This window comes from Nocardia paucivorans NBRC 100373 (assembly GCF_000308675.1).
Classification (GTDB): Bacteria; Actinomycetota; Actinomycetes; order Mycobacteriales; family Mycobacteriaceae; genus Nocardia; species Nocardia paucivorans.
In genome coordinates, this window is record NZ_BAGE01000031.1 from 1 (window position 1) to 56501 (window position 56501).

Annotated in this window: 53 protein-coding genes and 1 other RNA gene (1 of these 54 running past the window's edge); 29 read left to right on the forward strand and 25 right to left on the reverse strand. The window is 67.7% G+C overall.

All coding sequences use genetic code 11. The features are described from left to right. The 7 genes from ON32_RS07305 to ON32_RS07335 form a co-directional block, all read left to right on the forward strand. Window positions 1-208 (forward strand): hypothetical protein (locus tag ON32_RS07305; RefSeq protein WP_040789894.1); only part of this gene is annotated, 208 nt, incomplete at its 5' end. 11 nt (window positions 209-219) lie between these two features. Beyond that, window positions 220-1554 carry a PucR family transcriptional regulator gene (locus tag ON32_RS07310; protein ID WP_373284279.1) on the forward strand — a complete coding sequence of 445 codons (1335 nt, stop codon included), beginning with the start codon at window positions 220-222 and terminating at the stop codon, window positions 1552-1554. Window positions 1555-1682: 128 nt separating this feature from the next. Beyond that, the gene (locus ON32_RS07315; RefSeq protein WP_040789896.1) at window positions 1683-2597 is read left to right on the forward strand and encodes an ACP S-malonyltransferase; all 915 of its coding nucleotides are present in this window, start codon (window positions 1683-1685) and stop codon (window positions 2595-2597) included. 130 nt (window positions 2598-2727) lie between these two features. After that, the gene (acpM, locus tag ON32_RS07320; RefSeq protein ID WP_040790016.1) at window positions 2728-3036 is read left to right on the forward strand and encodes a meromycolate extension acyl carrier protein AcpM; all 309 of its coding nucleotides are present in this window, start codon (window positions 2728-2730) and stop codon (window positions 3034-3036) included. Between the two features lie 9 nt (window positions 3037-3045). Then, window positions 3046-4296 carry a KasA/KasB family beta-ketoacyl-ACP synthase gene (locus ON32_RS07325; RefSeq protein WP_040789899.1) on the forward strand — a complete coding sequence of 417 codons (1251 nt, stop codon included), beginning with the start codon at window positions 3046-3048 and terminating at the stop codon, window positions 4294-4296. Between the two features lie 119 nt (window positions 4297-4415). Continuing rightward, complete coding sequence (locus ON32_RS07330; protein WP_040789901.1) at window positions 4416-5849, forward strand: acyl-CoA carboxylase subunit beta; 1434 nt, start codon at window positions 4416-4418, stop codon at window positions 5847-5849. A gap of 177 nt (window positions 5850-6026) precedes the next feature. Next, the gene (locus ON32_RS07335; protein ID WP_040789904.1) at window positions 6027-7799 is read left to right on the forward strand and encodes an Eco57I restriction-modification methylase domain-containing protein; all 1773 of its coding nucleotides are present in this window, start codon (window positions 6027-6029) and stop codon (window positions 7797-7799) included. Between the two features lie 12 nt (window positions 7800-7811). Here the strand turns inward: ON32_RS07335 and ON32_RS07340 are convergent, their stop codons facing one another. The 3 genes from ON32_RS07340 to ON32_RS07350 form a co-directional block, all read right to left on the reverse strand. After that, window positions 7812-8426, reverse strand: a complete 615-nt coding sequence (locus tag ON32_RS07340) for a TetR/AcrR family transcriptional regulator (RefSeq protein WP_040789906.1) — start codon at window positions 8424-8426, stop codon at window positions 7812-7814. A 72-nt stretch (window positions 8427-8498) separates the two neighbouring features. Next, window positions 8499-8684 (reverse strand): hypothetical protein, encoded by a 186-nt coding sequence (locus ON32_RS07345; protein ID WP_040789907.1) that lies wholly within the window; start codon window positions 8682-8684, stop codon window positions 8499-8501. A 161-nt stretch (window positions 8685-8845) separates the two neighbouring features. Continuing rightward, window positions 8846-9361: a gamma carbonic anhydrase family protein gene (locus ON32_RS07350; RefSeq protein WP_174361608.1), complete on the reverse strand. Its 516-nt coding sequence runs from the start codon at window positions 9359-9361 to the stop codon at window positions 8846-8848. 130 nt (window positions 9362-9491) lie between these two features. Here ON32_RS07350 and ald point away from each other — a divergent pair, with 130 nt between their 5' ends. Next, window positions 9492-10601, forward strand: a complete 1110-nt coding sequence (ald, locus tag ON32_RS07355; RefSeq protein ID WP_040790017.1) for an alanine dehydrogenase — start codon at window positions 9492-9494, stop codon at window positions 10599-10601. A 39-nt stretch (window positions 10602-10640) separates the two neighbouring features. Here the strand turns inward: ald and sigJ are convergent, their stop codons facing one another. Next, entirely contained in the window at window positions 10641-11594 is a 954-nt protein-coding gene (sigJ, locus tag ON32_RS07360; protein ID WP_083874165.1) for an RNA polymerase sigma factor SigJ, read from the reverse strand. 157 nt (window positions 11595-11751) lie between these two features. Between sigJ and ON32_RS07365 the strand changes: the two genes are divergently transcribed. Together ON32_RS07365 and ON32_RS07370 are read left to right on the forward strand one after the other, a co-directional pair. Further along, on the forward strand, window positions 11752-12681 hold the full coding sequence (locus ON32_RS07365; protein ID WP_040789911.1) for a cobalamin biosynthesis protein: 930 nt from the start codon (window positions 11752-11754) through the stop codon (window positions 12679-12681). Between the two features lie 143 nt (window positions 12682-12824). After that, complete coding sequence (locus tag ON32_RS07370; protein ID WP_051132966.1) at window positions 12825-13022, forward strand: hypothetical protein; 198 nt, start codon at window positions 12825-12827, stop codon at window positions 13020-13022. 9 nt (window positions 13023-13031) lie between these two features. Here the strand turns inward: ON32_RS07370 and ON32_RS07375 are convergent, their stop codons facing one another. After that, window positions 13032-13880, reverse strand: coding sequence for an SURF1 family cytochrome oxidase biogenesis protein (locus tag ON32_RS07375; RefSeq protein WP_040789913.1), 849 nt, complete (start codon window positions 13878-13880; stop codon window positions 13032-13034). Next, window positions 13880-14410, reverse strand: a complete 531-nt coding sequence (locus ON32_RS07380; RefSeq protein WP_051132967.1) for a low molecular weight protein-tyrosine-phosphatase — start codon at window positions 14408-14410, stop codon at window positions 13880-13882. The genes ON32_RS07375 and ON32_RS07380 overlap by 1 nt, the downstream gene beginning before the upstream one ends. Window positions 14411-14591: 181 nt before the next feature. Here ON32_RS07380 and cobC point away from each other — a divergent pair, with 181 nt between their 5' ends. The 4 genes from cobC (at window position 14592) to ON32_RS07400 (ending at window position 18957) form a co-directional block, all read left to right on the forward strand. Beyond that, entirely contained in the window at window positions 14592-15665 is a 1074-nt protein-coding gene (cobC, locus tag ON32_RS07385; protein ID WP_083874179.1) for an Rv2231c family histidinol phosphate aminotransferase CobC, read from the forward strand. Window positions 15666-15787: 122 nt separating this feature from the next. Beyond that, entirely contained in the window at window positions 15788-16909 is a 1122-nt protein-coding gene (locus ON32_RS07390) for a Nif3-like dinuclear metal center hexameric protein (protein ID WP_040789914.1), read from the forward strand. Between the two features lie 106 nt (window positions 16910-17015). Further along, window positions 17016-17753, forward strand: a complete 738-nt coding sequence (locus tag ON32_RS07395) for a zinc ribbon domain-containing protein (protein ID WP_040789917.1) — start codon at window positions 17016-17018, stop codon at window positions 17751-17753. Between the two features lies 1 nt (window position 17754). Beyond that, entirely contained in the window at window positions 17755-18957 is a 1203-nt protein-coding gene (locus tag ON32_RS07400) for a bifunctional RNase H/acid phosphatase (protein ID WP_040789918.1), read from the forward strand. Between the two features lie 71 nt (window positions 18958-19028). Here the strand turns inward: ON32_RS07400 and modA are convergent, their stop codons facing one another. The 3 genes from modA to ON32_RS07415 form a co-directional block, all read right to left on the reverse strand. Beyond that, window positions 19029-19817 carry a molybdate ABC transporter substrate-binding protein gene (gene modA / locus ON32_RS07405; RefSeq protein WP_083874181.1) on the reverse strand — a complete coding sequence of 263 codons (789 nt, stop codon included), beginning with the start codon at window positions 19815-19817 and terminating at the stop codon, window positions 19029-19031. A 270-nt stretch (window positions 19818-20087) separates the two neighbouring features. Then, window positions 20088-20840, reverse strand: coding sequence for a 3-oxoacyl-ACP reductase FabG (fabG, locus tag ON32_RS07410; RefSeq protein WP_040789920.1), 753 nt, complete (start codon window positions 20838-20840; stop codon window positions 20088-20090). Window positions 20841-20936: 96 nt separating this feature from the next. After that, a complete protein-coding gene (locus ON32_RS07415) occupies window positions 20937-21428 on the reverse strand; it encodes a GNAT family N-acetyltransferase (RefSeq protein ID WP_051132968.1) in 492 nt (163 codons plus the stop codon). Between the two features lie 236 nt (window positions 21429-21664). On the opposite strand from ON32_RS07415, the gene ON32_RS07420 reads away from it, so the two are divergent. Next, a complete protein-coding gene (locus ON32_RS07420) occupies window positions 21665-22921 on the forward strand; it encodes a cytochrome P450 family protein (RefSeq protein WP_040789922.1) in 1257 nt (418 codons plus the stop codon). Window positions 22922-22949: 28 nt separating this feature from the next. Here ON32_RS07420 and rnpB read toward each other — a convergent pair. Then, window positions 22950-23366, reverse strand: an RNA gene (gene rnpB, locus ON32_RS26950) — RNase P RNA component class A. Window positions 23367-23402: 36 nt separating this feature from the next. Between rnpB and ON32_RS07425 the strand changes: the two genes are divergently transcribed. Next, window positions 23403-24290 (forward strand): alpha/beta hydrolase, encoded by an 888-nt coding sequence (locus ON32_RS07425; protein WP_040790024.1) that lies wholly within the window; start codon window positions 23403-23405, stop codon window positions 24288-24290. Window positions 24291-25047: 757 nt separating this feature from the next. Beyond that, window positions 25048-25380, forward strand: a complete 333-nt coding sequence (locus ON32_RS07430) for a hypothetical protein (protein WP_040790025.1) — start codon at window positions 25048-25050, stop codon at window positions 25378-25380. An 82-nt stretch (window positions 25381-25462) separates the two neighbouring features. Here the strand turns inward: ON32_RS07430 and ON32_RS07435 are convergent, their stop codons facing one another. The 4 genes from ON32_RS07435 to panB all read right to left on the reverse strand — a co-directional run bounded on the left by ON32_RS07435 (window position 25463) and on the right by panB (window position 28796). Next, window positions 25463-26338: a CHAD domain-containing protein gene (locus ON32_RS07435; protein ID WP_040789923.1), complete on the reverse strand. Its 876-nt coding sequence runs from the start codon at window positions 26336-26338 to the stop codon at window positions 25463-25465. Continuing rightward, on the reverse strand, window positions 26335-27303 hold the full coding sequence (gene pip / locus ON32_RS07440; RefSeq protein WP_040789925.1) for a prolyl aminopeptidase: 969 nt from the start codon (window positions 27301-27303) through the stop codon (window positions 26335-26337). Before pip ends, ON32_RS07435 begins: the two co-directional genes overlap by 4 nt. Before the next feature lie 2 nt (window positions 27304-27305). Next, window positions 27306-27749 carry a hypothetical protein gene (locus tag ON32_RS07445; RefSeq protein WP_040789927.1) on the reverse strand — a complete coding sequence of 148 codons (444 nt, stop codon included), beginning with the start codon at window positions 27747-27749 and terminating at the stop codon, window positions 27306-27308. A 189-nt stretch (window positions 27750-27938) separates the two neighbouring features. Continuing rightward, the gene (gene panB / locus ON32_RS07450; protein ID WP_040789929.1) at window positions 27939-28796 is read right to left on the reverse strand and encodes a 3-methyl-2-oxobutanoate hydroxymethyltransferase; all 858 of its coding nucleotides are present in this window, start codon (window positions 28794-28796) and stop codon (window positions 27939-27941) included. Between the two features lie 228 nt (window positions 28797-29024). Between panB and ON32_RS07455 the strand changes: the two genes are divergently transcribed. The 4 genes from ON32_RS07455 to ON32_RS07470 all read left to right on the forward strand — a co-directional run bounded on the left by ON32_RS07455 (window position 29025) and on the right by ON32_RS07470 (window position 35693). Next, a complete protein-coding gene (locus ON32_RS07455; RefSeq protein ID WP_040789931.1) occupies window positions 29025-30569 on the forward strand; it encodes an alpha/beta hydrolase in 1545 nt (514 codons plus the stop codon). Between the two features lie 72 nt (window positions 30570-30641). Further along, window positions 30642-31979, forward strand: coding sequence for a type I glutamate--ammonia ligase (gene glnA / locus ON32_RS07460; protein WP_040789933.1), 1338 nt, complete (start codon window positions 30642-30644; stop codon window positions 31977-31979). A 47-nt stretch (window positions 31980-32026) separates the two neighbouring features. Beyond that, window positions 32027-35038, forward strand: coding sequence for a bifunctional [glutamine synthetase] adenylyltransferase/[glutamine synthetase]-adenylyl-L-tyrosine phosphorylase (locus ON32_RS07465; protein ID WP_040789934.1), 3012 nt, complete (start codon window positions 32027-32029; stop codon window positions 35036-35038). Window positions 35039-35381: 343 nt separating this feature from the next. Continuing rightward, the gene (locus ON32_RS07470) at window positions 35382-35693 is read left to right on the forward strand and encodes a PepSY domain-containing protein (protein WP_040789936.1); all 312 of its coding nucleotides are present in this window, start codon (window positions 35382-35384) and stop codon (window positions 35691-35693) included. Window positions 35694-36040: 347 nt separating this feature from the next. On the opposite strand, the gene ON32_RS07475 is transcribed toward ON32_RS07470, so the two are convergent. The 3 genes from ON32_RS07475 to ON32_RS07485 are packed head-to-tail and all read right to left on the reverse strand — an operon-like array spanning window position 36041 to window position 40058. After that, window positions 36041-36994 carry an alpha/beta hydrolase gene (locus ON32_RS07475; protein WP_083874169.1) on the reverse strand — a complete coding sequence of 318 codons (954 nt, stop codon included), beginning with the start codon at window positions 36992-36994 and terminating at the stop codon, window positions 36041-36043. After that, window positions 36991-38385 carry a M20/M25/M40 family metallo-hydrolase gene (locus ON32_RS07480; protein ID WP_040789938.1) on the reverse strand — a complete coding sequence of 465 codons (1395 nt, stop codon included), beginning with the start codon at window positions 38383-38385 and terminating at the stop codon, window positions 36991-36993. Before ON32_RS07480 ends, ON32_RS07475 begins: the two co-directional genes overlap by 4 nt. Beyond that, window positions 38382-40058: a CocE/NonD family hydrolase gene (locus ON32_RS07485; protein ID WP_040789940.1), complete on the reverse strand. Its 1677-nt coding sequence runs from the start codon at window positions 40056-40058 to the stop codon at window positions 38382-38384. The genes ON32_RS07480 and ON32_RS07485 overlap by 4 nt, the downstream gene beginning before the upstream one ends. Window positions 40059-40204: 146 nt before the next feature. Here ON32_RS07485 and ON32_RS07490 point away from each other — a divergent pair, with 146 nt between their 5' ends. Next, window positions 40205-40942: a DUF4191 domain-containing protein gene (locus ON32_RS07490; protein WP_040789942.1), complete on the forward strand. Its 738-nt coding sequence runs from the start codon at window positions 40205-40207 to the stop codon at window positions 40940-40942. A 13-nt stretch (window positions 40943-40955) separates the two neighbouring features. On the opposite strand, the gene ON32_RS07495 is transcribed toward ON32_RS07490, so the two are convergent. Continuing rightward, window positions 40956-41411, reverse strand: a complete 456-nt coding sequence (locus ON32_RS07495; RefSeq protein WP_040789944.1) for an RDD family protein — start codon at window positions 41409-41411, stop codon at window positions 40956-40958. Window positions 41412-41705: 294 nt separating this feature from the next. Between ON32_RS07495 and glnA (ON32_RS07500) the strand changes: the two genes are divergently transcribed. Further along, window positions 41706-43142 (forward strand): type I glutamate--ammonia ligase, encoded by a 1437-nt coding sequence (gene glnA, locus ON32_RS07500; RefSeq protein ID WP_040789946.1) that lies wholly within the window; start codon window positions 41706-41708, stop codon window positions 43140-43142. Window positions 43143-43331: 189 nt separating this feature from the next. Here the strand turns inward: glnA (ON32_RS07500) and ON32_RS07505 are convergent, their stop codons facing one another. Then, window positions 43332-44147 (reverse strand): DUF6551 family protein, encoded by an 816-nt coding sequence (locus ON32_RS07505; protein ID WP_040789948.1) that lies wholly within the window; start codon window positions 44145-44147, stop codon window positions 43332-43334. A gap of 572 nt (window positions 44148-44719) precedes the next feature. Between ON32_RS07505 and ON32_RS07510 the strand changes: the two genes are divergently transcribed. The 5 genes from ON32_RS07510 (at window position 44720) to ON32_RS07530 (ending at window position 47760) form a co-directional block, all read left to right on the forward strand. Then, window positions 44720-45148: a hypothetical protein gene (locus tag ON32_RS07510; RefSeq protein ID WP_040789950.1), complete on the forward strand. Its 429-nt coding sequence runs from the start codon at window positions 44720-44722 to the stop codon at window positions 45146-45148. Window positions 45149-45447: 299 nt separating this feature from the next. Next, entirely contained in the window at window positions 45448-45768 is a 321-nt protein-coding gene (locus ON32_RS07515; RefSeq protein WP_373284280.1) for a GntR family transcriptional regulator, read from the forward strand. Then, window positions 45765-46685, forward strand: coding sequence for an ABC transporter ATP-binding protein (locus ON32_RS07520; protein ID WP_040789954.1), 921 nt, complete (start codon window positions 45765-45767; stop codon window positions 46683-46685). The genes ON32_RS07515 and ON32_RS07520 overlap by 4 nt, the downstream gene beginning before the upstream one ends. Continuing rightward, entirely contained in the window at window positions 46682-47374 is a 693-nt protein-coding gene (locus tag ON32_RS07525; RefSeq protein WP_040789955.1) for a hypothetical protein, read from the forward strand. Before ON32_RS07520 ends, ON32_RS07525 begins: the two co-directional genes overlap by 4 nt. Window positions 47375-47544: 170 nt before the next feature. Then, complete coding sequence (locus ON32_RS07530; RefSeq protein ID WP_040789958.1) at window positions 47545-47760, forward strand: DUF4287 domain-containing protein; 216 nt, start codon at window positions 47545-47547, stop codon at window positions 47758-47760. On the opposite strand, the gene ON32_RS26940 is transcribed toward ON32_RS07530, so the two are convergent. Further along, window positions 47720-48322: a TetR/AcrR family transcriptional regulator gene (locus ON32_RS26940; RefSeq protein ID WP_051132977.1), complete on the reverse strand. Its 603-nt coding sequence runs from the start codon at window positions 48320-48322 to the stop codon at window positions 47720-47722. The two genes, ON32_RS07530 and ON32_RS26940, sit on opposite strands and share 41 nt — an antisense overlap. A 105-nt stretch (window positions 48323-48427) precedes the next feature. On the opposite strand from ON32_RS26940, the gene ON32_RS07540 reads away from it, so the two are divergent. Further along, complete coding sequence (locus ON32_RS07540) at window positions 48428-49105, forward strand: class I SAM-dependent methyltransferase (RefSeq protein WP_245550862.1); 678 nt, start codon at window positions 48428-48430, stop codon at window positions 49103-49105. A gap of 31 nt (window positions 49106-49136) precedes the next feature. On the opposite strand, the gene ON32_RS07545 is transcribed toward ON32_RS07540, so the two are convergent. From ON32_RS07545 to ON32_RS07565, 5 genes are all read right to left on the reverse strand, one after another. Continuing rightward, window positions 49137-51305, reverse strand: coding sequence for an elongation factor G-like protein EF-G2 (locus ON32_RS07545; RefSeq protein ID WP_040789961.1), 2169 nt, complete (start codon window positions 51303-51305; stop codon window positions 49137-49139). A 201-nt stretch (window positions 51306-51506) separates the two neighbouring features. Then, window positions 51507-52373, reverse strand: coding sequence for a hypothetical protein (locus tag ON32_RS07550; RefSeq protein WP_040789963.1), 867 nt, complete (start codon window positions 52371-52373; stop codon window positions 51507-51509). A 585-nt stretch (window positions 52374-52958) separates the two neighbouring features. Then, window positions 52959-54266, reverse strand: coding sequence for an AAA domain-containing protein (locus ON32_RS07555; RefSeq protein ID WP_040789965.1), 1308 nt, complete (start codon window positions 54264-54266; stop codon window positions 52959-52961). A gap of 61 nt (window positions 54267-54327) precedes the next feature. Beyond that, complete coding sequence (locus tag ON32_RS07560; RefSeq protein ID WP_040789967.1) at window positions 54328-55812, reverse strand: hypothetical protein; 1485 nt, start codon at window positions 55810-55812, stop codon at window positions 54328-54330. After that, window positions 55809-56501 carry the 3' portion of a hypothetical protein gene (locus ON32_RS07565; RefSeq protein ID WP_040789969.1) on the reverse strand. 396 nt of this gene lie beyond the right edge of the window, so the window shows 693 of its 1089 coding nt (coding positions 397-1089); its start codon lies beyond the right edge, outside the window; its stop codon occupies window positions 55809-55811. The genes ON32_RS07560 and ON32_RS07565 overlap by 4 nt, the downstream gene beginning before the upstream one ends.

Below are 56501 nucleotides of genomic sequence, written 5' to 3' on the forward strand. Positions count from 1 at the left end.
TGGTTTCGGTTTCTCCGATACCCGTCCCGCCGCCCGTCGGGTGTTCAATGTGGATGCCGAGTCGATTGCGGTCGCCGCCCTGGCGGGGCTCGGTCGGATGGGCCGGATCGATCGGTCGAAGGCCGCCGAGGCCGCCGCCCGGTATCGGATCGATGACGTTTCCGCCGCGCCGACGTTCACCGCCGGTGGCGCCGGAGACGCGGAGTAACACAACCTCAGATGATGGAACGCAGACCGCCGCGGCCGCGCAGGGTCTCCGACACCTCGTCGGCGCACGAGGTGTACCTGCCGACGGGCGCGCTCTCCCCGAATCGACAGTCCCGGGAGCCGCTGCCGGACACGTTGCTCAAACGGGTCAAGCAGTTCTCGGGTCGATTGTCCACCGAGGCGGTGGACTCGATGCAGGACCGGTTACCGTTCTTCGCCGATCTGGACGCCGCGCAGCGCGCCGGTGTGCAGATGCTGGTGCAGACCGCGGTGGTCAACTTCCTGGAATGGTTACAGGATCCGGATAGCGATATCCGGTTCAGTCTGGACGCCTTCCAGGTGTTTCCGCAGGATCTGGCGCGGCGGCTGACGTTGCGCCAGACCGTGGACATGGTTCGGGTGGCCATGGAGTTCTTCGAACAATGGCTGCCCGCGCTGGCGCGTAACGACCGCCAGTTGGTGGCGCTCACCGAGGCGGTGCTGCGATACGGGCGTGAGCTCGGTTTCGCGGCCGCCTCGGTGTACGCCAGTGCGGCCGAGTCGCGCGGAGCGTGGGACACCCGGCTGGAGGCGCTGGTGGTGGACGCGGTGGTGCGCGGCGATACCGGTGCCGACATGCTGTCGCGGGCCGCCACGTTGAATTGGGACGCCACCGCGCCCGCCACGGTGCTGGTGGGCACCCCGCCGCGGGATCAGGGTGTCTCGGTGGTGGGGACGGTGCACACCATCGCGGCGCGGCACGGTCGGGCCGCGCTGGCCGTGGTCCAGGGCTCGCGGCTGGTGATGGTGGTGAGCGGCCATCTGGGTGATGCCCCGCAGGCCTCGCCGTTCATGGCGGATCTGCTCAACGAGGCGTTTTCCGAGGGGCCGGTGGTGATCGGTCCGACCACCCGTACTCTGGGCGCGGCGCATGCCAGTGCGGTGGAGGCGCTGGCCGGAATGGAGGCGGTGATCGGGTGGCGGCTCGCTCCGCGGCCGGTGTACGCCGCCGAGTTGTTACCGGAACGCGCACTGCTGGGGGACCGTGCTGCGGTCGATGCGTTGATCGAGTACTTTGTCCTACCGTTGGCGTCGGCCGGGGCCGCGTTGGCGGACACCCTCGACGCCTATCTGGATAGTGGCGGCGCGGTCGAGGCCTGTGCTCGGCAGCTGTACGTTCATCCAAATACGGTGCGCTATCGGCTCAAGCGAATTGCCGAGATCACCGGGCGCGATCCGTTGAATCCGCGGGATGCGTATGTGCTCAGGGTCGCCGCCACAGTAGGACGTTTGACACGAACCCGTAACGAATCGACACCTTCTTCCTCAGAAGTCACATACGCCCCACCGGAAGGTGGGGAAGTGTAACAAGGGCGGCGAAACGGTCGATCCGGACATCCCCGCAGCCGTTTTGTGGGGATCACACAAAAGCAGTCCACAAGCTTCATCGGCGTCGACATCACCGTCGGACCGTTTCACAGTGTTTTCTTAGGTACGTGATCGCGTTGTTCGCCCCTGGACAGGGCTCCCAGACACCCGGGATGCTCGAGCCGTGGCTCGACCTTCCCGGCGCACGTGACCGCCTCGCACTGTGGTCCAAGGCCGCCGGCCTGGATCTACTCCGGCTGGGCACCACGGCCACGGCCGAGGAGATCACCGATACCGCCGTGACCCAGCCGCTGGTCGTCGCGGCCGCATTGCTGGCCTATGCGGAGGTGGATGCCGATGCCTTCGGCCCCGAGACGATCGTCGCCGGACATTCCGTCGGCGAGCTCGCCGCAGCGGCCGTCGCCGGTGTTATCACCCCCGACGAGGCGGTGACCCTGGCCGCCATTCGCGGTGCGGAGATGGCCAAGGCGTGCGCATTGGAGCCCACCGGGATGTCGGCGGTGCTCGGCGGCGACGAGGGCGAGGTGCTGGCCCGACTGGCCGAACTCGACCTGGTTCCCGCCAACCGCAACGCCAAGGGGCAGATCGTGGCCGCGGGACGGTTGGACGCATTGGCCGAACTGGCCGCGAACCCGCCGGAGAAGGCGCGCATCCGCGCCCTGCCGGTGGCGGGTGCCTTCCACACCGAGTTCATGGCCCCGGCCCAGGACGCGGTGGCCGCGGCGGTGGCCGAGATCACTCCGAGCGAACCCACCCGCACCCTGCTGTCGAACTTCGACGGCAAGCCGGTCGCCTCCGGCGCGGACGCGGTCGCCAAGCTCGCCGCGCAGGTCACCCGGCCCGTCCGCTGGGATCTGTGCACCGAAACCGTCCGGGAGGCCGGTGTTTCGGCGGTGGCGGAACTGCCGCCGGCGGGAACCCTCGTCGGCATCGCCAAGCGAGAGCTGAAAGGAACGCCGACGCTGGCGCTGAAAACCCCGGAGGACATCCCCGCGTTGGTTGGGCTCGAGAGCTCCGACTAGCTTTCCTCCGGTCGTGTTCCACACGAACACGACAAATGTCCCGGGTCGACGTAACCATTCGTCGCCCCGAACCGAAGAAAACCTGTAGAGCCCCACAAAATATCAGGAAGGGAGCCACCAAGTGGCCGATCTGGACAATGCCCCCCTCACCCAGGAACAAATCGTCGAGGAACTCGGCAAGATCATCGAAGAGGTGACCGGTATCGAGCCCTCCGAGGTGACTCTCGAGAAGTCCTTCGTCGATGACCTGGACATCGACTCGCTGTCCATGGTCGAGATCGCGGTGCAGACCGAGGACAAGTACGGCGTGAAGATCCCCGACGAGGACCTGGCCGGACTGAAGACCGTGGGTGACGCCGTCGCCTACATCCAGAAGCTCGAGGCCGAGAACGCCGACAAGGCCGCTGAGCTCAAGGCCAAGTTCGACAACGCCGAGTAGGGCCGACACGTGACCACTCCTTCCACATTGAACGGGAACTTCCCCAATGTCGTCGTAACCAGCCTGGCGGCGACCACGTCGATCGCGGGCGATGTCGATGCGACGTGGAAGGGACTCCTCAACGGCGAGAGCGGTATCGACGTTCTCGAGGATTCCTTCATCGAGGAGTACGACCTTCCGGTCCGCATCGGCGGCCATCTGAAGGTTCGGCCGGACACTCTGTTGAGCCGGGTCGAGGTCCGCCGCATGGCCTATGTCGAGCAGCTGGCGACCGTGCTGGGCCGCGAGGTGTGGCGCAATGCCGGCAGCCCGGAGGTCGATCCGGAACGGTTGGGTGTGGCCATCGGTACCGGCCTCGGTGGCGGCGACGCGCTCATCGATTCGGTCGACAAGCTGAAGAACGGCGGGTACCGCAAGGTGTCTCCGCTGGCCGTTCAGATGATCATGCCGAACGGTCCGTCCGCCGTGGTCGGTCTCGAGCTGAAGGCCCAGGCGGGAGTGGTCACTCCGGTCTCGGCGTGCTCATCGGGATCGGAAGCCATCGCCAATGCGTGGCGGATGATCGTCATGGGCGACGCCGATATCGTCGTCACCGGTGGCGTCGAGGGATTCATCGACGCCGTACCGATCGCCGCGTTCAGCATGATGCGGGCGATGAGCACCCGAAACGACGACCCCAAGGGCGCCTCGCGCCCCTTCGACAAGGATCGGGACGGGTTCGTCTTCGGTGAGGCCGGAGCGCTCATGGTCCTGGAGACCGAGGAGCACGCCAAGGCGCGCGGGGCCACCATCCACGCTCGCCTGCTCGGTGCCGGTATCACCTCCGACGGTTACCACCTGGTCGCCCCCGACCCCGAGGGCACCGGCGCCGCGCGCGCCATGACCAGGGCGATGCAGTCGGCGGGTCTGACCAAGAAGGACATCACTCACATCAACGCGCACGCCACCGCCACTCCCATCGGCGATACCGCCGAGGCGAGGGCGATCAACAAGGCCGTGGGCAACCACGCCTCGGTGTACGCGCCCAAGTCCGCACTCGGGCATTCGATCGGCGCTGTCGGCGCCCTGGAATCGGTGCTCACCGTGCTCAGCATTCGGGACGGTATCGTGCCGCCCACGCTGAACTTGGAGAACCAGGATCCGGAGATCGATCTCGATGTGGTGCACGGCGAAGCCCGGCGCCAGGAAATCGAGTACGCGATCAACAACTCCTTCGGTTTCGGTGGGCACAATGTCGCGCTCGCCTTCGGCCGGGCCTGAACCAACCGCCCGACCGGATAGATGATCCCGGTGTGGGTCGGCCGATCATCGGCTCGACCCACACCGTTCTTTTTTCTCCACCACGGCATGGGCCGTGTACACCCCAGGAAGCGAACGCGATGACAACCATGGCCCCTGACGTCCGAGAGGATGCCGCGGCGGACCCCCGTGATCCGCTGGGGCGGCTGCGTCGGTTCTTCGATCCCGGCACCGTACGACCGCTGCATCCGCGGGACAGGTCCGGTGTGCTCGCCGCGATCGGCGAGGTGGACGGGGTGCGCACCGTGGCCTACTGCTCCGACGCCACGGTGATGGGCGGAGCCATGGGGGTGCAGGGTTGCCGACATATCGTCGATGCCATCGACACCGCCATCGATTCCGGGATTCCGGTGGTGGGCCTGTGGCATTCCGGTGGGGCCCGCCTGGCCGAGGGGGTGGAGGCGTTGCACGCGGTCGGTCAAGTGTTCGAGGCCATGGTGCGCGCGTCCGGGTTGGTTCCGCAGATCTCGGTGGTGCTCGGCTTCGCCGCCGGCGGCGCCGCCTATGGTCCGGCGCTCACCGATATCGTGATCATGGCCCCCGAGGGTCGGGTTTTCGTGACCGGTCCCGATGTGGTGCGCAGCGTCACCGGTGAGCAGGTGGACATGGTCACTCTCGGGGGCCCGGAAACACATGGTAGGAAATCGGGGGTCTGCCATATCGTCGCCGACGACGAGACCGATGCCCTGCATCGGGCGCGCCGGTTGGTGTCGATGTTCGCCGAACAGGGCGAATTCGATATGAGTGCCGCCGCGCACGGCGATATAGATCTGCGGGCCTTACTGCCGGAATCGCCGCGGCGGGCCTATGACGTGAAACCGCTCGTGCGCGAACTGCTCGACAATGTGGACGGCGAATCCGGCTTCGAGGAACTACAGGCGGGATACGCCCGCAATATGGTGGTCGGTCTGGGGCGGCTGGCCGGGCGCACCGTGGGTGTGTTGGCCAACAATCCACTGCGGTTGGGGGGCTGCCTGAACTCCGAGAGCGCCGAGAAGGCGGCCCGATTCGTGCGGTTGTGCGATGCGTTCGGCATCCCCCTGGTCGTGATCACCGATGTCCCCGGCTATCTGCCCGGGGTGGGTCAGGAGTGGGAGGGCGTGGTGCGCCGCGGTGCCAAACTGCTGCACGCCTTCGCCGAGGCCCGGGTACCGCGGGTCACACTGGTCACTCGCAAGATCTACGGTGGCGCCTATATCGCCATGAACGCCCGCGCGCTGGGCGCGACCGCGGTGTACGCGTGGCCGGGTTCGGAGGTGGCCGTGATGGGTGCCAAGACCGCCGTCGGCATCCTGCACAAGAAGGCCTTGGCCGCGGCCCCCGAGGAGGAACGAGAAGCCCTGCACGAGCGTCTCACCGCCGAGCACGAGAAGATCGCCGGCGGGGTGGAGCGGGCGCTGGCCATCGGCGTGGTCGACGAGGTGATCGACCCGGCGAAGACCCGCAGTGTGCTCGCCGCGGCCCTGGCCGCCGTGCCCGCCGTGCCCAGCCATCACAAGAACATCCCCCTCTGACCCGAGGCGACCGGATCGCGCGTGCCCGCGCTTCGGCGCACCCCGCCGGTGTGCCGAGTTCTGCGGGCCCCCAATGATTGTGGCCCATCGGGCCCGAAGCGTATGCGCCGCGGACACGGCGCAATTACGCCTTTCGAAAAACCCCGTGAACCCCTACGGACGGGGCAGAATTCGCGCATGGAACGCGATGGGGGCGGCGCCCGGGAACGGAAACGGCACGGTAGGCATTACACGCCCACTCCCTTGGCCCGCTTTCTGGCCGGTCGGGTCGCGGCCCGGGTTCCACGGGGGTTGTCCTCGATTCGGGTGTTGGATCCCGCTTGCGGTGAGGGGGAATTGTTGTTCGCGGTGCGGGCCGCGCTCGCGGCCCGATATCCGGACACCCCGGTGGAGTTGATCGGTTACGACGTGGATTCGCCGGCCCTGGCGGTGGCCGGGGCGCGAGCCGAGGCGAGCGGTGTCCACATCGATCGCCGGGAGGGGAATTTCCTCGACGAGTTCGCCGAATTGGCTGGTGAACAGTTCGATCTGGTGATCGCCAATCCGCCCTACGTCCGAACCCAACAGCTCGGTGGCGCTCAGGCGCAGGCCTTGAGCAGACGGTTCGGCCTGAGCGGCCGAATCGATCTCACGCATCCGTTCGTGGCCGCGTTGCCCCCGCTCATTCGGCCCGGGGGTGTGTTGGGTTTGTTGTGCGCGAACCGGTTTCTCACCACCAAGGCGGGTGCGAATCTGCGGGCGGTGCTGTCGACGCACCTGTCGCCGGTGGAACTGTACGACCTGGGCGATACCAAGCTGTTCGAGGCGGCGGTGCTTCCGGCGGTGACGATCGCGATTCGGGGCGCGACCGAGGAGGCGTGTCGTTATGTGTCGGTGTACGAGGCGGAAACCGGACGGCGGGAAGAAGCCCCGGAACGCGGCGCCGGTATCGGGGCGGACGCGGCGGGAGAGGCCCGGCCGGTGCGTAGGGACCTGTTCACGGCATTGGCCGGCTCACAGGATGTGCTGGTCCGCTACCGGCGGCGACTGTTCGCGGTGGAGATCGGGACATTGGACACCGGAGATGCCGTGGCCACCGATACCCGGTCGGGTGCCGGTCGGAGTGTGTGGCGCATGTCGCGGGGCGGTCGGGACGCCTGGCTCGTGGGGGTCGGTGAGCGCACCTGGAAGACATTCGGAGAGGTGGCCCGGATCCGGGTCGGGATCAAGACGAACGCCGATCGGGTTTTCATCTCCGATCACTGGCCCGACCCCGCACCGGAGTCGGAACTGCTGCACGAGCTGATCACCCATCACCATATGTCCCCCTGGCGGATCACGCGGGCTCGCCCGACCCGGGTGCTGTACCCGTACGATCTCACCCGCCCGCACCGCGTGCCGGTGGATCTGCGGCGGTATCCGCGGGCCGCGGCCTATTTGGCCACGCACCGCGAAACTCTCCTCGCTCGGGAATATCTCACCGCGAGCGGGCGGCAGTGGTTCGAGCACTGGGTGCCACAGCGACCGCATCTGTGGGGCGCGCCGAAGGTGGTGTTCCCGGATATCAGCGACCGGCCGCGCTTCGCGCTGGATCGTTCGGGGGCGGTGGTCAACGGGGACTGTTATTGGATAACGCTGGTCGATCTCGCTCACGCCGTGGGTGGCGGGCGGGCCGAGGATCTGGCCTATCTGTTGATGGGGGTGGCCAATTCGTCCCTGGGGCTGCGGTTCTACGACGCGGTGTGCGGAAACCGGCTCTACGCGGGCCGACGGCGATGGATAACCCAGTATGTGTCGCGGTTTCCGTTGCCGGATCCCGAAACCCGGCGGGCCGCCGAGGTGGTGCGCGCCGCGCGTGGCCTCGTGGAGGACCACGACCCCGATCCGCTGCGGTGGGCGGAGTTGGACGAACTCGTGTGGGCGTCGTTTTTTCAGGCGCCGCCCGCGTCCGGTGGTTCGCCGCCGGAATGAGGGCTCGTGGTTTCAGGAGGCGCTGGTGCCGACCATGGGCAACAGGGTGCGGCGGGCGAAAGCGCGTCCGGCGGCCTCGTCGTCGAGGGGGATGAGGCCATCGGGGGTCAGTGCCAAGGACAGTGCGAGCCGGGCCATGATCTCGGCGACCAGGTCGGCGTCGAAGTCGTCGTCGCCATTGTGCAGTTCGCGCAGTTTCCCGGCCAGATAGTGCCGCCCGACCGCGAGGATGGGGCCGGCCTCGGTGGTGAGTTTGGGCAGTATCAGGTCGGGTTCGGTGCGCAGTAGGCGCAGCAGCAGGGGGTTGCCGGCGATGGCCGAGATGAAGGCCACGAAGATTTCGACGAGCTGGTTCTCGGTGCCTTCCACGGTGCGCACCCGGTTGTCGATCTTGGCGACGAATCGTTGGGCCTCGCGCGCCATCACCGCCTCGACCAGATCGTTCTTGGACTCGAATCGGCGATACAGGGTGGCGGGGCTTATTCCGGCACGGCGGGCGATCTCGCCCATGCTGGTGCGTTTGATGCCGAAGTCCAGGAATGCCGAGAGCGCGCTCTCGAGTACCTTTGCGCCGTCGGTGACGGGGTCGGCGAGGATACGCTGCAGGATTGGCGGGTCGGTCGGCATGGTGACTCCACCCTAGCCGACCCGCTCACGAGTGCAGTACGGCGTGTGGCAGGCCGGCGGCCCGCCACGGCGTCATCGCTGTGCCAGGTCGAGCTCGGCCATTTCTCGTTCGATCGCGTTCGCGGCGAAATCGACTCCATCGGCCCGTAATTCGTGGACGCGTCGGCGTAATGCCTCCAGGCCGCCGGGTTGGGCGGCTATATCGGCGACACTGATCCGTCCTGTCGGTCGGCGCGTATCGGACTGCTGGTACGCCACCGTGAACCTCCCTGCTTGCACGCTCGCGTGCCCGTTCGTGCGGGCTCATTCGTTCAGCGCAACAAGCCGCACGGCCGTGTCGGCAGCAGGCCCGATCACCCGGGCACGCTGTCGCCATGGTAGCAGTCCAAACCTACTGGTCGCTTGGCCATTTCGGAGTGTTACAGAACCTTTGCCGACCGATGCTCGGCCGTATGGTGTAGATAGACCGCGCCGTTGAGCCGGATACCGTCCTGCTGGGCCTCGGTGAGTTCCCGGCGCACCTTGCCCGGCACACCGGCCACCAACGAGCCGGGTGGGATCTGCGCGCCTTCCGGGATCAACGCATTGGCCGCGATCAGACTACCTCTGCCGATCACCGCGCCGTTGAGCACCGTCGCGCCCATACCGATCAGGCAGTCGTCCTCGATGGTGCAGCCGTGCAGGATGGCATTGTGTCCCACCGAAACACCCGCGCCCACCGTGGTGGGGAAACCCGGATCGGCGTGCAGGACACAGCCGTCCTGGATATTGCTGCGGGCACCGACGGTGATCAGTTCGGTATCACCGCGCAGCACCGCGTTGTACCAGATGCTCACCTCGGCCTCGAGCCGTACCTTGCCGATCACCGAGGCGTTCGGGGCGATCCAGGCGGTCTCATCGACCTCGGGGCGGTGTCCGCTGACTTCGATCTCCATGGGTGGAAACATAGCCCGCGCGGAATACGGCGGTGGCACGGCACCGCCGGGTCGGGGCGTCGCCCGACACCGGCGCGACCCACGCGGCGCAGTCCGTGACCTCATCCGCCCGGTGGACGACGATGACGGTATGCGCATCGGTGTGCCCAGAGAGGTAAAGGAACAGGAGTACCGGGTCGCGCTGACCCCCGCCGCCGCGGGCGAGTTGGTGGCCCGGGGCCACGACGTGATCGTCGAGACGGGCGCCGGGGTGGGGTCGGGGTTCCCCGATGCCGCATACGCCGCCGCGGGGGCCCGACCGGAATCCGATGTCGACCGGGTGTGGACCGAGGCGGAGCTGGTGCTGAAGGTGAAGGAGCCGGTGGCCGAGGAGTACCCGCGGCTGCGGGACGGTCTGGTGCTGTTCACATTTCTGCATCTGGCCGCGTCGCGGGAGTGCACCGAGGCGGTCCTGCGGTCGGGGGTCACCGCGGTCGCCTACGAGATGGTCCGCGCCCCCGACGGCACCCTGCCGCTGCTCGCGCCCATGAGCGAGATCGCCGGAAAGCTCGCCACACAGGTAGGGGCCTATCACCTCATGTCCCCCCTGGGTGGGGCCGGTGTGCTGTTGGGCGGGGTGCCCGGAACCCGGCGGGCCGAGGTGGTGGTGTTGGGTGGCGGAGTGGCCGGAAGCAGTGCGGCGGCGGTGGCCGTCGGGATGGGGGCGCGGGTCGATGTGATCGATATCAATCCGGTTCGGCTGCGGGAACTGGATATGCGCTTCGGCAGTCGGATCACCGCCCTCGCGGCGCACGGCGTGGAGTTGGAGCAGGCCGTCACCCATGCCGACCTGGTGATCGGCGCGGTACTGGTGCCAGGGGCGCGGGCGCCGAAACTGGTCTCCGACGACATGGTGGCGCGTATGCGACCCGGTTCGGTACTGGTCGATATCGCAATCGACCAGGGCGGATGTTTTTCCGCTTCCCGGCCCACCACCCACGCCGCACCCACCTTCCGGGTGGCGGACTCCCTGTTCTACTGCGTGGCGAATATGCCTGGCGCGGTGCCCCATACGGCGACCGTCGCGCTCACCAACGCCACCCTGCCGTATGTGCGCGAGATCGCCGAACTCGGTTGGCCCGCGGCCCGGGACACGAATCCCACCCTGGCCCGTGGATTGGCCGCCGACGCGGGACGGTTGTATTCACCCGAGGTGGCCGAGGCACACGGTTACCCCGGTCCCACGGCGACGGCGGTGTGACCGAGAGGCGGCACGAGTGGTCGCGCTCCCGACCCGGAGCTACGATTCGTCCGGCGTCCCGATGAACCGGTCGCCGGCGCCGTCGGTCGGGACACCGTGCAGTTTGTCGGGATTGCGGACGGCATGGATGGCGGTGATTCGTCCGGCGTCCACGGTGAAGGAGAAGACACCGTGGTGGTGTCCGTCGAACACCACCAGCCCGGGCAGACCGTTGACCCGTGCCATACGGGCCCAGGCCCCCTCGGCCCTGCTCGCGTGATACCAGCCGAGCAGCATCTTGATGATGAGTTCGGCGCCGGACAGTGGTTTCCGGATGGTGGGCACCTTGCCGCCGCCGTCGGCGGTCAATGTCACCTTGGAATCCAGCAGACGCAACAGTGCGCTCGCATCGCCCGACCGCCACGCCACCGAGAACGCGGAGACGACCTTCTCGTGCTCGTCCGGGCTGGCGGGGAAACGGGGCGTGCCCTCCTCCACACGTTTGCGGGCCCGGGAAGCGAGTTGACGCACCGCGGCCGGTGTGCGACCGACCGCCTCGGCGACCTCCGGTCCCGACAGGCCGAACACATCGTGCAGGACGAACGCCGTGCGTTCGGCCGGGGACAGCGACTCCAACACCACCAGCAACGCCATGGTCACGCGCTCGTCCTGCGATACCCGATCGGCCGGGTCGTCGTGTACCGCCACCTCGGGTTCGGGCAACCATTCCCCCACATACTGCTCCCGTCGCATCCGCGCGGAACCGAGATGGTCCAGGGCCAGCCGGCCGGTGACCGTGGACAACCAGGCCCGCAGATTGTCGATCCGCTCGGCGTCGCCGGACTCGTGGTGCCGTTGCAACCGCAGCCACGCCTCCTGCACCACATCGTCGGCATCGGCGAGGCTGCCCAGCGTGCTGTAGGCGAGCCGGCGCAGATACGGCCGGTGCTCCTCGAAACGCCGGGCCAATTCGGCCGTGTCGATGGGGGTGGAGGACGACGGTAGCTCGGTCACGGCGACACAATCCTTCGGTCGAGGCCCGGGGCGGGCGGGAGTCGTTGTCGTCGAGTAGACGAAACGAACATCGCCAGTGTGACGTGGCGGAGCACCACCGTCCGATTCGGTGGCGTCGAGCGCGCGGTGCGGATCGGGCGATGGTTACCCTCGCTGGGTGCAGACGGGTGTTTCGATCGGGGCCGGGTTGGTGCTCGGGTTCGCGCTGGACCGAATGCTCGGGGACCCGCGGCGGGGACATCCCGTGGCGGTCTTCGGATCGGCGGCCTCGGCATTGGAATCGGTGCTCTACGCCGACCGGCGCCGGGCCGGGGTGGGGTACGAACTGCTGTCGGTGGGGCCGGTGGTGGGAGCGGCGATACTACTGCGGCGCGGTGGTGTGGTGGCGGTCGCCGCTGCGACGTGGACGGTGCTGGGTGGGCGGAGCCTCACCCGGGTCGGGCACGCGATGGCCGACCGGTTGGCGGCCGGGGATGTGGCAGGTGCACGGGAGTTGCTGCCGTCGCTGTGTGGACGGGACCCGGAGGCCTTGGACGCCGACGGGCTCGCGCGGGCCGCACTGGAATCCATTGCCGAGAACACGTCCGACGCGGCGGTGGCCCCCCTGGTGTGGGGTGCGGTGGCCGGGGTGCCCGGGTTACTCGGTTATCGGGCGATCAACACCCTCGACGCCATGGTCGGCTATCACAACGCGCGGTATCGGCGCTTCGGGTGGGCCGCGGCCCGCACGGACGATCTGGCGAATCTGATCCCGGCCCGGATCACGGGACTGCTCACCGCGGCGATGGCTCCGCTGGTCGGGGGCCGGCCCATGGATGCGATGCGAGCGTGGCGGCGGGACGCCGGCCGGCATCCGAGCCCGAACGCCGGTGTGGTGGAGGCCGCGACCGCCGGGGCGCTCGGGGTGCGGTTGGGTGGGCGCACGGAGTATCGGCACGGGGCAGAACAGCGACCGATCCTGGGCTCGGGTGGTCCGCCGACCGTGGCGGATCTGCGACGGGCCGTGCGTTTGTCCGAATCGGTGCAGGTCGCGGCGGTGGCCTTGACCGCGGTCGCAGCGTGGGCGGTGCGGCGGGGGCGGTCCTGAATCCGACCCCGAGGCCGTGGCCGCCAAACGTGCCATGCTCACCACAGAACGCTCCGAATCCGGTTCGGCCACGTGAGCGGCGCGCCGGCTCCGGACAGCGAGGGCCTGTCGAAAACGGTTCGGCGGGATTCCGAAATCCAGGAATGGCCGGAAGCAACGCGGGATGGCACGGCCACAAGTACGCCATCGATAAGTACGCCGTCGATAGGTACGCCATCGATGCGATGCTCTGTGCCACGGCGGTGCAGCAGCCCGGCGCGATTACGATCCCGACCTCCGATCCGGACGATCTTCGGCAGCTCACCGCGGAACACCCGCGAATAGCGGTGCGGAAGATCTGATCGGAGGGACTACCTTCGGGTTCGTCCGTAGCGGTCGGCGATCCGGTCGGCGGGGGCGGTCGATTCGGGCGCGGCGGGGGTCGGTGCGGGGTCGGTATCGGGACGCTGTTTGCGCCGTTCCCGGATCTCGGCCCAGATGAAATACGCGAGGCCGAGCGGGGCCATGATGCCGAAAGCCAGCCACTGCAGGCCGTAGGACAGGTACGGGCCGGCGTCGAGCTGGGGGAGCGGGACCGGAGTGAAGGCGCCGGGCTGGTTCTCGCCCAGTTGCAGATAGCCCTCGCGATCACCAGTGGGGACGGGGGTGAGGGGCAGGCCGAGAACATCGGTTTCCTGAGCGACATCCACCGAATACACCTGGCGGTAGCCGTCCTGAACCGAGGGGGGACGTTCGGGGTCGGCCCCCTCCGATTTGCGGATACGCGCCTCCACACGGTGGATGCCGGCCGGGGGTTCGGCCACCGATGGCGGTCGGGAGCCTTCGACGGCGGCGACCAGACCCCGGTCGACCAGCAGAATCCGGCCGTCGGTCAACCGGAAGGCGGTCAACACCCCGTAGCCGGGGGCTCCGTCGAGGTGACGCAGCCGGACCAATACGGTCGAGTCGGGCACATAGCTGCCCTCGGCGACCACTCGTCGCCATTCGGTCGCCGCACCGGTGTCGCCGTCGAGAACCTGTCCGACGGGTATCGGATCGGCGCGTACCGATTCGGCGATCAACCGGTTGCGTTCGGAGGTGCTGGCGTTCTTCCCGAGCTGCCACGGCGCCAGCACCGTGAAACACAGGTAGGCGAAGGCGACGACCACGACGGCAAGGATCAGCCAGCCGGGCCGCAGCAGGAACGCCAGTCGACGCATCAGGGCACCCCTTCCGCGGCGGGTGTGGGTCCGGTGCGGGCGAGGGCGGTGCGCACCCAGGTGAGCAGGCCGGGAATCGCCGCCTCGATCTGGTCGCGGACCAGTTCGAACCCCGCATCGGAGCCGTAGTACGGGTCCGGGACGTCGAGGTCGTCGGCGGTCGGGTCGAAACTGCGCAACAGCCGCAGTCGCTCCGCCGGCACCCCCTGGGCGGCCAGGGCCCGCTCGTGTCCGCGATCGAGCGCCACGATCAGATCGGCGTCGCGGTGGGTGTCGCCGAAGGCGGCGGCCACATGTCCGGTCGGGTATCCGTAGCGCAGCAGGACGGCCCGGGTACGCGGGTCGGCCGCGGCGCCGATATGCCAGCCGCTGGTTCCGGCGCTGCTCACCCGCACCCGGTCGGCCAGTCCGGCCCGGTCCAGGTGGGTGGCGAAGATCTTCTCGGCCATCGGCGACCGGCAGATATTGCCGGTGCAGACGAACGATACGTGCAACCCGGTCGTCGGCACCCGGTTCGAGCCCTGCTCCATACTGTTTCTCCTGCTTCCACACCGCCGAAACGGAGACCGTGCCGGCCGGGTCGGATCGTCGGCACGGCGGTCGGATCGTCCGTGGACGAAGTCGGCGCAACCGGTCCAGGATATCCGGGGATGTTCGGGGGCCGAGCAGGTGAGCCGTACCGCCCGGACACCGCCACGTAGGGTGTGGCCCGTGCGCGACGACCACATCGACCTGGCCGCGCTACGTCATCACGGTGATGTGGAGGCCCGGCCCGGTCTGCTAGATTTCGCGGTGAACGTCCAGGGCGCCGCACCGCCCGTGTGGTTGCGGGAACGGCTGGTCGCCTGCCTGGACACCCTGGGCCGCTATCCCGGCATCGACGACGACCTCGCGGCCCGTGCCGCGGTGGCCGCTCGGCACGGTCGGCCCGCCGACCAGGTGCTGCCGTTGGCGGGCGGCGCCGAGGGATTCGCGCTACTGCCCCGGCTGCGCCCCCGACTCGCGGCGGTGGTGCACCCGTCGTTCACCGAACCGGAGTTGGCGCTGCGGGAAGCCGGGGTGCCGATCACCCGGGTGGTGCTGGAACCGCCCTACACCCTCGACCCGGCCCGGGTCCCGGAGGCGGCCGATCTCGTGGTCGTCGGGAACCCGACCAACCCCACCTCGGTACTGCATCCCGCCGCCACGATCCGCGCGCTGCGCCGTCCGGGCCGAATCGTGGTGGTCGACGAGGCGTTCGCCGATGCGGTGCCCGGGGAAGCGGAATCGTTGGCGGGGGTGGCCGAACCGGATCTGCTGGTGCTGCGCAGTCTCACCAAGACCTGGGCCCTGGCCGGTTTGCGCTGTGGCTATCTTCTCGGGGCGCCGGAACTGCTCGAACGGTTGACATACGGCCGGCCGCACTGGCCGTTGGGCACCATGCAGCTCGCCGCGATCACGGCCACCGCCGAACCACATGCCGTCGCCGAGGCGGCGCGGCGGGCCGAACGTATCGCACGCGATCGGGAAGCGATGATCGCGCGGCTCACCGCGGTGGGGATCGAGGTGCACACACCCGCCGCGGGACCGTTTCTACTGCTGCGGGTCCCGGACGGGGAACACCTGCGCGAGCGACTGCGTGGGCAGGGAATCGCGGTTCGTCGGGCGGATACCTTTCCCGGGTTGGGGCCGAACCATCTGCGGGTCGCGGTTCGTCCGGCCGCCGATGTGGACCGCTTGGTGTACGCGCTCGAAGCGGCGACTGCGCGCCGGCGTTCCCGAGACGCTTCGCTTCGGCGATCGTGAACTGTGTCGCCCGCTATCCGCTCCAACGGTAGGAGCGGCCGTAGCATATGCGGGCCGGGCAGGGCTCCACGACGGGAGCCGGCGCGGCGAACAGGCGTTTCCTCCGAGACGAAAGGCGTGCGGTGACCGAACTGGCGGAACTCATCGAGGTGCTGGAGACGGCGTATCCGCCGCGACTGGCCGAGTCCTGGGATTCGGTGGGTCTGGTGTGCGGTGATCCCGGTGATCCGGTGCGTCGAGTGCTGTTCGCGGTCGACGCCACCGCCGAAGTGGTCGACGAGGCCATCGCATGGGGCGCGCAGGCACTGGTGGTGCACCATCCGCTGTTGTTGCGCGGGGTGGACAGTGTGTCGGCCGATCGGCCGAAGGGGGCGCTGCTGCATCGGTTGATTCGGTCCGGGTGCGCGCTGTTCACGGCGCACACCAATGCCGATTCCGCCGACCCGGGAGTCTCGGATGCCCTGGCGGAGGCGCTGGGGTTGACCGTCACCGGTCCGTTGCAGGCCAAACCGGCCCCGGCGGTGGATATGTGGACCGTGCTGGTGCCGTGTGAGCACACCGAGCGGGTCAAGGAGGCGTTGTTCGCCGCGGGTGCCGGCGGTGGCGACAACTACCGAGAGGCGGCCTGGACGGTGACCGGTACCGGGCAGTTCCGGCCGCTTCCGGGGGCGAATCCGGCTCTCGGGTCGGTCGGCGAACTCGAGCGCGTGGCCGAGGACCGGATCGAGATCGTCGCCGCGCCGGCGGCCCGCGGCGACGTACTCGCCGCACTGCGGGCCGCCCATCCCTACGAGGAGCCCGCCTACCACGTCACCGAACGCGCTCGCCTGTCCGGTTCGCTCGGGCTCGGTCGGGTCGGTACTCTGCCGCGTCCGCAGAGCCTGCAGGAGTTCACCACGCACGCCGCCGCCGCGCTTCCGGCCACAGCCTGGGGTGTGCGGGCGGCGGGCGACCCCGACCGGGTCATCCGCACCGTGGCCGTATGCGGTGGGGCCGGGGATTCGCTACTCGACACCGTCGCCCGTCTCGATGTCGACGCCTACCTCACTGCCGATCTGCGGCACCACCCCGCCGACGAACATCTGCGCCGCAACGGTCCCGCTCTCATCGATGCCGCGCACTGGGCCACCGAGTACCCGTGGTGTGCCCAGGCGGAGCGGGTCGTTCGCGCCGGTCTTCCCGACCTGGAGACCCGGGTCAGCGCGCTGCGCACCGATCCGTGGACCGTGGGGTGCTCCGCATGACCCGGCCGCTCCATCCGGCTCCGCCGCGCCGGACGGCGGTTCCCGCCGCTCGGCGGAGTACGGTGGACCATCTATCCGTCCACAGCGTGCAGGGAGTTCATTCGCGTTGAACGTCGAACCATCGATTCAGGCCAAGTTGCTGCAACTCGCCGCCCTTGATGCCGAGCTGACGCGGATCGCGCACCGGCGCACGGTACTGCCCGAACAGCAGGAGGTAGCCCGGGTCGAGGCGGAACGCAACAAGCACAAGGACGCGGCGGTGGCCGTGGAGATCACCCTCGACGACCTCGATCGCGATATCCGGAAACTCGAGGGGGAGATCGACGCGGTTCGCAAACGCGAGGAACGCGACCGCGACATGCTGACCTCCGGTTCGGTCGGCGCCAAACAGCTCACCGAGATCGAGCACGAACTGGGAAGTCTGCAACGTCGGCGCTCGGTGCTCGAAGACGAGCTGTTGGAGGTGATGGAGCGGCGGGAGGCGGCGGCCGCCGATCACGATCACGCCGGTGCCCAGCTGAGCAAGATGGATGCCGAGCTCGCCACCGCCCGTGACCGGCGGGACGAGGCCCTCGCCGACCTGGATGTGGCGCAGCAGCGCTGCGAGAACGACCGGGCCGCCCTGGTGGGTGTGTTCCCGGAGGAACTGCTCGCGCTCTACGAGCGGCAGCGGGCCGGCCGCGGGGTCGGTGCGGCGCTACTACAGGGGCGGCGTTGCGGTGCGTGTCGGATCGAGTTGGACCGCGGGGAGATCGCGCGGATCGCGAAAACCGCGCCCGATGTGGTGGTGCGCTGCCCGGAATGCGACGCGATTCTGGTGCGCACCAAGGAATCCGGATTGTGAGATGGTTGTGCCCGAGGTAGTGGTCGAGGCCGACGGAGGTTCTCGCGGCAATCCCGGACCGGCCGGTTACGGCGCGGTGGTCTACGACGCCGACCATATCGGGGTACTCGCCGAACGTAAGGAGTTCCTCGGGGTCACCACCAACAATGTGGCCGAATATCGAGGGCTCATCGCCGGTTTGGAGGCCGCGGCCGAGCTCGGCGCCCGCGTGGTCTCGGTGCGAATGGACTCGAAACTGGTCGTCGAGCAGATGTCGGGGCGGTGGAAGGTCAAACACGCCGCCCTGATCCCGCTCGCCGAGCGGGCCCGCCGGCTGGTCGCCGACTTCGACCGGGTGGATTTCGCCTGGATTCCGCGGGCCGACAACGCACATGCCGACCGGCTGGCCAACGAGGCCATGGACGACGGGAGCCTGGTCGGCGAGATCCGGGCCGCCGAACGGTCATCCGTCGGTGCGGCCGATAACGGCGACCGCGCTACTTCGGCACAGGAGGCGATCGCATCCTCCGCCACGACCGCCGATTCCCGCAGCGCCTCCGCCCGCCTCGCCGGAACCGGCGCCGGTCCCGGTTGGACCGGCGCGACCGGCCGCCCGACCCGCCTGTTGCTGTTGCGACACGGTCAGACCGAGCTTTCGGTGCAGCGCCGTTACTCCGGACGCGGTAACCCGCCGCTCACCACCTTGGGGCGAGAACAGGCCGAGCGGGCCGCGAAAGTGCTCGCCGCCAAGGGCGATATCGCCGCCGTGGTGACCTCTCCCTTGGACCGGGCCCGGGAGACCGCGGAAGCGGTGGGTGCGGCGCTCGACGTCCCGGTGCGGGTGGTGGACGGACTCATCGAAACCGATTTCGGCGACTGGGAGGGGCTCACCTTCCGCGAAGCCGCCGAACGCGACCCCGACCTCCATGCCCGTTGGCTCGGCGACCCCGCGCTGCGTGCCCCGGGCGGGGAGAGCTTCGACGAGGTGCGCGAGCGGGTCGAGGCGGTCCGGCGCGACCTGGTACTCCGGTATCCGGGAGTGAACATTGTCGTGGTAAGCCACGTCACCCCCATCAAGACGCTACTGCAACTGGCGCTCGATGTGGGGCCGTCGCTGTTGTACCGGCTGCATCTGGATCTGGCGTCGCTGTCGGTCGCCGAGTTCTACCCCGATGGGGGCTCGTCGGTGCGGTTGGTCAACGATACGAGCCATCTGGCGCAGTAGTCGCGGTCCGAGCTCTTCCGGGCCGTATGGGACGACCGCCTGCGTGGATCCGCCGTGAGACGACCGGCGGTTCAGGGCCGGTCGAATCCCGCGGCGTCGAATACCGACCAGGCCTGTGGTGTGGTGACGAAATCGACGAAGGCCGCCGCGGTGTCGGGATCGTGCGCGACCGCCGTGGGAGCTATCCGGTAGTCGTTGTTCGCCCGGGCGGCCTCCGGGAACTCGATCCCCTCCACCGCATCGGCCTCCGCCCGCACATCGGTGCGGTACACCAGCCCGGCGTCCACCTCGCCGAGCCGCACCGTCTCCAGCACCGCCTTGCCATCGGGTTCGGTGACGGCCGGTTTCGCCGTGATTCCCGCGGTCTGTAGCACCGTCCGCGCGGCGCTCCCACACGGTGTCTCCTCGGCACATACCGCGGTGCGCAGATCGCTGCGACCGAAATCGGCCAATCCGGTGAGCCCCTCCGGATTGCCGGCCGGTACCGCGATCTCCAACCGATTGCGCGCAAAGGTGATCGGGGCGGTCGCCAGTCCGCCGGAGACGGCCAGCCGTTCCATGGGTTGTGTTGCGGCCGAGGCGAATACATCGGCCGGGGTGCCCAATCGGATCTGTTCGGCCAGGGTGGAACTGTCGCCGAAATTGAACACCACATCCACCCCGGGGTGGGCTTCTTCGAACTGCTCACCGAGTCGGGTGAATGTTTCGGTGAGCGATGTGGCCGCGAAGACGGACAGCCGTTCTCGGATCTCACCCGGTTCGGGCCGGGTGTTGTCGTTCGACGCGCATCCGGCCGACAGGGCGGCGGCGAGCACCATGGGGAGCAGGAAGCGCAACACCCGCGCGGGGAACAGATCCATGCCGTCACCTTCCGGAATCTCCACCACGATCTGCGTCGACTTCCTCGACGCGACCCGCCACACTTCCAGCTCGAGCCCGTTCGTCGACCGAGTTCCGGCGCGCCGGTGGTACCGGCCGTAACGGCCTCTACCTGTCTCCGAACCCGCATATCGCGCCGCGGGCCGGACCGGGGGTCAGTATATTTCCGCCTCCGCGAATTCCGGGGTAAGGCGCCGTGGCCGTGGCGGCCGGTCCGGATGTCCGTCGTCGACCGGCCGCCCGCCGCGCGATCAGTCCTTCGGACCGCCCGCCACGTAGATGACCTGTCCCGAAACGAATCCGGCGCCCTCGCTGACGAGGAACGACGCCGTATGCGCGATATCCTCCGGGTACCCCACCCGGTTCACCGGTGTCTGCGCGGCGATTGCCCGCTGGAACTCCTCGAACTCGACGCCCACCCGGGCCGCGGTCGCGGCGGTCATCTCGGTGACGATGAATCCGGGTGCGATCGCGTTGGCGGTGATCCCGTATTTGCCGAGTTCGATGGCGAGGGTTTTGGTGAATCCCTGGAGGCCGGCCTTGGCCGTGGAGTAGTTGGCCTGCCCACGATTGCCCTGCGCGGAAGTGCTGGACATGTTCACGATCCGCCCCCACTTCTGCTCCACCATGTACTTCTGCACCGCCCGGGTGAGCAGGAACGCGCCCCGCAGGTGGACGCTCATCACCGCGTCCCAGTCGTCGACGCTCATCTTGAACAGCAGGTTGTCGCGCAGGATACCGGCGTTGTTCACCACCACGGTGGGTTCACCGAGCTCGGACGCCAGTCGCTGGACCGCGGCCTGCACCGATGCCTCGTCGCTCACATCGGCGCCCAATGCCAGCGCCTGTCCACCGGCGGCGGTGATCGCCGAGACGGTTTCCGCGCACGCGGCTTCCTCGAGGTCGAGCACCCCGACCTTCATCCCGTCGGAGGCCAGCCGTTTCGCGACGGCCGCCCCGATACCCCGGGCGGCTCCGGATACCACTGCGATCCTCTCGGCCATGGATTCGACGTCCTCTCGTTTTCCTGGATGGTCCTTTCCTCATCTAACAACGAGTGGGGGCGTCAGGGGAGGACATCGCCCGAAGGCCTTCGGGTCTCACAGGAGCAGCCGCATCCGGTGCTCGGTCCGCGGGTCGGCGGGCCCACACGGTCTGCTCCGCCCGGTCGGCGTGAATCCGTTCCGGAGATAGAGGTCGCGCGCATGGTTGTTTCCCTCGACCACCCATAGCCGCAGTTCTCGGTGGGCCGAGGTCCGCGCCCAGTCCACCACGGCCCGCACCAAGCGATCGGAGACACCCGTGCCGTGGGCGGAGGGCGTCGTCCACACCGAGGCCAACTCCGGCGGATCCAGGGTGTGCAGACCGGCCGCCCGGCCGCCCGGTGCGCCGGCGTTCTCCGCGACGAATACCGTGCGCCCGGCGGTCCAGGCGCACCACTGTTCGTCGGTCCATTCCAGCGCCTCGGGATAGGTGACCGAGAACGATCCGGGTGCCGAGTCGGCGAGGGCGGCCGACCGTGCCGCTCGTACCCTCGGCCATTCGGCCACATCGATGCGGTGGATCCTCGTCGTCCATGCCCTCTCGGTCATCGGTTCCTTCCCCCTCGATCGATGGTCGCGCCGCTCTGGAAATGGCGCTATAGCGTCATTCTTCCGGTCGGTGGGTCTGTGATGAGGCGAGGTTGTCTTCTTCGTAATACGCTGGGGCAGAACAAAAACCGGTATATCGGTCGGTATGGTGGCCGGTCGTTCGAAGCGGCACCGGTGGATTCGTCACGCGGGGTGAACGACCCGCGGTACGCAAACGAACAGTCTGGAGTTCTTTCTTGAGCACGGCACAGCCCGATGGACTCGACTCGACCCCTCACACCGCCCACCGCGCGCCCTGGGATGCCGTGGGGCCGCGAATTCCTTTGTACGAACCGGAATTCGCCGCCGATCCGCACAAGGTGTATCAGATGATGCGGGAACGGTACCGGTCGTTGGTGCCGGTGGACCTCGCACCCGGGGTGCCCGCCACCCTGGTGATCGAACATCGGACCGCGGTGGCCATCCTCAACGACCACGAGCATTTTCCGGCGGATCCGCGTACCTGGCAGGAGGGTATTCCGGCCGACTGCCCGGTGCTTCCCATCATGGAGTGGCGGCCCATCGCGGCCAGAAGCACCGGTATCGACCAGCAGCGCTACCGGGAGGCCAATGTCGCGGGGCTCGCCGAGGTGGATATGCATGCCTTACGGGCGAGTGTGGAACGCATCGCCGTACCGCTCGTCAACTCCTTCTGTGAGACCGGCACCGCCGATCTCATCGCCCAGTACGCGTTCCCGTTGGCCTTCGAGTCCTGCAATGTGCTGTTGGGTTGCCCGCCGGAGATCGGGCAGCGGGTGGCCGCCGGTATGGCGGCCATGTTCGAGGGCATCGATGCCGACGAGGGCAACCGGATGATCGGCGCGGCGCTGGCCGAGTTGGTGGCGGCGAAACGGGACAACCCCGGTGACGACGTCACCTCGCTGCTGCTGCGGCATCCGGCCGAGCTCGACGAGTTCGAGATGATCCACCAGGTGACCAGCCACTATGGCGCGGGGATCGAGCTGCAACAGAATCTGATCGCCAACGCCCTGTTGTTGATCCTGAGCGATTCCCGATTCGGCGGTAGCGTGCTCGGCGGAAGCCTGTCCACTCGCGACGCGTTGGACGAGGTGCTGTTCGACAACCCGCCGATGGCGAACTTCCTCATCACCTATCCCCGACAGCCGATCCTGATCGAGGACGTCTGGCTGCCCGCGCACCAGCCGGTGGTCATCGGTATCGCGGCCTGCAACCACGACCCCGCGATTCGCGCCGACGATCACAAGGGCAACCGGTCGCATCTGTCGTGGGGGCTCGGGCAGCGCAACTGCCCCGCGCAGAACCTGGCCTACATAATCGCCCAGGAGGCCATCGATCAGCTGCTCGACGCTCTGCCGGAGATGCAGCTCGATTTCCCGGACGGAATACCGACCTGGCGTCCGGGGCCCTTCCATCGGTCTCTCACGGCGCTTCCGGTCACCTTCACACCGGCCCCACCGCTGAATGTGATGTGACAGCGATCGGGCCGAGTCCCCGAAGGGGCGGACGAGCCGGCGTGTAAGCCGGATCCTGTTCCCGGTTCGCACCGGGTGGCGACCATCCATCTGGGCACACCGTCGCCGGGTACCTCGAGCAGTCCACCCGCAGGCTCGGGCGAGCAGCCCTCGAACGCCTGCGCAGCCGCACCGCGAGCGGTGCGGCCTTCGACCTTGCTCCGGGCGGGGTTTACCTAGCCGTCCCGGTCACCCGGGACGCTGGTGCGCTCTTACCGCACCGTTTCACCCTTACCGCACGGCCCTCGCGGGCCGTGGGCGGTTTGTTTTCTGTGGCACTGTCCCGCGGGTCACCCCGGGTTGCCGTTAGCAACCGCCCTGCTCTGTGGAGTCCGGACTTTCCTCGGCGGCGGGCGTGGCACCGTCGGATGCCCGTTCCCGTCGCCGCGGCCGCCCGGCCGACTCGTCCGCGCGAACAGGATACTCGGTACGGTTGCAGATCATGGAACGTGTCGAGGTCGGCTTCCCGTCGGGAGGCCAGAAGTGCGCCGCCTGGCTGTATCTCCCGGACGGCGTGTCCAAACCCCGCCCGATCGTGGTGATGGGACACGGCCTGGGGGCCACGCGGGGGATGGGATTGGATCGGTATGCGCGTCGGTTCGCCGCCGCGGGGATGGGAGTGCTGGTTTTCGACTACCGGCATTTCGGGCACAGCGACGGAGAGCCGCGGCAGGTGGTGAACATCGCCCGCCAACGGGAGGACTGGAATTCGGCCATCGCCTACGTTCGCACCGTGCGCGGCTTCGATGCCACGCGAATCGCCCTGTGGGGCACCTCGTTCGGCGCCGGCCATGCGCTGTCGGTGGCCCCGGACGACGATTACATCGCCGCGGTGGTGGCCCAGGTGCCGTTCACCAGCGGTCTGTCCTCGGCGCTGGCGAAGGGGCCGATCAGCCTGCTCAAGGTTTCCACTCTCGCGGCGGCCGATCTGGTGATCGGCACGCTGCGCCGCAGGCCGATCGGGGTGCGGTTGGCCGGGCGGAAACGGTCGGCGGCATTGCTGAGCGGACCGGGGGTGATTTCCGGGATCGGCAGGTTGGCCGAGGAAAGCGACACCTACCTCCCGAAAGTCGGGGCCCGCGTCGCGTTCTCGGCGTTGTTCGACGCACCGGGACGGAAGGCGAAGGCGCTGAAGATGCCGGTGCTGTACGCGCTGTGCGATCAGGATTCGATCACTCCGGTGAAAGCGGCGCTGCGCGCGGCGGAACGGACGAAACACGCTACCGTGAAACGGTATTCCGCGGGACATTTCGATATCTATTTCGATGACGTGTTCGAGCAGACGGTGCGCGATCAGATCGAATTCCTGACCGCGGTTCTGCGTCCCTGAACGCCGGGTGGTCCCGCGCCGGGTGTCGATACCGCGGCGCGGGACATTACGGTGTGATACCGCCGGTGCGGATACCGGATCGACGACCGCATGGAGCGCCGGTCGAATCACCGACAAAATGTCCGCTGCCTCTGCGGGTTGCTCGTGAATTGCCGGATTCGGCTGGTTCGATAATTTGTCGGAAATGTCCGCATCCGATTTACCGGCGCGCTCGTCATGACAGGAACATCCCGACAGCGGCCTCGTCGCGATCTTGCCGCCGAGTCGCCGGCTACGCCGCAACGCGCGTCGGAATCGACGCCGCACCTGCCTGATCAGGGTGAATGCGTCCAGGGCGCCGGGATGGGAAGTGTATTGTCCGAGCGTCTCGCAGGACGGTGACCCCACGAAACGGACATCGCCCCCCGTCGATACGGACGAGGGGCGACGTTCATCCGGCGGGTTGGATCAGGCCGTCGGATCGATAACGAGGAGCTGGGCCCAATAGGTGGCCTGTTCCGGGCCGAGAAGGGGCAGCAGGTAGTCGTACACGAGAGTGGACATGGGGTGTGAAACTCCAGACCTCGAGAATTTTCACTTACGGACGGCCACACTAGCAGCCATTCGGCGGTTGGGAGAGAGGCGCGAGGGATTCGTGTGAACTGGCCGAAAACGTGATCGGCATCATAAAGTAGTGGCCGTCGGCAGGTCCGCCCCGAACGCCTCGTTCCAGGCGGGCCGATTCATATTTGAAATGCGGAAGCAGGTCTCAACTCATATGCGGGTAGCACGTTCCTTGGCAACCGGCGTCCTGATCGCCGGGGCCGCTTCTGTTATCGCCACCGTGGGAGCCGGATCCGCCGGTGCGGTCGCGGTTACTCCGCTGCCGGGCGGTGTCCGGGTGGATCTCAGTCCTGCCGATACGCGGTGGGTGTACCAGAACCAATTCGGACATACCCTCGCCGGGCTGCCGCATCCCTCGGCGGCGTCGTTCGGTGAGGCGCTGGACGCGGCGGCCGCTGTGTCCTCGGCGGTTCCGAACGGTCGGGTGGTGTTCACCGTCTACGGTCCGTTGCACCAATTGAACGGGACGATGTTGGCGGTGCAGTAGGTCGCCCTCGCCCCGGAGAATCGTGTCGGCACCGGAAAGGTGCCGGCACGATTTTTTTCGGCTCTGCGGGTGCGGGCCCATGTCAACCCTTATCGATTTCCGCCGCAGCCGCCGGATAGTCGGCCAGGGCCGCCCCGGCCGCGGTGTTCTCGGCATCGGCCAGCACACCGAACAGGGTGGTGTCCTCCCCCGCGGCACGGGCCTCGGCGGCGCGAGCGAGGATCACCTCGTGCGTCTGCACCGCGTCACGATGGTCGCCGAGCACGGTCTGCAGGGTTTTGGCGCGCCTGCCCAGTGCATCCGCCCACTCTCCGAGAACGGGCGTCGCCGCCTCGCAGGAATACCGTAATCGTTTGGCGCTCTTACGAATATCGTGCAAGAGCTCGATGCGTCCGCTCGGCGCCACGGTCGGTTCGGCGCGGATTCGCCGGCGCACTCGTTTGCGGTCGCGCAGCAGGACGGATTCGAAGAAAACCGCGGCATCGGAATCGCGCTCGCCTTTCCGCAATGGCGGTTCGGTGCGCCAGCGGGACAGTTCTTCCCGCATCTCGCGATAGCGCGCGGTGTTCAACGCGGCGAGGATATCGGTATGCGCGGCGGCGTAGCCGGATCGCTCGGCGGCCACCAGTCGCCGCCGGGCGCAGTCGAGCGCGGATCCGGCGGTCTCGGGGTCGCCGTAGCGCTCCAACAGTTCGGCGAAGCGGCGCGCCCGCACCTCGGCGTCCCGGGCGACGCCCAGGAGCGCGGCCAACCAGGCCAGCTCGGCGCGCATCCGGGTCGCCGGGTCGGGTTCCAGGATCCGTCGGTAGGAGCGCAGCAGGCTGCGCAGTCGTCGGGTGGCCACTCGCATTCGGTGCACCGAATCGGGGGAGTCGACGCGGACCTCGGGCTCGGCGGTGAACAACCGATCGATATCGTGGCGCAGCGCCTCGGTCAGGGCCGCACCGGCGGTGGTCATCTTCGGCTCCCGCCGGCGAAGGCGTCGGTGGCCTCCACCAGGTGGTGGATGATTCCCGGTTCCTGGGCCGAGTGTCCGGCATCGTCGACGATGTGCAGCACCGACCCCGGCCAGGCGCGATGCAGCTCCCAGGCGCTCACGGCGGGACAGACGATATCGTGGCGTCCCTGCACGATCACGCCCGGGATATCGGCGATGACGTCGACATCTCGGAGGAGCTGTCCCTCCTCCAGGAATCCGCCGTGGCGGAAATAGTGGTTCTCGATTCGGGCGAAAGCCAGCGCGAACCGAGGATCGGCGCTTTCGGCGACCTGCTCCGGCCGTGGAAGCAACCAACTGGTCGCGGCCTCCCAGGTGGACCAGGCCACGGCGGCGGCGGTGGCGACCTGGGGGTCGAGGGAGTGCAGGAGGCGGTGATAGGCCTCAACCAGGTCGCCGTCACGTTCGGCCGGTGGGACGGGGGCCAGGAATTTCTCCCATTCGTCCGGGTAGACATAGCCGGCGAGACCGTTGTAATACCAGTCGATCTCCTTGCGTCGTAGCAGGAAGATCCCGCGCAGCACCAGTTCGGTGACCCGTTGGGGATACCGCTGCGCGTAGGCGAGGGCGAGAGTGGAGCCCCAGGAACCACCGAACACCAGCCACCGATCGATACCGAGCGATTCGCGCAGCGCCTCGATATCGGAGACCAGATGCCAGGTGGTGTTGACCGACAGATCCGGGTCGTCGGCCAGATGCGGGGTGGACCTACCGCATCCCCGCTGGTCGAGCAGGACGATCCGGTACCGCTCGGGATCGAAGAACCGACGGTGTTGCGGGTCGGTGCCCCCACCCGGACCGCCGTGTAGGAAGACCACCGGTTTACCGTCCGGGTTTCCGCTGACCTCCCAATACACCGACTGCCCGTCCCCGACCGCCAGCATGCCCTGCGCATGGGGCTCGATCGGCGGATAGAGCCCGCGCACGGTCAGAACACCAGCCCCGAGGCCAGGTCCGGCAGATCCAGTGCCTCGATGGCCTCCTGCCGGACATCGGGACATGCCTCGGTGGTCACCCGGTCCACCAGAGGCTTGTCGGCCAACACCTGGCCATTGATGGCGCCGTTGGTGAGCGCCCATTCGTGCACCATCGCGTTCAACCCCACCCGGCCGATGGTCGGACCCTGGACCCGCCAGTTGGACAGCTCCGGGCGCATCATGTCGCAGAGGTTCCGCGCGGCCTGCTCGGATACCTGGGCCGATGTTTCCGGCGCGGAGGAGGTCTGCGGCGAGGAGGAGACGCCGGTGCCCGGCGCGGCGGTCGTCGACTCCGCCCCTGTATCGCTCCCGGAACCGCACGCGGCCAGTGCGGCGACCCCGCACACCCCCGCGACCATCAGTGCGCAACGTGAAATCCAACTGCGTTCCCGCATGAGTACCTCTGCTCGAGTCGATAACGTCGCCACCGAGTCTGCCATTTTTCCCGCCACCGGGAATCGGCCCCCGTGGTATGCGTCGAGGGGCGAGTGGCTCACGGGACGGCCGATACGGGATGTATCGGGCCGAACCCGTGGTGGGCCGCGTCATCGGCGCGAACATCTCACGGGTTCGGCGGTGGGGTGTCAGAAGCAGTGCTCGGGAGCCGGGAAGGTGCCACGACGGACCTCCTCGGCGAACGCGGCGGCGGCGGTGCGCAATTCGTCACCCACATTGGCGAATCGCTTGACGAACTTGGCCGTCCGTCCACTGGTGTAGCCGGCCATGTCCTGCCAGACCAGCACCTGGGCGTCGCAGTCGGGGCCCGCGCCGATACCGATGGTCGGAATGGTCAGCTTGCGGGTCACCTGGGCCGCCAACTCGGCGGGCACCATCTCCATCACCACCGAGAACGCGCCCGCCTCCTGGACGGCGATGGCATCGGCGATGAGGCCCTCGGCGCCTTCGCCGCGACCCTGTACGCGGAAGCCACCGAGGGTGTTGACGCTTTGCGGGGTGAAGCCGATATGTGCCATCACCGGGATGCCCGCGGCGGTGAGCAGTGCGATCTGTTCGGCGACCCGCTCTCCGCCTTCCAGTTTCACCGCGTGCGCTCCGCCTTCCTTCAGGAAGCGGGTAGCGGTGTCCAATGCCTGTTGTGGGGAGCGCTCATAGCTGCCGAACGGCAGGTCGGCCACCACCAGTGCGTGCGGTGCGCCCCGCACCACGCCGCGGACCAGCGGGATCAGTTCATCGGCGGTGATCGGCACGGTGGTGTCGTAGCCGTACACCACATTGGCGGCGGAGTCGCCGACCAACAGCACCGGGATACCGGCCTCTTCGAACAGCCGGGCGGTGGAGTAGTCGTAGGCGGTCAGCACGGACCAGCGTTCACCCGTCGCCTTCATCTGCTGTAGATGGTGGACGCGGGTGGTACGTCGGGTCGGTGTCGCCGTGGGGGCGGCACCGTAGGCAGGGGTTTCGGATGTCGTGGGCTCGGACATCGTCGTCCTTTCGTCTCCTCGAGGCCCGTCGCGGGTCCCCGGGTCGGGTTGACGCCTCCAGTGTGCACCCCTGCGTCGACACGCTTAAGAGCCGTACCTCGTGCGGTTGGTCACAGTGCCGCCGCGTATCCCTCCACCGCCGTGCTCCGGTGCTCACATGTATCGACACCACCACAGTGCGCGATGGTGCCCGAAAGGGCTGTGAGGGCGAAGTGGGAATATGAGCCCATGCGGTTGAAACTGGGTCCGGCCGCCGTGGCTCTGGCGCTGATGGTGCTCTGCTGGGTAGGCGCGGTGGGGTGTGTGTCGAGGGGAGGTGACCAACAGGACTCGGTGCTCGATTCGGTTCCGGCCGAGTTGATGCGGTTCTATACACAGATCCCGCAGTGGGGAGCCTGCGACGGCTATACGGCACCGCAGGAACGGCTGGCGCCGAAGGCCGAATGCACCCGGATCACCGTTCCGGTGGACTATGCGAAGCCGGATGGGGCCACGGCGCAGATCGCCCTGTCCCGCCTGCCGGCGGAAGGGCGGCGCATCGGATCGTTGCTGATCAACCCCGGCGGACCCGGTTTGTCCGGGCTGTCCACGATATCTCTCGGTGGCGGAACCCTGCTGGCGCAGCGGTTCGATCGGATCGGTTTCGACCCTCGGGGTGTCGGCGCTTCGATCCCGGCCATCACATGTCTGGCGCCGCAAGAGGTCGACGCCGAACGCGCCGAGGCGCCGGAGCCGAACACCCCGGAGGGGATCGCCGCCGACGAGGCCGAGAACCGGGAATACGCTCAACGCTGTGTCGAGCGCACCGGGGCGGAATTCCTTGCCCATGTGGGCACTCGGGAAGTGGTGCAGGACATGGATGTCATTCGGGCGGTGCTCGGCGATCCGAAACTCACCTACCTGGGCTATTCGTATGGCACCCGGCTCGGCACGGCATATGCGGAGAAGTACCCGAACAAGGTGCGCGCCCTGGTGCTCGACGGTGCCATCGACCCCACCCAGGACCCGGTGACGGAATCGCTGCGGCAGGCCGAGGGATTCCAGAAGGCATTCGACGCCTATGCCGATTACTGTGTGGCCGCCGCGGAGTGCCCCCTGGGCAGCGACCGGTCCCAGGTGATTCGCCGATTCCGCGAACTGGTCGATCCGCTGCGGGACACCCCCGTCCGCACCGCGGATCCGCGTGGTCTGAGCTACGGTGACGCCATCACCGGGGTGCAGCAGGCGCTCTACAGCGAAAGTTCCTGGCGGATGCTCACCGCCGGACTCACCGAGCTGCGCGAAGGTCGGGGGGACACCCTCTTGCGATTGGCCGATCTGTACAACGGTCGCCGCGACGACGGCAGCTACAGCAATATCCTCGACGCCTTCAACGCCATCCGGTGCGTGGACGATCCGCCGATCACCGATCGCGCGGTGGCGGCGCGCCAGGACACCGACTATCGCCGGGCCGCGCCGTTCCTCGACGACGGTCAGGGCACGGGAGCCGTGGCCTTGGAAGTGTGTGCGAGCTGGCCGGTGCCGAACACCCGGCTGCCGCGTGCGGTCGAGGTCTCCGGTCTGCCGAAGACGGTGGTGGTGTCGACGACCGGGGACCCGGCGACGCCCTACCAGGCCGGTGTGCGACTGGCCGAGCAGCTCGACGCCTCGCTCATCACCTATGAGGGCGACAGCCATACCGTCGTGTTGAACCGGGGAGTGTCCTGTGTGAACGACGCCGTGATCGAATATTTGATCGAACTGAAACCGCCGCCGGCGGGTCTGCGCTGCTGAATCCGATATCGGATACCGACACAGTCACTCCATGTAACACGGATTTAACGCCAGGTGCCTACGCTCGCGGGCATGGATCGCCAGAAGGAATTCGTGCTGCGGACGCTCGAAGAGCGGGATATCCGCTTCGTACGGCTCTGGTTCACCGACGTCTTGGGATATCTCAAATCCGTCGCGATCGCCCCGGCCGAATTGGAAGGTGCCTTCGAGGAAGGTATCGGTTTCGACGGTTCGGCCATCGAGGGTTTCGCCCGGATCTCGGAGGCCGATATGGTCGCCCGTCCCGATCCGTCGACGTTCCAGGTGCTGCCGTGGTCGTCGAGCAAGGGCCACCAGCACTCGGCACGAATGTTCTGCGATATCACCATGCCGGACGGGTCCCCGTCGTGGGCCGACCCCCGACATGTGTTGCGGCGCCAGCTCAACAAGGCAGGCGATGTCGGGTTCAGCTGCTATGTGCATCCGGAGATCGAGTTCTTCCTGCTGAAGAACACCCCTGGCGGCCTCGATCCGGTCCCCGCCGACAACGGCGGCTTCTTCGACCAGGCCGTGCACGATTCCGCCCCCAACTTCCGCCGGCACGCCATCGACGCGCTCGAATCGATGGGGATCTCGGTGGAGTTCAGCCACCACGAGGGCGCACCCGGCCAGCAGGAAATCGACCTGCGCTACGCCGACGCGCTGTCCATGGCCGACAATGTGATGACCTTCCGCTACCTCATCAAGGAAGTCGCCATCGACGAGGGCGTGCGCGCCACCTTCATGCCCAAGCCGTTCGCCCAGTATCCGGGTTCGGCCATGCACACCCATATGAGCCTGTTCGAGGGTGAGTCGAACGCCTTCCACGATCCCGACGACCCGATCAACCTCTCGGCGACCGCGCGGGCGTTCATCGCGGGGATCCTCGAACACTCCCACGAGATCAGCGCCATCACCAACCAGTGGGTCAACTCCTACAAGCGGCTCATCCACGGTGGCGAGGCGCCGACCGCCGCGTCCTGGGGTCGATCCAACCGTTCGGCGCTCGTGCGGGTGCCGATGTACACCCCGAACAAGGCGTCCTCGCGGCGGGTCGAGATCCGCAGCCCCGATTCGGCCTGCAACCCCTACCTGACCTTCGCGGTGCTGTTGGCCGCGGGCCTGCGTGGGATCGAGAAGGGATACGAGCTGCCGCCGGAGGCCGAGGACGACGTGTGGTCGCTGACCGCCGCCGAACGTCGGGCCATGGGCTTCCGCGAACTGCCCGGCACCCTGGACGAGGCGCTGCAGGCGATGGAGCGGTCGGAGTTGGTCGCCGAAACCCTCGGTGAACACGTCTTCGATTTCTTCCTGCGCAACAAGCGCCGGGAATGGGCCGACTACCGCAGCCAGGTGACGGCGTTCGAGCTGCGCGAGTATCTGGACCTGTGATGCGGTGCCCGGCCGGTCCACGCATCCCGGCCGGGTAATTTGAAGTAATGGCCCGGCCCCCGTCTGCCCGTTCCGCTGTCCCCGGTGTCGGTCGGCTCGGTTTGCTCGAGCCGACGGCGGCCGAATCGCTTCGCGAACTCGGCTGGGACGATGTCGAGGAGATCCCGCTGCTATGGGCGCTTTCACGCGCCCCGAACCCCGATCTGGCGTTGAACACCCTGGTCCGCCTTCGGGAGGGACTCGGAAGCGATTGGGATGCCCTCGATTCGGCGTTGCGCACCGATACCCGGTTGCGGGGCAGGCTGTTCGCGGTGATCGGTTCGTCCAGCGCGCTGGGCGACCATCTGGTGGCCGACCCCGCCGCGTGGGAACTGCTGCGCAGGCCCACCCTGCCCGACCGCGACGAAATGCTGACCGAGCTGCTCGCCGTGGTCGCCGCCGAACCCGAGACCGGACGTAATGCCGGTCCGATGCTGTTCCGCGCCGGGAAATCCGGCCCGGAGGTGGTGTCCTTGTTGCGCAAGCACTACCGCGATCAATTGATGCTGGTGGCGGCTGCGGACCTGGCGCCGACCGTGGAGAACGAGCCGGTGCTGGGGTACAAGGAGGTCTGCGCGCGCCTCACCGAACTGGCCGATGCCGCGCTCACCACCGCGCTGGCGGTGGCGGTGGCGCGGGTGTGCCGGGACGCGCCGTGCCCGGTGCGGTTGGCGGTGATCGCCATGGGCAAAAGCGGTGCCTGCGAACTGAACTACGTCAGCGATGTCGACGTCGTTTTCGTCGCCGAACCCGCCGACGCCACCGCGGGCCGGTTGGCCGCCGAGATGATGAGTGTGGCCTCGTCGGCCTTCTTCGAGGTCGACGCCGCCCTGCGGCCGGAGGGCAAGGCCGGGGTGCTGGTGCGTACCCTGGACTCGCATCTGGCCTACTACCAGCGTTGGGCGCGCACCTGGGAATTCCAGGCGCTGCTCAAGGCGCGTCCGATGACCGGGGATCTGGAGCTGGGCCGGCAGTATCACGCCGCGGTGAATCCGCTGGTGTGGACCGCCGCCGAACGTGCGGATTTCGTCGCCGATGTCCAGGCCATGCGACGTCGTGTCGAGGACCTGGTTCCCGAGGAGCTGCGCGATCGCGAACTCAAACTGGGTCACGGCAGCCTGCGCGATGTGGAATTCGCCGTGCAGCTACTGCAATTGGTGCACGGCCGGGTGGACGAATCCCTGCATGTGGCGGGCACCGTGGAGGCCTTGGCGGCATTGGCCGAGCGGGGCTATATCGGCCGCGAGGACGCCGCCAACCTCACCGCCTCCTACGAATTCCTGCGGCTATTGGAACACCGGCTGCAACTGCAGCGGCTCAAACGCACCCACACCCTGCCTGCCTCCGACGACGAGGAGGGCATGCGCTGGTTGGCTCGCGCCGCGAATATCCGACCCGACGGCAAACAGAACTCCGCCGGGGTGTTGCGCACCGAGATCCGGCGCACCACCGCCCGGGTGCGGCGCCTGCACGCCCGGCTGTTCTACCGGCCGCTGCTGGAATCGGTGGCGCGGCTGGAACCCGACGCGCTGCGGTTGGGCCCCGACGCCGCCGTGCGCCAGCTCGCCGCCCTCGGTTACGCCGCACCCGAACACGCGCTCGGCCATCTGCGCGCGCTCACCGGCGGTGTCTCCCGTAAGGGGCGCATTCAGGCGCTGCTGCTGCCGACCCTGCTGGAATGGCTGGGCGACACTCCCGACCCGGACGCCGGTCTGCTCGCCTACCGACGGGTGTCCGAGGGCCTGGCGGATATGGACTGGTATCTGCGGGTATTGCGGGACGAGGGCGCGGTCGGGCAGCGATTGATGATCGTTCTCGGCTCCTCGGCGTATCTGCCGGATCTGCTCATCAACGCCCCCGAAACCATCCGTATGTACGCCGACGGTCCGGACGGACCGCTGCTGTTGCGCACCCAGCCGGCGGAGGTGGCCAAGGGCATCCGCACCGCCGCCGCCCGCTACGAGGATCCGAAACGCGCGGTGGCGGCGGCTCGTTCGCTGCGGCGGCACGAACTGGCGCGGGTCGCGTCGGCGGACCTGCTCGGCCTGCTCGACGTGCCCCAGGTGTGTGAGGCCCTGTCCTCGGTGTGGGTGGCGGTGTTGGACGCGGCATTGCGGGCGGTGATCCGCGCGCACGAGGCCCGAACCGGTGAGCCCGCGCCCGCCGCCATGGCGGTAATCGGGATGGGCCGCCTCGGCGGTCGGGAACTGGGTTACGGTTCCGACGCCGATGTGCTGTTCGTCTGCGATCCGCGTCCCGGCGCGGACGAGGCGGCGGCCGTGAAATGGGCCACCGGTGTCGCCGAACAGGTGCGGCAGCTGCTCGGCGCCCCCAGCACCGACCCGCCACTGGAAGTGGACACCGGACTGCGTCCCGAGGGCCGCAGCGGTCCGATGGTGCGCACCCTGGCCTCCTACAACGCCTATTACAGTCAGTGGGCGCAGCCGTGGGAAGTGCAGGCCCTGTTGCGCGCCCACCAGGTGGCCGGTGATTCGGACCTCGGCATTCGCTTCCTGCACACCATCGACCCGGTGCGCTACCCGGCCGGCGGTGTCTCCGCCGAAGCGGTCCGTGAGATCCGTCGCATCAAGGCCCGGGTGGATTCCGAGCGGCTGCCCCGCGGCGCCGACCCTGCCACACACACCAAACTCGGCCGCGGTGGGCTCGCCGATATCGAGTGGACGGTGCAGCTGTTGCAGTTGCGGCATGCGCACGAGGTGCCGGAACTGCACAACACCTCCACCCTCGAATCGTTGGGTGTCATCGAGCGTCACGGCCTGCTCGACGCCGAGGACGTGCATCGGCTCCGGCAGGCGTGGCTCACCGTGACCGCCGCCCGTAATGCGCTGGTGCTGGTTCGGGGCAAACCCACCGACCAACTTCCCGGACCCGGCCGCACCCTGTCGGCGGTGGCCCGGGTCGCGGGCTGGTCCGGTACCGACGGCGGTGAGTTCCTCGACAACTATCTGCGGGTCACCCGGCGTGCGCGGGCGGTGGTGGAGCGGGTTTTCGGAACCTGAGCCCGCGTTCGTCCCGCTTGGGCGGAACCCGTCCGGCCGGCCGTCACCGGGGGCGCGATGGTGGCCGGCGCCCCGACCTTTCGGCAGCGTCGATGCCGGCACGGCCCGGTCTTCGCATCGGATCGGCGCGGGCCGGTGATGTTCGGCGTCGAGCGCCGTTTCGCCGCCGGCAGTGAACGAATGGTTTGCCGCCCGCACCGATATTCGTCTCCGATATGCAACGGGTGCATATCGGCCGCGCCCGAGGGTAGTTCCCTGGTGAAGTGGGCCCGACCAGCACAGGACTCGGTCCTGCCGGAAAACCTGTCGGGAGTCCGAGCACCGACACGAGAAGGAGGTTTCGATGGCTCTCACCAGCGGTTACCGCAACGGTGGGCTGCGCCGGTTGGGGGCGGGCACGGCTTTCGCGGCGGTCCTCGTCGGCAGCGGTGGTGCGTTGGCCGCTGCCCAGCCGACGCCCGAGGAACAACAGCAGACGTGGGAGGGGGCGCGGCAGGTATTGACGGGAGCGACGGTCGAGTCCATCGAAATCGACCTCACCGACGGCGCCCCCAAGTGGGAAGTGGACGCGCGCACCCGCGACGGCGCCCAATACGAGGTGATGGTCGATATGAACTCCGCCACGGTGCTGTCGATCGAGCCGGATGACGATTGAGATACCGGTTGCCGGGCTCACCGGGTCGCCGCGGTGGCAGTACATGGTCGCCCGGCTTGTTCTCGAGTGCCGTTTCCACCGCCGGAACGGGGTGGCACCTCGTACAGTTGCGCCGGCCCCACGTCGATCGTTCTCCTGCCGCATCGGCGCACCACACTCTGCAGATGGCGGTGGGTCGTAAGGGACCACCCACCACACCGGTCGAGCAGGGCATACGATCAGAAGTACGGATCCGAGCTCCCGGTCGCGTCCTTGAACCAGTTCACGATGGCGATCCACACCCGACCAACGGTCCGGGATCACTGCACGAACCGCCGACCGAGTGGCCCGCTCGATTCGTGGGGATCTCAATTCGTGGGGATATGACCCAGCAGCCAGTCGACCACATCCGAGAGCACTCGGTCGCGTTCCGGATCGTTGAAGATCTCGTGGTAGAGGCCCTCGTAGCGGCGAATGGTGAGATCGGAAGTCCCCGCGCCCGATTCGATCCGGTCGATGCTCGATGGTGCGGCGATGGCGTCGGCGGTGCCGTGCATGGCCAGGGTCGGCACCGTCAGCCGGTCCAGGCGCTCGCGCACCGTGGCGGCGGTGAGCAGGACTTCGACGGCGGTGCGGGCGGGTAGTTTGCCGCGGAACACCAGCGGGTCGTTGTCATAGGCGGCGACCACGGCCGGATCGCGGCTGATATCCGCCGAATCCAGTTTCAGCACGCCGATATTCGGCGCCAGTCGGCTCAGCGCCGATGCGGCCAGTCGCTGCACGGAATTGCCCAGCGGAATGTCCAGCGGCGGCGCCGAGACCACGATCCCGGCCGCGTCGAGTGGGGCCCGAGTCGCCAGATGAAGCACGATCAGCGCGCCCATCGAATGCCCGAGCACGAACCGCGGCACCCCGGGCGCCGCCTGTCCCGCCAGGTCGAGCAGGCGGGCCGTATTGTCCGCGGCATTATCGATCGACCCGATATTGGCGCGGGCCCCACCCGAGCCGCCGTGACCGGCGTGATCCAGCGCGTACACCGCGAAACCGGCCTCGTTCAACCGCTTCGCCACGTGCTCGTATCGGCCCGAGTGTTCGGCCGCGCCGTGCGACAGGGCGATAACCCCGCGAATATCTTGCTCGGGCAGCCAGGCGCGCCACACGATTCGGGTGCCGGCGCTGTCGAAGGTGCCGGTGTCCGCACGACCGGAAGGGGAAGCCGACTCGGCGCCGGCCGGGGTCGCGTCGGTTCCCGAGGTGGGTGCGGCGCTCACCGCCTGCTCCTCGGCGGCGGTTTCGGACTCCGGTGTCTCCCGATCGCTCATCCCTCGGCTCCCGTGTGCTGAAGTGTCGCGGCCGGCGGTTCGGTTGTCGCCGCGAGACGGTCGACGAGCCGCCGGTTGAAATCGATGAGTCGAGCGTAGTTCACCCGCGACAGTCGTTCGTCGGTTCCATGGATCCGCTCCAGGTCCTGTTGGGTGAGCAGGATCGGGGCGAAATTACAGCGGGTGCCGGCCAGGTCGTGGTAATGCCGGGAATCGGTCGCGCCGGGGACCAGGCCGGTGGTGATCGCGATCCCTGGTACGACGGTCTCGGCCAGGTCTGCGATCAGCGCGAACTCGGGGCCCGGCCGCTCCACCGGGGACGGTTCCGACGCCATCCCGACGACCTCGATCCGCACCCGCTCGTCGCGCACCGCCTTCCGGCAGTGGGTGAGCACATCCGCCACCGAGTCGCCGGGCAGAATGCGGAAATTGACCAGCGCCTCGGCGTGCTGGGGCAGCACGTTCGCCTTCACCCCGCCCCGGATCACCGTCGGGGCGGTGGTGGTGCGCACCAGTGCCTCGGTCTGCGGTCGCATGGCCATGATCCGCAGGATGACGGGGGTGGCGGCCCGAGCGAATCGCAGCAGCCGCCGGCGCGCGGCGGGCATGGCCGGACGCAGCCGGGCCAGCATGTCGAACACCACGGGTGTCACCCGCAGCGGCATCGGATGCTCCTGGATCCGGTGCACGGCCCGGGCCAAGCGGCCCACCGCGGTCGGCCCGTCCGGCATGGAGGAATGTCCACCCGTTTCGGTGACGGTCAGCCGCACCGTGGCGTATCCTTTCTCACCCAGCATGATCGTCGCCACCGGCCGCCGGATTCCGTCGGCGACGCCCTCGGTGATCACCCCGCCCTCGTCCAGCAGCAGATCGGCCCGCACCCCGGCCTCGCGCAGCCGACGCGCCATTCGCACCGCCCCCTCGGTGCCGAACACCTCCTCGTCGTGGCCGAACGCCAGGTACACGGTGTGCCGGGGACGCACTCCGTCGGCCAACGCCGACTCCACCGCCTCCAGGATCGCGATCATCCTGCTCTTGTCGTCGATCGCGCCGCGTCCCCAGATGAACTCCTCGTCGACCACACCCGCGAACGGGGGATGGGTCCAGCCCCGCGATTCGTCGGCGGGGACCACATCCTGGTGGGCGAGCAGGATCGCCGCCGTCCGCGAGGGGTCGACTCCGCGCCAGGTGTAGAGCCTGCTGTGGCCGAAACGCTCCAGTTCCAGTTCGGCGTGCACGCGGGGGAAGGACCGTTCCAGGTGCTCGGCCAGTCGCGCGAACTCCGCGTCGTCGGTGTCGGCGGGATCCTCCCGCGAGACCGTGGCGCAGCGCAGTGCCGTCGCCAACCGTTCGGCGGTCTCGGCGTCGACGGGGGTGATGTGACCGGTCATCGGACGGTGAGATCGTTCAGGTTCAAAGGCACCCTCGCATTGTCCAGTATCGCCGGGTCGAGGGCGACGGTCTGTTTCCCGAGCTGCTCGTGCTGTTTGGGGGTGAGCCCACTCGGCAGGTCGGCCGGCCGGACCGTGCGCAACACCGGCAGTTCGAGCTCGGCCGCCTCCACGTTCACCGGCGCGAAGACCGGGGTGTGCGCCCACTGGTCGTCCACCACATCGGTGATCTTCACCCCCAGTCGGTGCCCCGCCGGGATCAGCCAGTCGTGGCCGGTCAACTCGATCCGCGCGGTCTCCGACACCGGGGCGATACCTCGGGTGACAGCGATCCCGGTGTTGTTCGGGGAGATGTCGTAGACCTCGATCGCGACGGTGGCGTTCGCGGGGCCGTTCGCCCGCACGGTCGCCGTCGGCAGCCCGGACAGGTGCATATCCCGCGGCAGCGGCTCCGACACCGTCCAGATCTCCCGATCGGGGCCGGGGGGCAGCCCTCGATCCATATAGCGGCCGGTGCGCAGCGGGATCGGGACGCGCACCGCGTCCGAGGGCGGCCAGCTCTGCTCCGAACGCCACGCGCCGTCGGAACGCCCGACGGAGACCCGCGGTCCGGGAACCGTCACATCACGTCCGGCCACATGCCGGTCGAAGAAGGCGAGGATTTCGGGGTTGAAGTCGGGACCGCCGCACGGTTCGTGACAGTCGCGGTGCCCCCACATCCCGAACCACGCCTTGTGCTCCCCGGGGCCCTGCACCTTCCACACGTCGAACACCTTCCAGGGCCGGGTGTTGAAATCGCTGAAGCCCTGACCGAGGAACAGGGGAATGGTGTTACCCGCCATCATGGGGATCAGATTTCGGTCTCGCCAGAACGCGGTGTTGCCGTCGGGGTTCATGATCTGTTTCGCGTACTCGGCATAGCAGTCGACCGAGATACTCGCCACATTGGCGTGGTACTCGGGCGGGTCGGTGGGATGGCCGGGCAGGGCGGCGATGAGGGAATGCTCGTATCCCACCAGATAACCCGGTCGCACCCCGCGTTCGCTGACCGGCTTGATGGCGAAGCGCCAGGGAATTCCCTGCATATAGGCATAGGAGTAAGGGTCGGCGGTGGGCGCGAACGATGCGACGGCCGCCAGTCCTTTCGGTTTGGTCACCAGGCCCATCAAGGCGGCACGCCCCTCGTAGGAGAGACCGGCCAACCCCACCTTCCCGGTGGACCACGGTTGGCTCGCCGCCCACTCCACCGCGGTCTTCACATCCGAGCGTTCCCCCGGCCCGCCGTAGTCCGGACACCCCGACGACCCCCCGAATCCGCGCAGGTCGGCGATGACATAGGTGTATCCGGCCCGAAGGAACTTCTCCACATCGAGGTCGACCACCGTCGGTCCGCCCTCGAGCCGCGGTTCGGCGATGTACCCGCCGTGCGCCCGGTACGGGCTCACGGTCAGGATCACCGGGGTGCGGACGTCGTCGGCGAGCCCCAGCGGTCGCAGTACATCGGCGTGCATCCGCACCCCGTCGGTGGAGTCGAAGAACTCCTGCCACCAGCGGAACGGCAGTTGCGCCTGCGCCGGGGGCGCGTACCGAACGGCGAACGGCGTCGCGACGGCGAGCACGGTGACGAGCCCGAGCAGCAGCACCAGCCCGCGCGGCACAGATAATCGTGACATCACTCCATGGACTATCGGGGGTGCGGGGCCATTCCGTCCAGACCCAGAAACCGGGGACGCCGCGAGATCGGGTCGCGGTACGGGGCGAGGTGAGCGGGTTCGTCCCATGCATCGGACCGTGTCCCACGGCAACTATTCTGGGAACCATGGCAGCAGGTAAGCCCGACAAAGAGGCGAAAGCCGCGGCGAAAGCGGCGCGCAAGAAGCAATCGAAGGAACGTCGTCAGCAGCTCTGGCAGGCGTTCCAGATGCAGCGCAAGGAAGACAAACTGCTGCTGCCGCTGATGATCGGCGCACTGGTCGTCACCACGGCCGTCCTGGTCGGGATCGGTTTCGTCTTCGGCCTGCAGTGGTTCATGCTGCCGCTGGGGCTACTGCTCGGCGTGCTGTTCGCGTTCATCATCTTCGGTCGCCGGGTGCAGAGCACCGTCTACCGCCGGGCCGAGGGCCAGGCCGGCGCCGCGGCCTGGGTCCTGGACAATTTGCAGGGCAAATGGCGGGTGAGCAATGGTGTCGCCGCCACCACCCAGCTGGATGTGGTGCATCGGGTGATCGGCCTGCCGGGTGTCATCTTCGTCGCCGAGGGCTCCCCGCAGCGGGTTCGGTCGCTGCTGGCGCAGGAGAAGAAGCGCACCGCCCGCCTCATCGGCGACACCCCGATCTACGACGTGATCATCGGTAACGAGGAGGGGCAGGTGCCGTTGAAGAACCTGCAACGCCACCTCACCAAACTGCCGCGCAATATCGACACCAAGCGGATGGACCAGATCGAGGGACGGTTGAGCGCCCTCAGCTCCCGCCGGGGCGGCCCGGCGATGCCGAAGGGCCCGCTGCCGACCGGTGCCAAGATGCGGGGTGTGCAGCGCACCATCCGCCGTCGCTGAGCTCGCGGTCCGCTCAGCGGGCGCGCACCACGGCGGTACCGGTGGCCTGGTCGTGCATACCGCGTCCGTCCGCGTCGGTGAACAGGGCCGGTACCACGAACGCCAGTAGGATCTGTCGGGCCAATGCCCGGATGAATCCCACCGGCTCCGCCGCGTCCACCCGGATCACCCGCAACCGCAGGAAGTACTGTCCGGGGGTGAACCCGAACAGGGTCACCGCGCCGATCCCGATCAGCGCCCACACGAGCAGCGTCAGCTGCGATACCGCCCCGCCCTGCACGATGAGGGCGGAGATGCCGAGCGCGATCATCCAGTCGACGAACAGGGCTCCGATACGCCGCGCCGTCCCGGCCAGTGAGCCGACGCCCTCGCGCGGCAGCCCCAACAGCTCGCCCGCGTAGGTTCCGTTCGCCGAATCACCGGGATCGGCGGAGGGTCCGGAAAGCCATGATCCGGTGATACGTGCCATGTGCCCAGGATAGGCGGCCGACTCGACGGCATTCGGACCGGCGCGGGTCCGCGACCGGCACGACAAGGCCCTCGTGTGCTGTATCACCACCGCATGCACCCGCGATAGAGTTTCTGGTGCGCTCGACGAATGGTTCTTACACCACTACGTGGCCGGCGACACCTCCGCCACGACACGTGTAACACCGGCGAAACATGGACTTGACGACCGGGAAACACCACGTCCATAGCGTCGATTCGCGACGCCCTGCACTCGATACTGGCTGGGGAACCTGATTCCTATAAGGAGAACTAAGTGACGTTCAGCACGGCCGACGAGGTCATCAAGTACATCGCCGACGAGGAGGTCGAGTACGTCGACATCCGTTTCAGCGACCTGCCCGGTGTGCAGCAGCACTTCTCCATCCCGGCGAAGGCGTTCACCGCCGACCTTGCTGAGGACGGCCTGGCGTTCGATGGTTCCTCGGTGCGTGGCTTCCAGTCCATCGACGAGTCCGACATGCTGCTGCTGCCCGACTACAGCACCGCACGGCTGGACCCGTTCCGGGCCGCGAAGACGCTCAACATGAACTTCTTCGTGCACGACCCCTTCACCCGTGAGGCCTACTCCCGCGACCCGCGCAATATCGCCCGCAAGGCGGAGGAGTACCTGCGCTCCACCGGTATCGCCGACACCGCGTTCTTCGGCCCCGAGGCGGAGTTCTACATCTTCGACTCGATCCGCTACGACTCGGCCATGAACGGCGCGTTCTACAAGATCGAGTCCGTCTCCGGTTCCTGGAACACCGGCTCCGAGCTCAACCCGGACGGCAGCCTGAACCGCGGCTACAAGGTCCGCAACAAGGGCGGCTACTTCCCCGTGGCTCCCTACGACCACTACGTGGACCTGCGCGACAAGATCTCCACCAACCTGCAGAACGCCGGTTTCGAGCTGGAGCGCGGCCACCATGAGGTCGGCACCGCCGGTCAGGCCGAGATCAACTACAAGTTCAACACCCTGTTGCACGCGGCCGACGATCTGCAGCTGTTCAAGTACATCGTCAAGAACACCGCGTGGGCCGAGGGCAAGACCGTCACCTTCATGCCGAAGCCGCTCTTCGGTGACAACGGCTCGGGTATGCACGTGCACCAGTCGCTGTGGAAGGACGGTAAGCCGCTGTTCCACGACGAGGCCGGCTACGGCGGCCTGTCGGACCTGGCCCGCCACTACATCGGCGGCATCCTGCACCACGCCCCGTCGCTGCTGGCGTTCACCAACCCCACCGTGAACTCCTACCACCGCCTGGTCCCCGGCTACGAGGCCCCGATCAACCTGGTGTACTCGCAGCGCAACCGCTCCGCCGCGGTCCGTATCCCGGTCACCGGCAACAACCCGAAGGCCAAGCGCATCGAGTTCCGCGCCCCCGACTCCTCGGGCAACCCGTACCTGGCCTTCGCCGCCATGCTGATGGCCGGCCTGGACGGCATCAAGAAGAAGATCGAGCCGCTGGCCCCGGTCGACAAGGACCTCTACGAGCTGCCGCCGGAGGAGGCCAAGAACATTCCGCAGGCCCCCACCAACCTGGCGTCGGTCATCGACCGCTTGGAGGCCGACCACGAGTACCTCACCGAGGGCAATGTCTTCACCGAGGACCTGATCGAGACCTGGATCACCCTCAAGCGGGAGAACGAGATCGCCCCGGTCAACCTGCGGCCGCATCCGTACGAGTTCGAGCTGTACTTCGACGTGTAAGCCGTTTCGGCGGTCCGACCTGCGGCAGAGTGCTCACGAACCGCCCTCTGTCCGCAATGCGTCCGCAGTAGCGACAAGCGAGTCCATCCGTTTCGCGATCACTTCACCGATTGCGAAACGGGTGGACTCGTCCGTGTTCGGCCGCGATTCCGTCCGAGTTCGCTGTGACGTGGACCTACTCGGAGCCGGTCATGCCTTTTTGGGTCGGCCGGTCGGCAACATCCGGTCGCGGTCGAGGCCCATGTTGTAATCCTGGACGATCTGCTGCGCCATCGGCGTCGAGCGGGGCGCCGAGCCGCCACCGCTTTGCCGTTGGCGCACCGCGTTCTGCTGCCAGATGGCCGGCGGGCCTCCGCCCTTCGATACCTTGACGAGTCGCGCATCGTCTGCGAGTTCCCGGTTTCCGGGCCGGTCGAGGACCATGGCCACCGCTCGTAGGACGATATTGTCCCAGGTGCCGGCGTCGCGCCCCCATGCTCCGCTGACTATCTTCAATACTCGGGCGACCATTCCGGGCTTCTTGCCCATTGCCAGGAGGGCCTGGACGGCGCCGACTCGGTTCGTGCTCGGGGCGGCTACCACTTGGAGGTCGTTGCCCAGGGATCGCGCTTCCTCGTCGACCCGAATCGCTATGGGGTCGCCGGCCGTCAGGGAGACCCGGAAATTGTCGAACGGTCCGACCGGCTTGCGACGCTTGTTGGCGGCGAGGAAGAGCTTGGCCTCCTGCTGGATGGTCAGGCCTTCGTAAACCATTGTGTCCCGCAGGAAGTCGGGGCCTTCTTTGGCAATGCACGCCTGGTTGCCGTGCTGACCGTCGATGATCACCAGTCGGCCGTCGGCCCGTTTCGCGACCAGGGCCGGGAGAAGCTTTTCCACATCCCAGTCCTGGGTGATCCGCGCGGTCCGGGCAGCGATTTCCTCGCGCTGCATGTAGAGACGCCCGGTGTCCATCGATGGGTCGACGGTGAGATCCCCCACCCTGATCCGCTCGAACCTCTTGTCCATCTTGTTCCCACCTGCTCGCTCACACCCCGCCGGAGCAACTTCCTATCAGGCCAGGAAAATCCGTTGGCCTGGGCAATATTTCATGTCCAGAGGAATTGGAGGTCATTGCGCTGCGGCGGTGCGCATGTGCTCCCGGTGCCGGGTCTTGCGGGTCGGACCGCCGATGTCGAATGCGATGTCCGGTGCTGTCGACGATGCGAGCGCAGGATCGGTGCCGTCGGGTTTCCGGGATGAATCGCCGCGCGTGTTCGACTCCGATGCCGAGCTCGATATCGATCCTGTCGCCGCGGGGAGAGGCGCGTTGCCGACGAACGCATTGTCAATAGTGGGTACAACCGTATGGGGTCGACTGTCTATGGTGGTAGGTATCGCCGAAAGGCGTTGTCGCTTGTATCGCCGGAAGGGAAGCCGTGGTCGGCATGAGTGAGGGACCACCGAACTGGCTGTCGGCAGCGCGCGAGTATCGAGCTTCCGTTCCGCAGAGAACACCTATCGTTTCCTACCTCTTCGGGAAACAGGAGTCGTCGGAATCCGATTCCGGGCGCGGTGTTTCGACGGAAGATCCGAGAATCATGCATGGTCGGGTTTCCCCGTCGCCGCGGGCGGACGTCCCCGTCGACGAGCCGAACGACACCGCGTCCAAGCCGGAGAAACGCTCCGGCGAGCTCGACCACGTGTCCCCGCCGACCGGCGCGGCCGGGGAAGGCATCGAGCCCGCCCTCGATCCGATACCGCAGGCACTGGCCCTGGCTCAGGTGCGTAAGGACATACTCGCCGGTGGTTCCGGTATCGATCCGGCATCCTCCGGCAGGCTCGTGGCCGAGCGATTCGGTGTCGGCTGGATCGTGTATCCACCCGCGATCGGTGGGCAGCGCACCGCCACGATCTACTACGTCACCGACGACGGAGAGCTCGAAAGGAACTCTTCCGTGTCGGATCCATCCGCCTATCTCGAATACGTCGAGCAGCGGTTCTGGCAACGTCGGGCTCTGTTCGAGTAGACCACCCGGCCTCCGCGGTTCGCCGCGCCGACGACGCTGCCGCGAATCCGGCGTGCGGCGTCACGGTGGCGACATCGACTTCGGGCGCGTATGCGCCGTCCGCGACGGAGAAATGCTCTGGCGACCAACCGTGAAATCGGCGGGAAACTTCGTGCAATCCGGCCTCGCTCCTTGTTCTCGACTTGCGCCACCCACCCGCTACCTCTATGGTTCATTACATGAGTAATGAACCACTCAACCGAGGAAGGTGAGGCTCGGTGCTCGAGGACGGTAAGCCGCTCTTTCGGCAGATCGCGGAGATGATCGAGAACGCGATCATCGATGGATCGCTGCCCGAGGAGGCGCAGGCACCGTCGTCGAACGAGCTTGCGGCCTTTCATCGAATCAACCCGGCGACGGCGGCCAAGGGGCTCAATCAGCTGGTGTCCGACGGGATTCTGTACAAGAAACGAGGGATCGGGATGTTCGTGACGACCGGTGCGCGCAACGCGTTGCGGTTGCGGCGGAAGGAGAGTTTCGCCCAGCAGTACATCGATCCGCTTCTCGCCGAGGCGGACAAGCTGGGAATGGGTCGGGACGAACTCAAGACCATGATCGATCAGCGAGGTGGGGTGCTATGAGCGCCACCCGGACCGAACCCGTTTCGATCGCCGAGGACACGGTGGTGTCGGTGCGGGGTGTGACCATGCGATTCGGCTCCGTCACCGCTCTCGAAGACGTGAGCTTCGATCTGCGCGCCAACACCATCTACGGTCTGTTGGGACGTAACGGCGCGGGCAAGACCACGCTCATGCAGGTGCTCACCGGTCGGCAGTTCCCCACTTCGGGGGAGGTGCTCGTACACGGCGCCGTCCCACACGAGAACGCCCGGGTGCTCCGCGATGTCTCCTTCGTCAAGGAAAGTCAGCCGTATCCGCGTGAATACAAGGTCAAGCACGTACTCTGCGCCGCCCGGCACCTCATGCCGCACTGGGAGGAGGAGGTGGCGCAGCAGTTGCTCCGGGATTTCGACCTTCCGCTCGACCGTAGGGTCAGGAAGCTGTCGCGCGGTATGACGTCCGCGTTGGGTGTGGTTCTCGGGATCGCATCCCGGGCGCCGCTGACATTCTTCGACGAACCGTACCTGGGGTTGGATGCCGTCGCTCGGCAGCTGTTCTACGATCGGCTGCTCGCCGACTACGCCGAATACCCTCGGACCATCGTGCTGTCCACCCACCTCATCGACGAGGTCGCCGATCTGCTCGAACATGTGGTGTTGATCGACCGCGGTCGGATCGTCACCGATGCCTCCGCCGAGGAACTGCGCGCATCCGCACTCGCCGTCTCCGGTGCGATCGCCGACGTCGACGGTTTCGTCGGCACACGCCCGTGGCTGCGGCGGGATTCGCTCGGCAACCAGGCGCGCGTCGTGCTGCGGACCACCGATCGCGCCGACGATATCGCCCGCGCGAAATCCCACGGTTTGCAGGTCGAACCCGTTTCGCTTCAACAACTCATCGTGGAAACCACCACCGCGCACGACAAGGAGCAGCGATGACGGCCCGTGCCCTCTCCATCGTCCGTGTCCACACCGGGGCCTGGCCGTTCCTCATCGCCTGGCCGTTGGGAATCCTGCTGATCGCGTTCCTGATCCCGTGGACGATTTTCACTCTCGATCCGGTCGAAAACGCCGAGACCGTCGGAAGCGTCTATTCGACCTTCGGAATGATTTCGGCGTTCTATATCACCGCGATGACGCAGACCTTCCCGTTCGCGCTCGGACTCGGCGTCACCCGCCGCGATTACTTCGCCGCCACACTGCTGTGTGGCGCCGCGCAGGTGCTCGGGTTCACGGTGCTGCTGTGGGTGCTGTCGGTGATCGAGGGGGCCACCGACGGATGGGGCGTCGGAATGGTCATGTTCGGCCTCCAGGCGAAGCTGACCGACAATGCGCTGCTACAGCTCGGCGGTATCGCCGCGATGATAACCGTGGTGGTCGGGCTGGGTCTGTTGATCGGGGCCGTCCACCAGCGGTGGCGGGCGGTCGGTCTGTACACGATGTTCACCGGTGTGCTGGTCGTCGGGGGATCGGCCGCGATTCTGATCACCTGGCAGCAGTGGTGGCCGGAGATCGGCCGGTGGTTCGCCGATACCCCGCGCGTGGTCCCGATGGTCGTGCTGCCCGCGGTGATCGCCCTCGCCACGGTGGCGAGTTCCTGGATGGTTCTCCGGCGCGCGACGGTATAGCCGTTCGGGAGTCGGGAACAGGGGTTCGCGCCGAAGCTCCTCCACGGCCACGGAGGGGCTTCGGTATGTCCCGGTACCGATGATTCTCGGTCTGCGATGAATTTGCGGTCGTCACCCCGTCATCACCAAGGAACACGGACGAACGGCAACGTGAAACGAGGAGAACGATCATGGCGACCAAACCGCAGGGACCCGCGTCCTACTTCCCGTCCATCGAGGCCAAATACGGGCGGCCGATCGCGGAATGGAAGGCCGCCATGGCCGAGTCCGGCCTCACCCGACACATGGAGCTGGTGGAGTGGCTCAAAGCCGAGCACGGGTTCGGCCACGGGCATGCGAACGCCCTCACCCAGCACTATCTGCATCCGGAGAAGTGGGGCGCCTGACCTGTTTCTCGGCCGTCGCGAGGGCGGGTCCGAAGCCGGTGCGGCAGAAGGATTCGAAACGACGCCACGCGACGGCCGGTGGGGTCGGATCGGTGCGGTCGACAATGGTGCCGAGGACGCCGATCAGGGCCCAGGACAGGACGGTGACGGTGTCGGCGAGTTCGTCGGCCGGTATCCGGAGTCGGGCGGTGAAATGTTCTTCGAGGACGGTGGCGATACTGCGTCGATAGCCGCGTAGGGCGGTGGCGCTGCTCTTGGGGCCGACCAGGGCCCGGTAGATATCGGGGTAGCCGCCGGCCAGATCGATCATGATTCGCACGGGCGCCAGGGGGGAACGGTCGGGGGAGTCGGCGATCTCACGGCGCAGGAATTCGGTGCAGCTCACCACCAGCAGATCGTCCTTGTCTCGATAGTGGGCGTAGAAGGTGGAGCGACCGATATCGGCGCGGGCGATGATATCGCTGACGGTGACGCGCTCGTAGCCGCGTTCCAGCATCGATTCGATGAGTGCCAGGTGGAGGGCGTCTCGGGTGCGGCGGATTCGGCGGTCGGGGGCGGTCATCGGTGTCTTTCCTCGATGGACAATTTCGGTGGATCTGTTCGGAAACGGACGGTTCGGGTGGTTTTGATTCTGGTCGGCGTCGGGCGGGGCGCCGACCATGAAGCCATGTCAGTTACTCGATCGACTCACCCGCCCATGTTCGTCGACCACTCCGATACCGGCCTCGTCCTGGCGGGGATACGGCGCTACAACCTGTTCACCACCGTGTTCTTCCTCGGTCGACATCGTCGGCTCATCGACGAACTGGTGCGGACGAGTGGAGCGCGTCCCGGCGACGATGCCGTCGATATCGGTTGTGGGCCCGGGAAACTCGTGCGAGCCCTGGGTGCGCGGGTCGGGCCACGGGGCAGCGCGGTCGGTATCGATCCGTCCGCGGAGGCAGTGGCCTACAACAGTCGCCGCGACCACCGACCGAACCACCGCTACGTCCGGTCCTCGGCGCAGGAACTGCCGTTTCCCGACAACTCTTTCGACGTAGTGACCTGTACTTTCGTCATGCACCACATTCCCGAGTCGCGTCGGGAGGCGGCCCTGGCCGAGATGTGGCGGGTGCTGCGCCCGGGCGGGCGCCTGCTGCTCGCCGATACCCACCCCACCCGGTGGATGCGCGTGCTGTTCGCTCGCGGTGGGTCGCGGCACGGTGACGCGACCGATCACTTCGACGCGCTCGATATCAGGCGCTACGCCCAGGACCTGCGCATGCTCGGATTCACCGAACCCGAATACACCCGCATTCGTCATATGACCGGGACCCTGACCGCTACCAAACCATCCCAGGAGTGAGGGCCGGGGCATGGTTCGGGACGCGGCCGGTTCAGGTCAATGCCTCGGCGCTTTCCTTGCGGGCCCGTTCGGCGACGGCGGCGGGCATCGGTTCGTGACGGAGGTACTGCCGGGCGAACGATCCCGCCCCGTGGGTGAGCGAACGCAGATCCACGACATATCTGCTCAATTCGAGTTCGGGCACCTCGGCGCGGATATGGGTGCGACCGCCCTCGGCCGGTTCGGTGCCGAGGATGCGACCGCGGCGGGTGGACAGATCGCCGAGGACGGCGCCCAGATGTTCGTCGGGGATGGTGACCCGCACCGCGGCGACCGGTTCGAGCAACCGGGTTCCGGCCGCGGCCGCCGCCTCCCGCAGGGCGAGCGCGCCCGCGGTTTGGAAGGCGGCGTCGGAGGAGTCCACCGAATGCGCCTTCCCGTCCACCAGGGTCACCCGCACATCCACCAGCGGGTAGCCGGGGGTGACCCCGCGCGCCGCCTGTGCGCGGACGCCTTTCTCCACCGACCCGATGAACTGTCGCGGCACCGCCCCGCCGACCACCCGGTCGACGAATTCGATACCGGACCCCTCCGGGAGGGGTTCCACCTCGATCTGGCATACCGCGTACTGGCCGTGCCCACCGGACTGTTTCACATGCCGGCCGCGCCCCTGCGCCGGCGCGGCGAGGGTTTCCCGCAACGCCACCCGATACGGTTCGCAGTCCACCCGAACTCCGAACCGTCCGCGCAGTCGTTCCAACGCCACATCCCGGTGGGCTTCCCCCAGACACCACAGCACCAGCTGATGGGTGTGTTCATTGTGTTCGAGTCGCAGGGTCGGGTCCTCGGCGACGAGCCGGGTCAGGCTCTGGGAGAGTTTGTCCTCGTCGGCCTTCCCATGGGCTCGGATGGCGACGGGCAGCAGCGGTTCGGGTAGCGGCCACGGTTCGATGAGCAGTGGTTTCGCGGTGCCGGACAGGGTATCGCCGGTTTCCGCGTGACCGAGTTTGCTCACGAAGGCGATATCCCCGGCGACGGCCTCGTTGAGGGCGCGCTGCTGTTTGCCGATCGGCGCGGTGATACCGCCCACCCGGTCGTCGGCGTCGTGCTCGTGGCCGACGGTGTGCCCGCAGACGTGTATGGTGTCGTCGGCGTGCAGGGTGCCGGAGTACACCCGCACCAGCGATACCCGTCCCACATACGGGTCCGAGGTGGTGCGGATGACCTCCGCGGCCAGTTCCCCCGTCGGATCGCAGCGCAGCGGGGCCGGTGCGGCGCCGTTGCCCAACGGCCTCGCCGACAGCGGATGTTCGGCCGGTGTCGGAAATCCGGCGGTGATCAGCTCCAACACTTCGAGCGTGCCCAATCCCTGCGTCGCGTCCCCGGTGGCCGGGGCAGCGAACAGCACCGGGTGGAAACTGCCCCGCGCCACCGCCCGCTCCAGGTCGGTGATCAGGGTGGTGAGTTCGATGGGTTCACCGCCGAGGTAGCGGTCCATCAGGGTCTCGTCCTCGCTCTCGGCGATGATCGCCTCGATCAGCCTGTTGCGGGCCGGTTCGATCACCTCGAGATCCGTCGCGGACGGTTCGGTTCGCCGCCGGGTGCCGTCGCGGTAGTCCGCGACCCGCTGTTCGAGCAGTTCCAGCAGCCCCGCCGCCGGGCGATGCCCGTCCGGGGTCTTCTCCCCGTAGATGGGCAGGTGCAGGGGCAGCACCGTATCGCTCGCCCCGTCCGTCAACAGTGCTTGGCAGGTCTGGATCAGTTCCGCGTATTCGGCCCGTGCCGTGTCCAGGTGGGTCATCACGATCGCCCGGGGCATCCCGACCCGGGAGCATTCGGCCCACAGTTCCCGCGTGGTGCCCGCCACGCCTTCCACCCCGTCGGCCGCCGACACCACGAACAGCGCCGCATCGGCGGCCCGTAGTCCGGCTCGCAGCTCGCCCACGAAATCGGGGCATCCGGGGGTATCGATCAGGTTGATCTTCACTCCGTTCCACAGCACCGGAACCACCGACACCTGCACGGATCTGTGTTGTCGTCGTTCGATTTCGTCGTAGTCCGACAGGGAGGTGCCGTCCTCCACCCGTCCGGCCCGGTTCACCGTCCCGGTCGCCAACGCCAGCGCCTCCACCAGCGTCGTTTTCCCCGCCCCGCTGCTGCCCACCAACGCCACGTTCCGGATGCTCTCCGGCCGCTGCGCCCCGTTCGTCCGGTCCACCATGTCGCACGCTCCTCGGGTTTGACACGCGGTTACTTCGAGCTTCCCACGCAGGTGGAGGCACGTCCACGGTTCATCGGACATCCGCCGGGATCTGCTCGGTGCCCGGTCGCGCACCGGCATCGGGGCGGTGGCGCCCGCGGCTCTTTCCCCGAACCCGGGACACCGCATCTCCCGTCCGCCGGTCGCCTGCGTCCGGGCCACCTAATCGGTTCGGAAAGGCAGCACCTTCCACGGTATGCCGGTCTCACCTGCCGAGGCCAATGCCTGCACCAATGTGTCGGGCGGGTCGGAAGGGAAGATCACATGGTCGATATCGCCGACCTGTACCCCACCGTGAACCTGTGCCTCCACATATGCATGTGTCCGGAATTCCGGTGAATCGTACTGTCGATCGAGACCGGTCAGACATTGCCGATGTGGCATATCCGCGTTTTCCGGGAATACCCCGTAGGACCACGCGCTGGGGTTGAGTACCGGCGACGGCCGGGTGTGGTGCATATGTGTCACGGCGTCGCCCACGCAGGCGGTCGCACGTTCGACCACCTCCGGTTTCAGGACCACTTGGACATTGCCGTAGATGTCGAGGCTGTCGTTGTCGCGGTTGCCGGCGGGTTGTTCACCGTCGACCCGCAGGTATCCCGCCACCGGACGCTGTTCGGGTGGATGGTCACGGTCGTATCCGAACACCGACCTGTGCAAGGCTATGCGGGAACGGACCACATTGGAGCCCGGGTGATAGACGTCGAAGGCCGTCAGAAAGCGACCGTGCCGTAATACTCCGGCGAGTCCCTCGGGGGTGACCCGAACGGCGATGTCCTTGCCCGCGAACAATTCTCGTACCCGGGACTGCATTTCGGCGTGTGCCCGCACCGGATCCATACCGAGTTGTTCCGCCATTTCGTCGAGATTGCGGTGAAGCCAGTCGAATTGGTCGAGGTCGGCAACGTTCGGGAACTGCTCGTTCAGTTCTCTTCTCGCCCTGTGGTATTCCTCCAGGGAAGATGTCCGGGCGATTTCCAATACCTGCCGGTGTCGTTCGACCGCCTCGTACGGTGGTTCCGGGAGCATCGGATTCCACTCGCCGGCGGGGGGATTGTGAGCCGGTGGGCGCGGCAACCGGCTGCCCGTATTCGTGGGGCCGGGGCCACGGGAGGACGTGGGACGGAAGGTGGGATTCGCGCCAGGGGGTGAGGCGGATTGCGGCCCCCCGAACACCCGTATCCCCTGGGCCTCCAACCTACGGGCGAACTCGACGGTTTCCTGCGTGGTGCGGGAAGTCTGTTCGGAAGGCCGCCGGGCCACTTTCCCCATCTTCCGAATCATGTCCGTCAGACGCTGTGTGGCCTTGCCGAGAATTCCCCTGTGTCCCATCGTGCCATGTCGTTTCGCAACTATGTTTCGGATGGTTCTGCCGTGCAGAGTTCGAAGACAAGTGATGCACAAAAAGTCCGGCTCGTCGAGTGGACAGACACGTTAGGGCGCGGTCTTCTCAATTGCGCCGTTTGCGAATTCGCGAGTGACGGTGATATCCGAGGGCCGCACCCGGGGATCGGTGCGGGGCCGGTCGTATTCGTTTCGGCGAAGTGAGGTGCGCCGTGAACCGCGAGCGCGGAGCCCTACCCGCCCGTGCCGGACACGAAATTCGTATCCGGCTCAAAGCCGATGTGTCGCGGCGGGAACGCGGTGTGCGGCGAGATGCTCGAGCACCGCCTGATTGGACTCCCACCCGTCCGGGAACTTCACCGGCACCCCCAGATGCACCGGTTCCGCCGACGGGTGCGCGTCGAGCAGTTCGGGAATCCCCTGCCGGCCGACGATGATACAGGCGTGTCGATGCCGGGAGATGAGCACGCACAACCGACCCGCCTCCAGGTGGAAGGCACTGGCGTCGCGGCGTCCCGACAGCGGATGCAGCACCACGGTGACGTCGTATTCGCGTCCCTGCAACCGGTTGGCGGTGTCCACGGTGACCGTCTCGGCGGGGGTGCCGCGCAGGGCGGTGCGCACGGCCTCGGCCTGGTCGCGATGCGCGGTCCCGACGGCGACGCGTTCGGCGGTGACCGGCCGTTCCCCGTGCTCGGAGTAGGCGGTGGCGCCCCGTTCGAGCAGTCGACAGACCACGGCCGCGATGGCGGCCACGGCCTCGCTGTCGGTGCGCAACGTATGTCGCGCGGGTAGCTCGTACCAGCCCCACCCGCTCGCGGCCGCCTCGTCGAGCACAGTGTCCACCGGCCCGCGCAGTCCCCGGGTCGCGAACTCCAATCGCCGCTGCCTCGGTTCGGTGCCGGCGCGGAACGGGGCGAACGGGTAGAACGCCTCCGACACCACGGTCGCGGCGCTCGGCGGCAGCCGCCACGACACCGGCAGTCGGTGCGGCACGATCTCGGGATTGTTGGCGAGCATAACGGCGACCGCGCTCATACTGGGGTCCCAGCTCAGCCCGGCCCAGCGTTCGATATCGACGGTGGCGAAGGGGTCGAGTTGTCCGGGGTCGCCCACGAACAGCCCGCGATCGAACCGGTTCGCGATGCGCAGCAACATGTCCGAACGCATCTGGTATGCCTCGTCGATGATCGCCCACGACCAGGTGCCCTCGTCGATGGTCGCCCATTTCGCGGCCGTGCCGATCACGAGGGTGCGGTCGGTGAGGTCGGCGGTGCGGCCGGAGATACGGACGTTCGGGCGCAGCACCCGATCGCTGGGGACGTATCCGCTGCCGGAAAGCCGGCCGATGCGCAGCTGTGGGTCCGCGGCGGCGAGGCGTTCGATGAGGTCGTCGACCTGTTCGTTGGTCTGCGCCACGATCATGCGCTGTTCGCCGTCCTCGGCGAGTTGTCGGGCCGCGCGCACCACCAGGGTGGATTTGCCCGCGCCCGGGGGCGAGTCGACGACCAGCGCCCGCTGCCGTGGGTCGCGCAGGTCGGCGAGGATATCGCGGACGGTTTCGTCGGCTGTCCTCATGGCCGCTCCTCGGCGGCGTCGCGGACGGGTGTGGATGCGGCCGGGGGGTCACCGGGCGCCGTCATGACCATTCCTCCTCGGACTCGGCGTCCGGTGTCCATTCCGGCGGTGGCCCGCCGTGGGTCCAGGGTGTTTCCTCGGGTTCGGGCAATTTGGTCGGGGCGAAGGACGCGTTGGGGGAAAACCGGGCGAAGCCGACCGAATCCCCCACCTCCGGGACGGTTCCGGGCGGTGGGGTGCGCCCCCGACCCATACCGCCGGACAGTTCCAACACGATCGTGTCGTCGTCGACGGCAACGACCTTCCCCTTCTGTTTGGGTCGTTCGATACTGTGCAGCTCCTCGTCCACCGCGGCCCGGAACGGGTCGGTGGTGCGAACCCGGACGAGCGGCCGCAGGACACTGCGTCCCTTGTCGGTGGTGCCGGTGCGGGTCGGGTCGCTGTCGAGGACCGTGCCCCGGAACGCCTCCCCGGTGAGTCGGTGTTCCAGCAGCACTCGCGGATCGTCGAAGGCCCGCTCGGCCTGGAAGGCGTCGAGCGCGCGTTCCCGATTGAGCAACCGCCGCACCGCCGATACCGCCGAATCCCGCCGCGCCTGCGGCACCCCCTCCGGAATGGAGGCCGCGAACCACGAGAACGCACCCCGGTCCTTGCTCCACCGCCGCTGCACGCTCGCGCCTTCCGGCAATGCCCGTAGCAGTTCCACCGCCCGCCACATGAGCCGCCAGGTCGGTTCGAGTTGGCCGCGCAGCGCGCGTTCCAGCCGCTCCACCGCGACGGTCACCGCCCGTTTGTCGCCGGCGTTGTCGTAGGCGGCGATCAGCGGGGCGAGTTCCTCGTTGTCGAAGCCGGGGTCGGTGGCGGGTCCGGCGGGCGGGGACCGCAGCGGGTCCTCGGCGAGCGTCGCCGCCTGTGGGCCGGTGAGCCCGTCGGGCGGATCGATCCAGCCGAGCAGCGCCGCCAGGTTCCCGTCCTCCAGGGACGACTGCCCCGATGCCCAGTGCGTCGCCAATACGGAGGTCATCGGCAGCAGGACGTTCGAGCCGGGATGTTCGGCGCGTTCGGCGAACCAGGTGAGCCACCGCCCCAACAACGGCAGTGTTTCCGGCACCGCGTTCGGGCCGTCGGTGCGATGGAACCGCACCGAACGTCCCAGCATGCGCAGGAATTCCACTCCGCCCGGGTTCGGCACCAACAGTTGCGGCGCGTCGCTGTAGAGCGGCCAGGTCTCCTCGGTCTTCTTCGTGACCGTCTCCTCGACCCGGGTGCATCGGGAGGCGATATACGGCAGCACCAGATCGGCCAGTTCCCCGATGAACCGCAACCGCAGCACCCGGTCGCGGGGCTGGGCCACGATGAGCACGGTGGCGTCGTCGGGCGCGGAGCCGACCATGATCGCCAGCGGCGCCGCCGCCTCCCCGGCCAGTCGCAGCGGCACCAGCACCAGCGGTCGCTGCGACAGGTGATAGTGCCGGAAATCCGCGAGCGGTTGCGCGCGTTGCGCCCGCACCGCCTCGACCCGGGCCAGCGCGGTGAGCACACTCATCCGGCGATCTCCACCCGCAGCCGGTGCGCGGTGCGCAGGACCTCGGCGATATCGGCGTGTTCGGGGCCCGGGGTCAATGATCCGTCGGCCAGGCCGAGCACGGTGTCGATATGGTCGATTCCGCCGAGATCGTCGCAGATACCGCGGCCGAGACTGTCCACCGATCCGCAGGCGCGGGCCTCGGCCCGGCACGCGAATGCCAGCTCGCACCCGGACATACAGTCCGGCGCGTACCGGGACGGAATGGCGGCGAGGGTTTCCGACAGCCGTTGCCCGGGTTCGAACGAACCCCATTCCGGGACCAGGTCGATCAGTTCGCTGATGGCGGTGAGTCGCGACAGCTGTCGGGAGATCACCGCCAACTGTTTGCGCAGATCCACCAGCTCGGCCGTGGGGCGGTTGGTGAAGTCCTTGGCGCACACCAGGATCGCGTGATGCGACACCATCCGGTCGGGATCCTGGCCCAGTTCGCGCATCATCTCCCGCAGCGCCAACACATATACTGCCGACTGCCGCGCCGCCGCCGCGACCTGTGCCGGATCGGCCTGTCCGTCGACCACCGGGAACGATTTGATCTCCACCACGTGGAACTGCCCGTCGATCTGCAATGCCACCACATCCGGTTCCAGATACGCGGGTGCTCCGGCGATCTCCAAACGCAGCATCGGATGGTCGAAGAGGGTGCCCTC

Bases quoted from the DNA above. Each gene is read 5' to 3' on its own strand.
- ON32_RS26940 (WP_051132977.1), bottom strand. From the start codon at position 48,322: ATGACCGCCCCCGACCGCCGAATCCGCCGCACCCGAGACGCCCTCCAC.
- ON32_RS07465 (WP_040789934.1), top strand. From the start codon at position 32,027: ATGGCCCGGCCCCCGTCTGCCCGTTCCGCTGTCCCCGGTGTCGGTCGG.
- ON32_RS07545 (WP_040789961.1), bottom strand. From the start codon at position 51,305: ATGGTGGACCGGACGAACGGGGCGCAGCGGCCGGAGAGCATCCGGAAC.
- ON32_RS07540 (WP_245550862.1), top strand. From the start codon at position 48,428: ATGTCAGTTACTCGATCGACTCACCCGCCCATGTTCGTCGACCACTCC.
- ON32_RS07430 (WP_040790025.1), top strand. From the start codon at position 25,048: ATGCGGGTAGCACGTTCCTTGGCAACCGGCGTCCTGATCGCCGGGGCC.
- ON32_RS07415 (WP_051132968.1), bottom strand. From the start codon at position 21,428: ATGACCGAGAGGGCATGGACGACGAGGATCCACCGCATCGATGTGGCC.
- ON32_RS07455 (WP_040789931.1), top strand. From the start codon at position 29,025: ATGCGGTTGAAACTGGGTCCGGCCGCCGTGGCTCTGGCGCTGATGGTG.
- ON32_RS07520 (WP_040789954.1), top strand. From the start codon at position 45,765: ATGAGCGCCACCCGGACCGAACCCGTTTCGATCGCCGAGGACACGGTG.
- ald (WP_040790017.1), top strand. From the start codon at position 9,492: ATGCGCATCGGTGTGCCCAGAGAGGTAAAGGAACAGGAGTACCGGGTC.
- ON32_RS07340 (WP_040789906.1), bottom strand. From the start codon at position 8,426: ATGCCGACCGACCCGCCAATCCTGCAGCGTATCCTCGCCGACCCCGTC.
- ON32_RS07330 (WP_040789901.1), top strand. From the start codon at position 4,416: ATGACAACCATGGCCCCTGACGTCCGAGAGGATGCCGCGGCGGACCCC.
- ON32_RS07560 (WP_040789967.1), bottom strand. From the start codon at position 55,812: ATGAGTGTGCTCACCGCGCTGGCCCGGGTCGAGGCGGTGCGGGCGCAA.
- ON32_RS07470 (WP_040789936.1), top strand. From the start codon at position 35,382: ATGGCTCTCACCAGCGGTTACCGCAACGGTGGGCTGCGCCGGTTGGGG.
- modA (WP_083874181.1), bottom strand. From the start codon at position 19,817: ATGGATCTGTTCCCCGCGCGGGTGTTGCGCTTCCTGCTCCCCATGGTG.
- ON32_RS07555 (WP_040789965.1), bottom strand. From the start codon at position 54,266: ATGAGGACAGCCGACGAAACCGTCCGCGATATCCTCGCCGACCTGCGC.
- ON32_RS07550 (WP_040789963.1), bottom strand. From the start codon at position 52,373: ATGCTCCCGGAACCACCGTACGAGGCGGTCGAACGACACCGGCAGGTA.
- ON32_RS07515 (WP_373284280.1), top strand. From the start codon at position 45,448: ATGATCGAGAACGCGATCATCGATGGATCGCTGCCCGAGGAGGCGCAG.
- fabG (WP_040789920.1), bottom strand. From the start codon at position 20,840: ATGGCCGAGAGGATCGCAGTGGTATCCGGAGCCGCCCGGGGTATCGGG.
- ON32_RS07370 (WP_051132966.1), top strand. From the start codon at position 12,825: ATGGCCGGAAGCAACGCGGGATGGCACGGCCACAAGTACGCCATCGAT.
- ON32_RS07485 (WP_040789940.1), bottom strand. From the start codon at position 40,058: ATGTCACGATTATCTGTGCCGCGCGGGCTGGTGCTGCTGCTCGGGCTC.
- ON32_RS07490 (WP_040789942.1), top strand. From the start codon at position 40,205: ATGGCAGCAGGTAAGCCCGACAAAGAGGCGAAAGCCGCGGCGAAAGCG.
- ON32_RS07380 (WP_051132967.1), bottom strand. From the start codon at position 14,410: ATGGAGCAGGGCTCGAACCGGGTGCCGACGACCGGGTTGCACGTATCG.
- ON32_RS07510 (WP_040789950.1), top strand. From the start codon at position 44,720: ATGCATGGTCGGGTTTCCCCGTCGCCGCGGGCGGACGTCCCCGTCGAC.
- ON32_RS07475 (WP_083874169.1), bottom strand. From the start codon at position 36,994: ATGAGCGATCGGGAGACACCGGAGTCCGAAACCGCCGCCGAGGAGCAG.
- ON32_RS07480 (WP_040789938.1), bottom strand. From the start codon at position 38,385: ATGACCGGTCACATCACCCCCGTCGACGCCGAGACCGCCGAACGGTTG.
- glnA (WP_040789933.1), top strand. From the start codon at position 30,642: ATGGATCGCCAGAAGGAATTCGTGCTGCGGACGCTCGAAGAGCGGGAT.
- ON32_RS07400 (WP_040789918.1), top strand. From the start codon at position 17,755: ATGGTTGTGCCCGAGGTAGTGGTCGAGGCCGACGGAGGTTCTCGCGGC.
- ON32_RS07445 (WP_040789927.1), bottom strand. From the start codon at position 27,749: ATGCGGGAACGCAGTTGGATTTCACGTTGCGCACTGATGGTCGCGGGG.
- panB (WP_040789929.1), bottom strand. From the start codon at position 28,796: ATGTCCGAGCCCACGACATCCGAAACCCCTGCCTACGGTGCCGCCCCC.
- ON32_RS07375 (WP_040789913.1), bottom strand. From the start codon at position 13,880: ATGCGTCGACTGGCGTTCCTGCTGCGGCCCGGCTGGCTGATCCTTGCC.
- ON32_RS07425 (WP_040790024.1), top strand. From the start codon at position 23,403: ATGGAACGTGTCGAGGTCGGCTTCCCGTCGGGAGGCCAGAAGTGCGCC.
- ON32_RS07310 (WP_373284279.1), top strand. From the start codon at position 220: ATGATGGAACGCAGACCGCCGCGGCCGCGCAGGGTCTCCGACACCTCG.
- ON32_RS07335 (WP_040789904.1), top strand. From the start codon at position 6,027: ATGGAACGCGATGGGGGCGGCGCCCGGGAACGGAAACGGCACGGTAGG.
- ON32_RS07435 (WP_040789923.1), bottom strand. From the start codon at position 26,338: ATGACCACCGCCGGTGCGGCCCTGACCGAGGCGCTGCGCCACGATATC.
- ON32_RS07525 (WP_040789955.1), top strand. From the start codon at position 46,682: ATGACGGCCCGTGCCCTCTCCATCGTCCGTGTCCACACCGGGGCCTGG.
- ON32_RS07350 (WP_174361608.1), bottom strand. From the start codon at position 9,361: ATGGAGATCGAAGTCAGCGGACACCGCCCCGAGGTCGATGAGACCGCC.
- ON32_RS07495 (WP_040789944.1), bottom strand. From the start codon at position 41,411: ATGGCACGTATCACCGGATCATGGCTTTCCGGACCCTCCGCCGATCCC.
- ON32_RS07505 (WP_040789948.1), bottom strand. From the start codon at position 44,147: ATGGACAAGAGGTTCGAGCGGATCAGGGTGGGGGATCTCACCGTCGAC.
- ON32_RS07530 (WP_040789958.1), top strand. From the start codon at position 47,545: ATGGCGACCAAACCGCAGGGACCCGCGTCCTACTTCCCGTCCATCGAG.